The 46205-nt window shown below is 59.8% G+C and carries 43 protein-coding genes and 6 pseudogenes; 18 read left to right on the top strand and 31 right to left on the bottom strand.

Translation table 11 applies throughout. The annotated features are described in order from the left end of the window. Positions 1-414: 414 nt before the first annotated feature. Positions 415-795: pseudogene (locus NKH83_RS29795) on the top strand (transposase domain-containing protein); the annotation flags it as partial. A 77-nt stretch (positions 796-872) separates the two neighbouring features. Here the strand turns inward: NKH83_RS29795 and NKH83_RS29790 are convergent. The 9 genes and pseudogenes from NKH83_RS29790 to NKH83_RS29750 form a co-directional block, all read right to left on the bottom strand. After that, positions 873-1139: pseudogene (locus tag NKH83_RS29790) on the bottom strand (hypothetical protein); the annotation flags it as partial. 31 nt (positions 1140-1170) lie between these two features. Then, entirely contained in the window at positions 1171-2121 is a 951-nt protein-coding gene (locus NKH83_RS29785; RefSeq protein ID WP_352808580.1) for a LysR family transcriptional regulator, read from the bottom strand. A gap of 67 nt (positions 2122-2188) precedes the next feature. Further along, entirely contained in the window at positions 2189-2977 is a 789-nt protein-coding gene (locus NKH83_RS29780) for an ABC transporter permease (protein ID WP_352450738.1), read from the bottom strand. 3 nt (positions 2978-2980) lie between these two features. Beyond that, complete coding sequence (nodI, locus tag NKH83_RS29775) at positions 2981-3892, bottom strand: nodulation factor ABC transporter ATP-binding protein NodI (RefSeq protein ID WP_352457037.1); 912 nt, start codon at positions 3890-3892, stop codon at positions 2981-2983. 55 nt (positions 3893-3947) lie between these two features. Further along, a pseudogene (locus NKH83_RS29770) lies at positions 3948-4181 on the bottom strand (carbamoyltransferase N-terminal domain-containing protein); the annotation flags it as partial. Between the two features lie 35 nt (positions 4182-4216). Continuing rightward, positions 4217-4813, bottom strand: coding sequence for a nodulation methyltransferase NodS (nodS, locus tag NKH83_RS29765; protein WP_352450799.1), 597 nt, complete (start codon positions 4811-4813; stop codon positions 4217-4219). An 80-nt stretch (positions 4814-4893) separates the two neighbouring features. Next, positions 4894-6219: a chitooligosaccharide synthase NodC gene (nodC, locus tag NKH83_RS29760; protein WP_352457036.1), complete on the bottom strand. Its 1326-nt coding sequence runs from the start codon at positions 6217-6219 to the stop codon at positions 4894-4896. Positions 6220-6233: 14 nt separating this feature from the next. Next, positions 6234-6893, bottom strand: a complete 660-nt coding sequence (nodB, locus tag NKH83_RS29755; protein WP_352808577.1) for a chitooligosaccharide deacetylase NodB — start codon at positions 6891-6893, stop codon at positions 6234-6236. Further along, the gene (locus tag NKH83_RS29750; protein WP_352483781.1) at positions 6890-7483 is read right to left on the bottom strand and encodes a NodA family N-acyltransferase; all 594 of its coding nucleotides are present in this window, start codon (positions 7481-7483) and stop codon (positions 6890-6892) included. The genes nodB and NKH83_RS29750 overlap by 4 nt, the downstream gene beginning before the upstream one ends. 266 nt (positions 7484-7749) lie before the next feature. On the opposite strand from NKH83_RS29750, the gene NKH83_RS29745 reads away from it, so the two are divergent. Further along, positions 7750-8679: a LysR family transcriptional regulator gene (locus tag NKH83_RS29745; protein ID WP_352591353.1), complete on the top strand. Its 930-nt coding sequence runs from the start codon at positions 7750-7752 to the stop codon at positions 8677-8679. 306 nt (positions 8680-8985) lie between these two features. Here NKH83_RS29745 and NKH83_RS29740 read toward each other — a convergent pair whose 3' ends face one another. The 4 genes from NKH83_RS29740 to NKH83_RS29725 all read right to left on the bottom strand — a co-directional run bounded on the left by NKH83_RS29740 (position 8986) and on the right by NKH83_RS29725 (position 12159). Further along, positions 8986-9171: a hypothetical protein gene (locus NKH83_RS29740; RefSeq protein ID WP_352591356.1), complete on the bottom strand. Its 186-nt coding sequence runs from the start codon at positions 9169-9171 to the stop codon at positions 8986-8988. A gap of 61 nt (positions 9172-9232) precedes the next feature. Beyond that, positions 9233-10264 (bottom strand): LacI family DNA-binding transcriptional regulator, encoded by a 1032-nt coding sequence (locus NKH83_RS29735; RefSeq protein WP_023678260.1) that lies wholly within the window; start codon positions 10262-10264, stop codon positions 9233-9235. Between the two features lie 302 nt (positions 10265-10566). Continuing rightward, entirely contained in the window at positions 10567-11895 is a 1329-nt protein-coding gene (locus NKH83_RS29730) for a dicarboxylate/amino acid:cation symporter (protein WP_352591359.1), read from the bottom strand. Positions 11896-11949: 54 nt separating this feature from the next. Continuing rightward, positions 11950-12159 carry a hypothetical protein gene (locus tag NKH83_RS29725; RefSeq protein ID WP_156937379.1) on the bottom strand — a complete coding sequence of 70 codons (210 nt, stop codon included), beginning with the start codon at positions 12157-12159 and terminating at the stop codon, positions 11950-11952. 273 nt (positions 12160-12432) lie between these two features. Between NKH83_RS29725 and NKH83_RS29720 the strand changes: the two genes are divergently transcribed. From NKH83_RS29720 to NKH83_RS29705, 4 genes are all read left to right on the top strand, one after another. Beyond that, positions 12433-12648 carry a hypothetical protein gene (locus tag NKH83_RS29720; protein ID WP_352591362.1) on the top strand — a complete coding sequence of 72 codons (216 nt, stop codon included), beginning with the start codon at positions 12433-12435 and terminating at the stop codon, positions 12646-12648. 253 nt (positions 12649-12901) lie between these two features. Next, positions 12902-14674, top strand: a complete 1773-nt coding sequence (nifA, locus tag NKH83_RS29715) for a nif-specific transcriptional activator NifA (protein WP_352808582.1) — start codon at positions 12902-12904, stop codon at positions 14672-14674. A 235-nt stretch (positions 14675-14909) separates the two neighbouring features. Next, positions 14910-16049 carry a histidinol-phosphate transaminase gene (hisC, locus tag NKH83_RS29710; protein WP_352808575.1) on the top strand — a complete coding sequence of 380 codons (1140 nt, stop codon included), beginning with the start codon at positions 14910-14912 and terminating at the stop codon, positions 16047-16049. Positions 16050-16140: 91 nt separating this feature from the next. Further along, entirely contained in the window at positions 16141-17181 is a 1041-nt protein-coding gene (locus NKH83_RS29705) for an LLM class flavin-dependent oxidoreductase (protein ID WP_023678254.1), read from the top strand. A gap of 246 nt (positions 17182-17427) precedes the next feature. Here the strand turns inward: NKH83_RS29705 and NKH83_RS29700 are convergent, their stop codons facing one another. The 18 genes from NKH83_RS29700 to NKH83_RS29615 all read right to left on the bottom strand — a co-directional run bounded on the left by NKH83_RS29700 (position 17428) and on the right by NKH83_RS29615 (position 34463). Next, positions 17428-17679, bottom strand: a complete 252-nt coding sequence (locus NKH83_RS29700) for a hypothetical protein (RefSeq protein ID WP_352808573.1) — start codon at positions 17677-17679, stop codon at positions 17428-17430. 110 nt (positions 17680-17789) lie between these two features. Then, complete coding sequence (locus NKH83_RS29695; RefSeq protein ID WP_352594661.1) at positions 17790-19685, bottom strand: ABC transporter ATP-binding protein; 1896 nt, start codon at positions 19683-19685, stop codon at positions 17790-17792. Continuing rightward, entirely contained in the window at positions 19685-21553 is a 1869-nt protein-coding gene (locus NKH83_RS29690) for an ABC transporter ATP-binding protein (protein ID WP_352594663.1), read from the bottom strand. The genes NKH83_RS29695 and NKH83_RS29690 overlap by 1 nt, the downstream gene beginning before the upstream one ends. A 73-nt stretch (positions 21554-21626) precedes the next feature. Then, positions 21627-22532: an SIR2 family NAD-dependent protein deacylase gene (locus NKH83_RS29685; protein WP_352808571.1), complete on the bottom strand. Its 906-nt coding sequence runs from the start codon at positions 22530-22532 to the stop codon at positions 21627-21629. A 38-nt stretch (positions 22533-22570) separates the two neighbouring features. Next, positions 22571-22783: a putative nitrogen fixation protein NifT gene (nifT, locus tag NKH83_RS29680; protein ID WP_023678250.1), complete on the bottom strand. Its 213-nt coding sequence runs from the start codon at positions 22781-22783 to the stop codon at positions 22571-22573. After that, positions 22780-23100, bottom strand: coding sequence for a nitrogen fixation protein NifZ (locus NKH83_RS29675; RefSeq protein ID WP_352450751.1), 321 nt, complete (start codon positions 23098-23100; stop codon positions 22780-22782). Before NKH83_RS29675 ends, nifT begins: the two co-directional genes overlap by 4 nt. Positions 23101-23199: 99 nt before the next feature. Further along, positions 23200-23394 (bottom strand): 4Fe-4S dicluster domain-containing protein, encoded by a 195-nt coding sequence (locus NKH83_RS31755; protein WP_023678248.1) that lies wholly within the window; start codon positions 23392-23394, stop codon positions 23200-23202. Between the two features lie 32 nt (positions 23395-23426). After that, positions 23427-24905 (bottom strand): nitrogenase cofactor biosynthesis protein NifB, encoded by a 1479-nt coding sequence (gene nifB, locus NKH83_RS29665; RefSeq protein WP_352808569.1) that lies wholly within the window; start codon positions 24903-24905, stop codon positions 23427-23429. 238 nt (positions 24906-25143) lie between these two features. Further along, on the bottom strand, positions 25144-26907 hold the full coding sequence (nifA, locus tag NKH83_RS29660) for a nif-specific transcriptional activator NifA (RefSeq protein WP_352808567.1): 1764 nt from the start codon (positions 26905-26907) through the stop codon (positions 25144-25146). A gap of 181 nt (positions 26908-27088) precedes the next feature. Continuing rightward, positions 27089-27388, bottom strand: a complete 300-nt coding sequence (locus NKH83_RS29655; RefSeq protein ID WP_023678245.1) for a ferredoxin family protein — start codon at positions 27386-27388, stop codon at positions 27089-27091. A gap of 11 nt (positions 27389-27399) precedes the next feature. Then, a complete protein-coding gene (locus NKH83_RS29650; protein WP_023678244.1) occupies positions 27400-28707 on the bottom strand; it encodes an FAD-binding protein in 1308 nt (435 codons plus the stop codon). 9 nt (positions 28708-28716) lie between these two features. Then, positions 28717-29826, bottom strand: a complete 1110-nt coding sequence (locus tag NKH83_RS29645; RefSeq protein ID WP_352808565.1) for an electron transfer flavoprotein subunit alpha/FixB family protein — start codon at positions 29824-29826, stop codon at positions 28717-28719. A gap of 18 nt (positions 29827-29844) precedes the next feature. After that, positions 29845-30696 (bottom strand): electron transfer flavoprotein subunit beta/FixA family protein, encoded by an 852-nt coding sequence (locus NKH83_RS29640; RefSeq protein WP_352808563.1) that lies wholly within the window; start codon positions 30694-30696, stop codon positions 29845-29847. A 188-nt stretch (positions 30697-30884) separates the two neighbouring features. After that, complete coding sequence (gene nifW / locus NKH83_RS29635) at positions 30885-31265, bottom strand: nitrogenase stabilizing/protective protein NifW (protein WP_352480507.1); 381 nt, start codon at positions 31263-31265, stop codon at positions 30885-30887. Next, positions 31262-32470 carry a homocitrate synthase gene (nifV, locus tag NKH83_RS29630; protein ID WP_352808561.1) on the bottom strand — a complete coding sequence of 403 codons (1209 nt, stop codon included), beginning with the start codon at positions 32468-32470 and terminating at the stop codon, positions 31262-31264. The genes nifW and nifV overlap by 4 nt, the downstream gene beginning before the upstream one ends. Continuing rightward, positions 32467-33684: a cysteine desulfurase NifS gene (nifS, locus tag NKH83_RS29625; RefSeq protein ID WP_352808559.1), complete on the bottom strand. Its 1218-nt coding sequence runs from the start codon at positions 33682-33684 to the stop codon at positions 32467-32469. Before nifS ends, nifV begins: the two co-directional genes overlap by 4 nt. Continuing rightward, a complete protein-coding gene (locus tag NKH83_RS29620) occupies positions 33681-33881 on the bottom strand; it encodes a NifU family protein (protein WP_352808557.1) in 201 nt (66 codons plus the stop codon). Before NKH83_RS29620 ends, nifS begins: the two co-directional genes overlap by 4 nt. Before the next feature lie 261 nt (positions 33882-34142). After that, on the bottom strand, positions 34143-34463 hold the full coding sequence (locus tag NKH83_RS29615; RefSeq protein WP_352506805.1) for a HesB/IscA family protein: 321 nt from the start codon (positions 34461-34463) through the stop codon (positions 34143-34145). Between the two features lie 723 nt (positions 34464-35186). Between NKH83_RS29615 and NKH83_RS29610 the strand changes: the two genes are divergently transcribed. The 12 genes and pseudogenes from NKH83_RS29610 (at position 35187) to NKH83_RS29550 (ending at position 45835) form a co-directional block, all read left to right on the top strand. Further along, a complete protein-coding gene (locus NKH83_RS29610) occupies positions 35187-36254 on the top strand; it encodes a hemin-degrading factor (protein WP_352808554.1) in 1068 nt (355 codons plus the stop codon). An 851-nt stretch (positions 36255-37105) separates the two neighbouring features. Then, a pseudogene (locus tag NKH83_RS29605) lies at positions 37106-38322 on the top strand (cytochrome P450). 40 nt (positions 38323-38362) lie between these two features. Beyond that, positions 38363-38575: a ferredoxin gene (locus tag NKH83_RS29600; protein ID WP_352808551.1), complete on the top strand. Its 213-nt coding sequence runs from the start codon at positions 38363-38365 to the stop codon at positions 38573-38575. A gap of 242 nt (positions 38576-38817) precedes the next feature. After that, the gene (locus NKH83_RS29595; protein WP_352808550.1) at positions 38818-39630 is read left to right on the top strand and encodes a hypothetical protein; all 813 of its coding nucleotides are present in this window, start codon (positions 38818-38820) and stop codon (positions 39628-39630) included. Continuing rightward, the gene (locus NKH83_RS29590; protein WP_352808548.1) at positions 39576-41816 is read left to right on the top strand and encodes an N-6 DNA methylase; all 2241 of its coding nucleotides are present in this window, start codon (positions 39576-39578) and stop codon (positions 41814-41816) included. Before NKH83_RS29595 ends, NKH83_RS29590 begins: the two co-directional genes overlap by 55 nt. After that, on the top strand, positions 41813-42538 hold the full coding sequence (locus NKH83_RS29585) for a hypothetical protein (protein ID WP_352808546.1): 726 nt from the start codon (positions 41813-41815) through the stop codon (positions 42536-42538). Before NKH83_RS29590 ends, NKH83_RS29585 begins: the two co-directional genes overlap by 4 nt. Before the next feature lie 192 nt (positions 42539-42730). Further along, a pseudogene (locus NKH83_RS29580) lies at positions 42731-42996 on the top strand (ferredoxin family protein). Positions 42997-43026: 30 nt separating this feature from the next. Continuing rightward, positions 43027-43647: a nitrogen fixation protein NifQ gene (locus NKH83_RS29575; RefSeq protein WP_352808545.1), complete on the top strand. Its 621-nt coding sequence runs from the start codon at positions 43027-43029 to the stop codon at positions 43645-43647. Positions 43648-43788: 141 nt separating this feature from the next. Next, positions 43789-44015: pseudogene (locus NKH83_RS29570) on the top strand (hypothetical protein); the annotation flags it as partial. 90 nt (positions 44016-44105) lie between these two features. Continuing rightward, positions 44106-44267 (top strand): hypothetical protein, encoded by a 162-nt coding sequence (locus NKH83_RS29565; protein ID WP_352808584.1) that lies wholly within the window; start codon positions 44106-44108, stop codon positions 44265-44267. A gap of 338 nt (positions 44268-44605) precedes the next feature. Then, positions 44606-45163 (top strand): hypothetical protein, encoded by a 558-nt coding sequence (locus NKH83_RS29560; protein WP_352808542.1) that lies wholly within the window; start codon positions 44606-44608, stop codon positions 45161-45163. 6 nt (positions 45164-45169) lie between these two features. Next, entirely contained in the window at positions 45170-45835 is a 666-nt protein-coding gene (locus NKH83_RS29550; protein ID WP_502895643.1) for a UDP binding domain-containing protein, read from the top strand. The last annotated feature ends 370 nt before the right edge of the window (positions 45836-46205 follow it).

The following is a 46205-nucleotide window of genomic DNA, read 5'->3' as shown; positions in this document are numbered from 1 at the left end:
ACCCTGCCTGACGCGTTCATATTGCTCATCGGATAATTAGAGAAATCGATTGCTTGGATAGACACACATTTACGAAATGGATGCATTCACGTTCACTTCGCCCTTCTGCTGAGCAGTTGCGGGCTCGCTGGCGGCGGGGACGCTGGTCGCCCAAGCAATCGATGAAGATTCGACACTCAAACCGGGACGGGACGAACTTCGTAACGGGGCCGTCCTGGTTGGGCCCCAAACTTCTCTCTGTTTGCTCGACGCCGGCATACCCGCACCGTGAGCGCTGGACGAGGACAAGTTCCGCTGGCGGAGAACGGCGTGATCGGCTTGCCGCGCCGAAACTGATGGCGCTCGTCGAAGGCATGGACTGGACACGCGTTCGAGCCGAACGGCGACGGCGTCCGGCCGGAAGGCGGTGGCGAAGTGACTCAGGCGCAAAAGGCGGGCTTCAGGCCGTGCACAATAAGCTTCTGTCGGCGTCATGACGAGAAGCGCTTCGGCCCGTCCCCACGAAATCGATACGCTCAAGGCGATGTTCGTCGCCATGGCGGCGGAGAAGGCCGAACTGCAACAACTCCGGAGCGAAACACTCAAGGCCGAGATCGTCCGGATGGCGACACTCAACGAGCCTGCCCAGGAGCGGATCGCCGACCTTCATGGGATCGTCAAGCAGCTGGAGCGCGCCGCTTCGGTCGCAGCTCCGAGAAGCTCGAACGTGACCAGCAGGCCTTCGCCTTCGACGAAATCCAGACCGGGCTCGGCGCGATTGAGTCCGAGCTCGAGGCCGCAAGACCGACAGGCGAGCCGCGACGTGCTGCGCGACCGCGCAAGGCGTTCCCGGCGCATCTGGAGCGGGTCGAGATCGTCATCCAGCCCGAGCCATGGGGGAAGAAGCGCTCCCGCAGCCAATCGTCCAGTCCGTCAAACGCGGTCGGCCCCACAGGCTTGCGAAACGGAACAGTCCCGCCCTCGCTTAGATACCGAGGCACCGTGTTGCGCGCGCACCCGAATTCTTTCGCCCGTCGGTTCATTCCCCAGCCAAGCTCATGCAGCCGCAGCATCGCTGCCACCTGTTCATGCTGAAGGATCTGCTCTCCCTGCATCGTTCTCGACAATGCAGGAATCGCCCAATCCCAATCGCCATCCATGCCTCCTCTCATAACCGAGGGAGTCAGTTTCTCAATTCGGCCGACAACTGAGACGTCCGGTGCTCTTAGGCGGGGTAATCATACGAGATGCCTCCTGCAACATCATTTCCCGCATCCATAGGCTTGCCGGATCATTATTGTGAAGCGCAGGCCATTGGACGGCCTCCGTGAATGCGGCAGGAAGTGGCGGCGGAAGTTCGACAATCCGCAGGGGTGTTAATTTTGCGAAATGCTGCGCCAGCCGTAAGGGCATTGTCCCGATGCGGTTGGTGCCTGATAGAAGGGGCGGGATCATGCTAAAGCCCCGTACGACGACCTCGATACGTCTCTCGAAACCGTTCTCGAGCAAATACCATTCCTCGATGGAGGGCTGCCGGGTGTCCCCGAATTTAAGCACAACCTGCCCCATCGACAAGTATCGGTCGAATGTAAGTGGCTCTGACAGCTGCTCGTTCGTGCCGCAGCCTACGCATACGAGCATATCTTCGAACAGGGCTGCGCGAGGATGTTTCGACATGAACACTTCCGGCATAATCAGAAAATCAACGTCGCCGCGCCGGAGAAGCTCCTCGGGGTCGTCGGAAATAGGCAGACATTCGAAGCGGACGGCGGGAGCTTCCCGCGCAGCACGCTTTACGATCTTCTTAAAAAATACGAGTGTGAGGTAATCGGAAAGGATGATGCGGAAGCGACGATCCGATCGGGCCGGGTTAAAGGCGTCCCAGGAAATAATCGATAGCTGGATGTGCAGCAATGCCTCCCGGACTGCTGTGGCGAGCCCCTCCGCGCGCGGTGTCAAAATGAGTTCGCGGCCGTTCATCGTAAATAGCTCATCGCTGAAATAGGCGCGTAACCGACCGACGGCGGCGCTCATGGCCGGCTGACTCAGGTTAATACTGCGGGCCGCGGCGGTGACTTTACGCTCCCTGATCAAAGCGTCCAGCACAACGAGGAGATTTAGATCGAGTCCCTTAAAACGCATGTATTGACCTATCCGACGCGTGGATGGGTATCGCCAAAACGATCAATTTTATGAATGGTGAGTAGCGTCAACGCATCAGCCGACGACGAAATAGAGCAACCGATAGGAAGAACGGCAAAACCGTGTATATGCAAAGCGCGCCGATATGCAGGCCCATGCTGCCGGCCGGACGGCCAAGCATCGCCGGACGAATGAGGTCAATTGCATGTGCGAGCGGCAACAAGGAGGCGACGTCCTGAAAAGCGCCGGGCAATTGGTTGACCGGAAACATCGCGCCGCAAAGGAACAGCATGGGTGTTATAACAAGCGTATTATAAAATATGAAATATTCATAACTGGGCGCAAGCGCCGTGACGACCATCGCTAGACTCGCGAAGGCGAGGCCACTGAGAGCGATGACTGGCAGCAAGCAGAGGATGGATGGCCACGATGTGTAGCCGAGCGTGGTGGCAACAATAGTGATTGCTGTGCCCGCCATCAGGGCCTTGGTGGCTGCCCACGCCAATTCGCCGAGTAAGATATCGCCGAGCGTCAGCTGAGTGCATAGCATTCCTTCCCAGGTGCGCTGGTTGTCCATGCGGCCAAAACTCCCGTAAACCGTTTCAGCGGTCGCCGATGCCATCGCGCTTGTGGCAACCATGCCAGCCGCGAGAAACGCAATGTACGAAGTGCCCTCAACAGGACCTATCATTGTTCCGATGCCAAAGCCGAGACCGAACAGATAGATCATCGGATCGGCGAGGTTGCCGAGAACCGATGCAAGCCCGATTTTCTTCCATCCAAGATAGTTGCGGCGCCAAACCGCGACCCAATTCCACGCATTGGCGGGCATGGCCGCCGCATAACGTTCGCCCATTGTTCAGTCCTCCATCTCGCGCCCGGTTAGCCGCAAGAACACATCCTCGAGATTGGGGGGACGCTGCAGAAGGCGCAGACCCGCGCGCCCGCGTAGCTGCACCAGCACCTGCTCCGGATCGGGTGCATAGCAAAAAAGCGTCTCACCGCTCACCTCGATGCGCTGTGCGTACGGCCGGATCAGCGCACCCAGTTCATGCGGATTGCCGCCGTAGACCTCGACCACGTCACAGCCGATCTGCTCGTCAATGAGTGCGGACGGGCGGCCTTCGGCGATCTTGCGCCCCTCCTCCATAACGCACAGCCGATCGCACAGCCGCTCGGCCTCTTCCATGAAATGGGTAGTCAAAAGAATAGTCTTGCCCCGCGCCAGCAGCGATCGCAGCCGTTCCCAGATCAGGTGGCGGGCCTGCGGATCGAGGCCGGTGGTCGGCTCGTCCATCACCAGCAAGTGCGGGTCATTGATCAGCGCACGCGCGAGCGTCAGGCGCCGCTTCATGCCGCCGGACAGTTCGGCGACGCGCGCATCCGCTTTGTTCTCGAGGCGGGCGAACTCAAGCAGCGATGGTATGACCGCTTCGATCTGGCGTCTGCTCATCCGGAAGTAGCGCCCGAACACCAACAGGTTCTCGCGCACAGTGAACGCGGTATCAAGATTGTCGAACTGCGGGACCACGCCGATGCGCATACGTGCCAAACGGGCGCGCGCCGGCACTGGAGCGCCGAGCACAGTAATCTTCCCCGCATCAGGCGATGTCATGCCGAGGACCATACGCGCAATCGTGCTTTTGCCCGCACCGTTCGGTCCCAAGAGCCCGAAGCATTCCCCCGCCGCAACGCGGAACGACAGTCTGTCGACAACGAGCTTGTCATAAGTTTTGCTTACCTCAGTAAGATCGATCGCTACCGTGGACATGGGTTCATTTTACCTAGAGGGTCGCCTCGACCGGCGGTTGCTCGGTTGCCTGCCGGACCTGAAACTGTGACTCGTCTTCGCCATCCCAGCCGTCGATAAAGAACTGATCGACATCACAAGGATTTAGCCCCTGTTCCGCCAAAGCGGCGACAATTGCGTCGAGATTATCGATGGTTTGGTAACGCGGATTGTTGTGCCGCTTTTCCTGCTCAACGCAGAAGACGAGCCGTCCATCCTCGACAAGGGCGATCGCCCCATCATGGGTCAGCTTGGTACCACAGATGCGCATAGTGTCTCCACGTTAACGGCGATAGATTCGATTCATCAGGAAGCGGAAAGCGGGTTCCGGAAACGGACGAGCAAGCAGTCTTCGTTGACCGACTCGCCCCGACACTCAAGACGCTCTACCTCGATCAACGTTTCGTTCAGCATGGCGATGACCGGCTCAGCACCAGCGGCGTGACCCCAGCGACGGCAATTAGCATCCCTTGCCGATCCGAAGATCAGATGCCCGCCTGGCGCAAGCACCCGCACCAGGTTTTTGACGGCCGCGCGCATCTCGGCTATGTCTTCGAGGTAGTATAGGACCTCCGCCACAACGATCAGGTCAAACAACTCGTCGGTCGAAAACTGTTGAACATCGGAGACTATCCAGTTGATGCGCGACGGCTCCTTTATCCGTTGACGTGCTCGAGCAATCGCTTGCGCCACGACATCGATGACGGTGAGCCCTTGGCAGTAGGGAGCTAGCTTTTCCGTGAATGCGCCGGCAGCGCACCCGACTTCGAGGGCATTTGTAATGGAGCCTTGGGCAAGCGCCAGCTGGAGCATTTGCGTGTGGCGCTCCCGCTCGAACGGATTGCCGTCGAGGCGCCACGGATCGTCTGCGGCCAATTCCCGATCGAGCAACTGATGATTCATGTTCTGGGTCAAACTCGTCCACCTCTCGTCCACCTAGGTAATTAGCGATCACTCGTCGCCGCAGATGTTGCTCGACAGCGCTAATCCCGAAGAATCCGCGCAAGATTGAGCCTGCGAAGCGGAGCCGCATGCGGTGAGAATTCTGCCCTGCTTGATCCAGTGATCGGAGTTTGGGTGGGGGCCTGTTTTCCCCCAGTGTTCGATGTAGCGACAGCAGAGCTTCGCGACAGCCAATCGCTATTGCTCAATGTACACAGCGCGTAGGCCTTCAAGGGAAGTAAGAGAAAGATGTTGATGAACGTGTGCAGGGAAAAGCCCAGAAATCGAAACTGTCGAGCACGAAATGCTACCACGCAGCATCGGAGCATGGTCATGGACACAATCATCAGTCCTGTCCACCAAGGCACAGTGCCTGTCAGTGCGAAATGTGCGAGGCCCGTTAGTACCGATAGGGCGAGGAGTAGCGGCCCGAGATTCTGTCCGACCACGTCCAACGTGAGATAGCTATTGAGGCCGGGCAGCAAGCGCAGCCCAAGCAGCGTGTCCCGGAATGTGCTTCGTGCCCAACGGAGTTGTTGGCGCAGATACGGTCCGAGTCTGTTCGGAACGACTGTGGCCGCGATGGCGCCCGGAACGTACTCGGTTCGAAAGCCTGCTTTCAGCATGAGGATAGTGAGATGGCGATCCTCCCCGAAGTCGCTTGGCTTGCCCCGAAAAAATTGGGACTCGTACTGGTCCAGTAACAAAAGGAGCGCAGACCGGCGGTACATGGCACATGGGCCGCAACAGCACATAACGGCACCGAAGCGAGCCTGTGCCGCGCGCTCCTCGTTGCAAGCCAGCCAGTACTCCATGTCTATCAGCCTTGTCAGCCAGCTCTCGCTCCGGTTACTGGCAATCAACTGACCCATGACTGCGCCGACCGCTGGATCTCGCATCTTCGGTACAAGCTTGGTGATGACGTCGGACGCGAGTATCGTGTCTGAATCAACGTTAAGCACCAAATCCCCGGATGAGCGGCGTATCGCGGCGATCTGCGCCTTGCGCTTTCCAACATTCTCGGGAAGCAAAATGATGTCGAACCTAGGGTCGCGCGCGTAGGTTTCGTGGACAGTTCCTACGGCTTCGCGATTTCCAGAACCGTCATCAACCACATAGACCCGAAGTCTTCCGGCGTATTCTTGGTCTGCAATGGACGCCAGGCACTCTGAAAGCGTGCGCGGATCCTCGTTGAAGCAGGGGACGATGACATCCACGCTGGGCAGTTGATCGGAGCCGACGAGATCCTCCAACGCCGATGAGTCGTTTGTCGGCAGAGCATAAATCCCCTGCATGCTCTTATAAGCAGTCGAGAGCAGTGCATAAAGCGAAATGGCCACAGTGCTGGTTGTACCAAGAAGAGTCATGGGATCTCGTTTGTTCAGTGATGTTGAGGAAGTGAGCGGATTACAAATCCGCGCTCATGAAGTGCTGGAATCAGCCGGGACAGCGCCGTGACCGTCTGGTCGCGCAGACCGGCGTGAGCGCCCTGGCTCAACTCGCCGGGAGGGCATCCGTCGTGCAAGAGTACGATTGCGCCCGGCCGGACAGAGGCGAGCACGGTATCGATAATCGCGTCGACCCCAGGGCGAGACCAATCTCGAGGGTCGACGGACCAATGGAGGGCCGTCAGCCCGGCGATCTGTGACGCTGTGAAGACTTCTTCGCTCCAGGCCCCGTAGGGCGCGCGAATATAGCGCACCGAGGCCTGAGGGCACGCCCTCATGATGGCGCCGTTCGCTTCAAAGATCTCACGTTGCACTTCGCCGAAGCCGCATTTGTACAGATCCGGATGAGTCATCGTGTGGTTGCCTAGCTCGTGCCCTTCTGCAAACATTCGTTGGATTAGATCCGGGTGCTCTAAGGCGTAGGCGCCGATGACGAAGAAAGTCGCCGGCACCCGCTGCTCTGCCAGCACATCCAGAATCTCCGGTGTGAAAAGTGGATTGGGACCGTCGTCAAACGTCAGATAAACGCTGCGACGGCCGGTGCCGTCAGAGCACTCACGGTGCACTTCGTACAAGCAATCGGGACGGCTCATAGCTCTGGTCCGTTCCGATCGATCATCGTGCCCGTGGGCCATTCGCTGATCGGCCGTCCAACTGGCAGAACAATGGTGAGTGCGTCATCAATGCGTGTGGGCGGCAGGTCGAGGCGCGCCTCTGGTCGGGTGGAGCGCACGCGAATTCCCGACAAGACGGCCAAAGGGCTGTATCGCCGCCCGAACCTCTCAACATGATTCCGCAGCGCGTGCCGGACGGTTCCGAAAGCGAATGGAACGCCAAGCTCCTGCAGTATTGGAAGCACGACATGGATTGAATGGGCGATTCCGAGACTCTCAAGATCCGGACGTACCCCGTACAGGCCCAGCTCAGCCACCAACAGATCGACCGCGTCAACCTTGATGAAACGGCGCAGTATGCCCATGTGAGCCGCTACACCGTTCGAATCATAGGCGATTGCGCGGAGTTCAGGCCTGGCGCCGGCCCAGCTTCGACTACCTTCGAACGGTTCTGCGTTGGACGCCCCAGTCGGCCCGTAGGTATTACGAAAGAACTGGGCGAGCTCGACGTGGTCCGAGAGCTGCAACTCGTTTTCCCAGCACAATTTCCACTGCACCTGAGGGCGCATTCAGGACCTCTCTTCAAAATAGTTTCTTGCGGGCCGCATTACCCGGCCAAAGCGGCGGCGTTGTTGGCTGCACTCAACCGTTGTCGTTAGCGAAGGTGAGCCAGCCGGTGGGGCTCGCCAATGAGCTCTCTCGATGTTCCCGCCCGTCGCGGCGCCGTCGATTTGAGCTTGACGTCGGTCATTTACGTTCCTCTAATGGATGGTTCGTAAATTCGTAAAATTGATTGTTTAGATGATGCCCATCCACACGCTGGATAGATCAGGATATGCGGTTTAAGGGGCTGGATCTGAATCTCCTCGTTGTGCTGGACGCTCTGATCAGGGAGCGTAAAGTCACTGCCGCGGCCAACAGTATTAACCTGAGCCAGCCGGCCATGAGCGCCGCCGTCGCTCGGTTACGCGCCTACTTCAGCAATGAGCTATTTACGATGAACGGCCGCGAGCTCATTTTGACACCGCGCGCGGAGGGGCTCGCCCCAGCAGTCCGGGACGCATTGCTGCACATCCAGCTATCGATTATTTCCTCCGACGCCTTTAACCCAGCCCAATCGGATCGTCTCTTCCGAATCATGCTTTCCGATTACCTCACGCTCGTGCTTTTTAAGAGGATCGTAGAGCGTACTGCGCGGGAAGCTCCCGCCGTCCGCTTCGAATGTCTGCCTATTTGCGACGACCCCGAGGAGCTTCTCCGGCGCGGCGACGTTGATTTTCTGATTATGCCGGAAGTGTTCATGTCGAAACATCCTCGCGCAGCCCTGTTCGAAGATATGCTCGTATGCGTAGGCTGCGGCACGAACAAGCAGCTGTCAGAGCCACTTACATTCGAGCGATACTTGTCGATGGGGCATGTCGTGCTCAAATTCAGGCACACCCGGCAGCCCACCATGGAGGAGTGGTATTTGCTCGAGCACGGTTTCGAGAGACGTATCGAGGTCGTCGTACAGGGCTTTAGCCTGATCGCGCCCGTCCTATCAGGCACCAACCGCATCGGGACCATGCCCTTACGGCTGGCGCAGCATTTCGCAAAAACAACACCCCTGCGGATCGTCGAACTTCCGCCGCCACTTCCTCATCCCGCATTCACGGAGGCCGTCCAATGGCCCGCGCTTCACAATACTGATCCGGCAAGCCTGTGGATGCGGGAAATGATGTTGCAGGAGGCATCTCGCCTGGCGCCTTTGCTTGAAAGCTATTGAGCGTCTCGGGCTTCCCGGAGGCGGTCGCGATCGCGTAGGAGCGGTTGCCATTCGGGCGTCAGGCCTTTGGCTCGGCAGAGCGGCGAGTTCCTTGCTGAGTACGAGGGCCAGGAACGAGCAGAACACATGCCCGGGTTGGTGCTGAGTTGACTGCCGCCTCCGATTTCGCGTGCGAAGTCCCAGAAGATGTCTAGCCCCACTCAAATGCCAACTTTGCCGGCCTTGCCGCGGCTTTTCACGCGCGGCCAGGCGAGGAGATGCCGGTCGACGAGGTCAATCCCAATGGACTGTGCCGGCCTCGCTCGGCTACTGGCGTGAGGCATCCTTGACGACACCGCCCTGGACCGACAACGTCGAGATGTTGGCAATGAAGCCGGTCGCGACCTCGCGCTTCCGCCTGAACGCGTGGCCGATCCGTTCACCAATTGGCGCTTCATCCTGGGCCGCGGCTGAGGCCTGTGGGGTGCGGCTACCCCGCGTGGATGGGATCATCAATCAACTTTCTCTCATTTATGAAAGGAAACTTCCCCGCTTACGATAGAAGCCATCAGTTTCATATATTTTCCGGCAGATGAATATCGAACGGCAGAAATGTCTGTCCTGGTGTTTCAGCAGTGCCGGTCTCGATAGCCCGCGTCATCAGCGTTATCAGCTCCTGGGAAAGCCGGCGCATTGGCGTGGCGACCGCCATCGTGATGATGTTATCAGCGAGTGCCGCCCGAGATTCCGGCGTGATTTCATTCACGATCGCGACGAGATCGCGACTTTTACCCTCTTCCCGGACCGCGGAGATGGCGCCCTCCATGCCGCCCCCGGCGACATAGAAGCCGACGAGCTCGGGTTCCCGCTGCATGAGATCAAGCGTTGCCTCGTAGGTGACCTGCCGTTTCTCCAGGTTCACAAGCGGATCGAGCACCTCGAACGTCGGCGCGTTCTCACGGCAATAGGAGCGAAAGCCGACGTCACGGAGCTCGTGCCCCTGGAAACGATGGCTACCGACAAACACCGCCACCTTGCCGGGCCGTTTTGCGACCTTGGACACCATCCAAGCGGCCGTGCGCCCCACCTTGCGGTTGTTGAGGCCGATATAGCCCTGTCGCACGCCGGCGGCGAAGTCGGAAAGCAGCGAGAAAACCGGAATGCCTTTGGCCTTGAGGTCCTCAACCGCTGCTGTAATTTTTGGGTGGTCCGGTGCCACCATCGCGATCGCATGGCAGCGTGCGCCCAAATCCTTGAGCGGTGCGATTAGGTCGCTCGGCATATGTGACGGGGCGAATTGGATGAGCGGAATGCCGTGGAAGGACTGGGCCAAATTGACCGACGCTTCGACCTCGCGCGCAAAGTCTTGGTAAAAATGCTGGGCCGGTTTTCTCAAGATGAAGCCCAGACGGTAGCACGGTAGGTCTCGCCGCAAGCGCTGCTTGATGAGCCCGGCAGCATGATAGCCGATCGCGTGGGCGGCGTCGTGGACCCGCCGCGCGGTCTCCTCGCGCACCGGATGGCGGGCGTTCAGAACCCGATCGACCGTTGCTACGCTGACTCGGGCTTCGCGGGCGAGATCGGCAATTGTGGGGCGCTTGGTCATGGGTCCTATTCTGATTGGTTTTTGACGCAGGCTGGCTCTCTGTCACCTAGCGCGATTCGACAATGGTTTCGGGTGGGCAAAGTGAAGACGCCCGCATACTGAATGATCGACAGCGTATTGGACTACTCCAGACGTAGACCGGCCGGGTATAACGGAAGGTTCATTCGCTTAGGGCGGCGACGATTTGCACTCACACATTTAGCGCTTCTGATACATGGTCCGTGAGGCGCCGTTTAGAGCCTGCGAGTCGATCGTTCAGGTCATGTGACCAGCTTGGCGAAACCGGTCGCGGTGCGTCGCCCTTACTCGGCGGAGGATAGCCGGTTTGATGCCTCGGCAAGCTGATGACCGGAGAAGGCGGCTTTCATCTGCGCTCGGTCCAATTCTCCTTCCCAGCGGGCAACGACGAGGGATGCCACTGCGTTGCCGACGCAATTCGTCAGCGCCCGGCATTCGGACATGAAGCGGTCGATGCCGAGTATCAGTGCCATCCCAGCAACGGGAACACTCGGAACTACGGCGAGCGTAGCAGCCAGGGTGATGAAGCCCGCACCTGTTACACCTGCAGCGCCCTTGGAGGAAAGCATCGCAACGAGCAGCAGCAGCACCTGATCGCCGATTGACAGATCCGTGTTCGTCGCCTGCGCGATGAAGAGGGCCGCCAGGGTCATGTAGATATTCGTGCCGTCCAGATTGAACGAATATCCGGCCGGGATGACGAGACCCACAACCGAACGCCTGGCGCCCGCCTTCTCCATCTTCTGCATGAGCGAGGGGAGCGCGGCCTCCGAGGAGGACGTTGCGAGGACAAGCAGCAGCTCTTCCTTGATGTAGCGAATGAGAGAACAGATCGAAAAGCCGTTGTAGCGGCAGACCGCGCCGAGAACCCCGAACACGAAGAGGAAGGCGGTGAAATAGAACGTCGCGACCAGCATCGCGAGGTTCACGACCGAACCGATGCCATATCTGCCGATGGTGAAGGCCATTGCGCCGAAAGCGCCGATCGGCGCGGCTTTCATCAGAATGCCGACGAGCTTGAAGACAGGCGCGATGAGCGCCTGAAGGAAGGAAACGACAGGCTTGCCCGTCTCTCCGGCCATCGCGAGCGCCATGCCGAACAGAACCGAGAAGAACAGCACCTGCAGGATGTCGCCTTCCGCGAAGGCGCCGACTATCGTTGGCGGGATGATGTTCATCAGGAAGCCGGTGACCGACTGCTCGTGGGCCTTTGCGGCATAGGTATTCACGGCCTGGACATCGAGCGAGGCCGGATCGATGTTGAGGCCGGCGCCAGGCTGGACGACATTGGCGACGATCAGGCCGACGATCAGCGCGAGCGTCGAGAAGGTGAGGAAATAGACCATTGCCTTGCCGGCGACCCGGCCGACCTTGTGAAGATCGTTCATGCCGGCAATGCCGGTCGCAATTGTCAGGAAGATGACAGGCGCGATGATCATCTTGACCAGCTTGATGAAGGCATCACCCAGCGGCTTCAGGCTCTCGCCGGTTCCCGGATAGAAATAGCCAATTGCGACGCCGAGGGCGATGGCGGCAAGCACCTGCGCGTAAAGCTTGGCATAGAAGGGTTTGCGGGGCGCGGGACTCGCGCCGCGGACTTGTGCAGCTGACACTGTTTCTCTCTCCCTGACCGGATCGAGGTGGCGTGACTTCTCCCGGGCTTCTCCCTATCGCGGCGCTCCGGTCGAACGCTGCACCAACGCCGCCGCAATACCCATGCCAAATGGATCCGCATGACCTGAACTGACGTTGGGCTCGCCAATGATGGGATGAATGCGGTGGCACAAGACGGGAATGACAAGGCCGCCGTCCAGCACGCGCTTGATGTTCTCCGGCAGATTGCCGGTCGATCTCTCTGGCTTGCGGTTTTGCTGCACATCGTGGTGGGCTCCTCGGTTTGCCGACTTTGGGAAGGGCCGCATCGCTGGCACCAGAGCGGAGAATTGCCGTGTTCTTTGCCGCGCTGCCGCTGCAGCGACAGCTTGAAAGCGACGTCGAGACGTAGGGATTGACGCCGCTGGTGCTGACCGCGACGATGCGGTTCAGAAGTTCCGAGCACCGCCGAGAAAGCCGCGCTCGACCGCCACCTTCGCGCCTTCACACGCGACGCCGCCGCCTTATCTGTGTCATCAATATCGAGGAAATGGCGGTTGCCGCGACCGACCAGTGTCGTCGGCAGTGATTATCGCTCCCGCCCCTGGTTCGCAAGCGCTGGTGAATGGCACGGCCCGGCAATTTATACTCGGCGCGGTCAGCCGCTCAGGCACCGCATCGCCGGCGCCGTATTTCTGTCGTTCAACATCGCCGACAAAAAATTAGAACTGATGAATTCTATCATAGGCCGCGAGGTTTCCTTTCACGAATGAAAGAAAGCTCGATTGACTATCCCGCCTCGCTCCAGTCTTTTGAAAATCAACGTGTGGTTGCCCCCGTGCAAGCCGAGAACGTGGCCAAGCTTCGTGGAGGGAGAGCCAAGCGATGCGTCAGGGGTCGACCCGCTTTGTACTCGACCACACGGCGGTGGCACGAGTTCACGTCAGAACATTTTCGCGCTTGCCCGCGACGTCGCGGGCGCACATGCCGCCGGCATGCATTTCATGGCGCGAGATCGAGGATCACATGCACCACAACATTCCCAAATCAGAACAAAATGCCAGCGAGTGCCGCATTTCGCTTCCGGATGCGAAAAGGGCTTACCCAAAGTCCGAGACGAACACCGCGGTCCCTTTTGTGCCATCGCACGAGCACGCGCTTACCGGCATCTTCGAAATATCGAAAGTACTCACCGACCCCGCCCGGCTCGAAGTCACGTTGGCCAAGGTCGTCGATCTCCTGCCCTCGTTTGTGCAGATGCGGCACGGCATCATCGCTCTCTTCGACGCTGAGGGCATACTGGACATCACCGTAGTCACCGGCTGCGACGAGAACAGCGATGAGCGCTCCCGGATGCGTCTGCCGCGCAAGGCAATCGATCGGATTGTGACGACGGACACGCCGCTCGTCGCCGAGAACATAGCGGTGCATTCGGCCTTCACTGCCGCTGACATAGAGGTGCTTGGGGCCTCCGACCCCGTGTCCTTCATCGGCGTTCCCATTCGTGTTGATGGGAACGCCGTAGGCACGCTGACTATCGACCGCGCCTTGGACAGCAGGTCAACGTATCGGCTCGATTATGATGTCCGGCTGCTCACCATGATCGCCAACATGGTGGGACAGACAGTCAAGTTGCACCGCTTCTCCGCGGGCGACCGCGAACGACCGACAGAGGTGGAAGATCGGCTGCAAACGCAATTCTCTGATGTCAAGCACTCTGCACCGCAGCGCAAGAAGGTTCATGTCAAGGGGATGATTGGCGATAGTCCGGCGCTAAGCGCGCTGCTCGAGAAGATCGCAGTGGTAGCTAAGGCAAAGACCACGGTTCTGTTGCGAGGCGAATCCGGTACCGGGAAGGAGCTGGTCGCCAAGGCAATTCACGAGTTGTCGCCGCGCGCCAAGCGGCCCTTCATCAAACTCAATTGTGCAGCGCTGCCAGAGACAGTCCTGGAATCCGAATTGTTCGGTCATGAGAAGGGTGCCTTCACAAGCGCGTTCAATTCCCGCAAGGGTCGCTTTGAGCTCGCCGACAAGGGGACGTTGTTTCTGGATGAGATCGGCGAGATCTCGGCCTCCTTCCAGGCAAAGCTACTGCGCGTGCTACAGGAGCAGGAGTTTGAGCGCGTCGGCAGCAACCAGACCATCAAGGTCGACGTTCGCGTGATTGCCGCCACGAACAGGAACCTTGAAGAGGCGGTTGCAAGGAATGAGTTCCGCGCCGACCTATATTATCGCATCAACGTGGTTCCCTTGCTGGTGCCGGCATTACGCCAAAGGCGCAGCGATATTCCGCTCCTCGCAGCTGAGTTTCTCAAGAATTTCAACGATGAGAACGGCCGTACGCTGACCTTCGATGCGCGTGCGATTGAAGTACTGATGAAATGTGAATTTCCCGGCAACATTCGCGAGCTTGAAAATTGCGTGCACCGGACAGCGATCCTGGCGGAGGGACGATCAATCGGGAGAAACGACTTTGCGTGCTCCCACGACCAATGCTTTGCCGAGGCGCTGCGGAAGAGCAGATCGGGCAAGGCCGCGCTGCAACCAGCGCCAATCCTCCCAGAGGCAGTGAATCCGGCCACGCCGCCGGATGCGGCCGCTCGTTCGGCCGCCACCTCAGTCCCGCCTGCCGGAGCAACCCACTCATTGGGCGCGAGGACCACCGACGCCGAGCGCGTCATTGCTGCCATGGAAAGATGTGGCTGGGTGCAGGCAAAGGCGGCGCGCCTGCTTGGACTGACCCCGCGCCAGATTGGCTACGTGCTGAGGAAATACGGCATCGAGGTCAAGCGTCTGTGAAAGCATGACTCAGGCGGATTAGCTGAGACCGCTTAGCGGCTTGGCCCGCGCAGGGATGCAGATCCGCGTCCGCGTCAAGTCGATCCGACCGAGGACAGCCTGGCCGAATTCCCGTGGCAGCCGGCGTTGCGACCATCTTGTGAAAGGCGACGCTGCCATCGTCAATCCGTCCGCCATGTTGCTCTCGTTGCGAGCTCATACGGATGCCCCTGTGCGACTGAAACGGAGATAAAATATGTCCGATGCAAAACTGCAAGCTGTGCTTTCGTCTCTTCCGCAAGGGACGCGACAGTTAGATGCTCTGCCGTCCAACGGACCAGCGCCGGACGAAAGTTTTGTCAAGCTGAATACGAATGAGAACCCGTTTCCGTTGCCGCCAATCATAATGCAAAGTGCAGTGGCGGCCCTCCAGCGCCAGTATCTGTATCCGGACGACGATAACATCAGCTTGAGGGAAGCAGCGTCCAATACCTATGGGGTATCCACGGATCAGGTCATCGCAGGCAACGGGTCGTCTGAACTGCTCGGACTCATCTACAGAGCTTTCCTCGCCCCTGGCGACAAGGTGGCGATGATATCGCCAGGGTTTTCGTTCAACCGCAAACTTGCCATGTTGCATGGTGCTGAGTTTCTCGAGATCGGATGTCAAACTCATTCGCTGCCAATGGAGCAATTGCTTTCCGGTCCGGCAAAAGACGCCAAGTTCATTCTGGTGGCCAATCCAAACAATCCGACCGGAACATTCCTCTCGATAAGCAATATCGAACGCCTCGTGGCACAATCGGATCGCCTGGTCGTCCTTGATGAGGCCTATGTCGACTTTGCACCCGATCACGGGCTGCGCCTCATCAACCGTTATTCGAACCTTCTGATCTTGAGAACATTTTCGAAGAGCTATGCCGCCGCCGGCATTCGCGTCGGTTTCGGTTTCGGTCACCCTGAGATCATTGGCAGGCTGCGCAACATCCAGAACGTCTTCAACATGAACGTGATCGGGCATGCGGTTGGTATCAGCGTGCTTGCGCATCGCGGCGCCTACGCAGAGAACCACAAGCACATCAGACATGAACGACAGCGAGTGACAGCCGCACTGTCGCAACTTGGATTTTCCGTAACGCCCTCCCACGCAAATTTCCTGCTAGCCCGTGTGCCAGCGGGACAGGACGGCTCATGGTGGCAAGCAGCCTTGGAAAGGCAAAAGATACTCGTTGCCTACTTTCCGGACAATGGTTTGGAACATTGCATCCGCGTCAGCATCGGCACAAAAGAGCAATTGGATGCATTTCTTGCTGCCGCTCGCGATATAGTTGGAAGCTTAAACATACCAAGCACCACGGGCAGGGGAGCGTCAGGCTCTGCTCGTTCGGTACGCTGACGCTAATCCGATATCACACATTGCTATCTTTAGACTTGCTTGGTCACCCAAGCACGACAACATTTTTCTTTAAAATCAGGGACAATATCGAGTGACAAACGTCTTTCCTTCAAACCTAGCCTTCGGCATCTTCGATCATCTGGACGAGGACGGCCTCGATATCGCCCGGCAGTACGAAGATCGCCTGATATTAGCAGAGGCGTGCGATCAGCTAGGGTTCTATGCCTATCATCTCGCAGAGCACCACTGTACCCCCCATGGGAGAGGTCCATCGCCGAATCTGTTCTTATCGAGCGTCGCCCAGCGCACCCGGCGCCTGCGTCTCGGACCCTTGGTGATGCTGCTTGCGCTTTATCATCCGCTGCGTGCGTTCGAAGAGATCTGTATGCTGGACCAGTTGAGCGGTGGCAGGCTCGAACTGGGCATAGGGCGCGGTGCTCTCCCGATCGAATTGGGTTACTTCGGGATTGGTGCGGACGCGGTGCCGGGCCGCTATGCGGAAGCCAGCGAAATTCTTGTTGAAATACTTGTTAATGCCATGAAGGTTGGCACGCTGTGCTATCAAGGCCGCCATTTTGAGCTCAATGACGTTCCTTTGACGCTAAGACCTCATCAGCGTCCACATCCGCCGACATGGGTCGCCGCCAATCGACCCGAGTCCGCAGCCTGGGCCGCTGCGAATGGAGCAAATATCGCGTGTGTAGGACCTTCCTCTTCTGTTCGCAAAACTACTGATGCGTTCCGCGCCTATCAAGAGGACAACACTGGCGCGGGCGATCGAGCGCCATTTATTGGATTGCTCCGCATGGTCGTGGTTGGGCGTTGTGACACACATGCCTATTCGCTCGCGGCACCTGCTTACGAACGATGGCTCAAGAGCTTCCAATTCCTTTACGAGCTTAACGCTATCCCCACTCCACCCAACCTGCCGCTGACCTTCGATGCGGCAGTCGAGAGTGAATTGTGCGTGGTAGGATCAGCAGCGTCTGTGCGAGAAGCTCTGCTCAGTCAGTTGGAAGAGGCAGGTGCTAACTACCTTCTTTGTCAACTGGCATTTGGGAATCTGCCGCTAGATGCTTCCCTGTACACCGCGACGACCATTCAATCCGAAATCATGGCTCGACTTGGCTGACCATGAAATTCGCGGTCTGATCCGAAGGTAAATCGTTGTAACAGCGCTCCCTCACATTGCTCGAGCGTGCACGTGGTGGGGATTGGGAAATCGTGAGGGAGGCCAAACTGACGACGAGCCGGCGGCACAGATTACCAGGTTTGTGCGTTGGCCGGCATCTGGGCACGGTGTGAGACTGCACGATCCTAAGGAGATGATGGCCGAGCGCGTCACGATGCCGGCACGCATCTGCTCGTCGCGCTCGCGCTAGTCGTTGCCCATAGCCCGCCGCAAGAGGTTCTTCTCGACCGGGGCGGCGCCGGTGGCGGCTCCCGCATCCAGCTTCATCAGCGGCTCGGCGGTAGCAAAGCCGTCACTCGCTACGGCGCTGTTGAGGGCGCGCTCGCGAGCGGCTTTGCTACGCCGAGCGACACCACCTGGAGCGAGTTCGCCCGATGTCGCGGCGTGCACCGCGGTCGGATAACGACGCTGGAGGAAATCTTCGCAGCCGGTCTTCACGATGTGCGCGAGTGCTTTCCATGAATGCTGCCTGCTTCCTCGTCTGCGGCGGCCTGAGTGTCCGCCGGCACGCCCGAAGTCAATGCCAGTACCACAAGGCCGACAAGACGTCAGGTCTGGGAGCCGGCTTGTACGGTCGTATCGTGTTCGGGAAGGTCGTCGAAGGAGGCGTAGTTGAGATAGTAGAGTTTGGAATACAGGCCGCCCATGCCTATTAGCTCATCGTGGTTGCCAGTCGCAACAACTTGGCCATTCTGAAGCACGATGATGCGGTTGGCACCCCGGGTCGTGGCAAGACGGTGGGCGATCACGAGGCCAGTGCGGCCTTCAAGCAGCTTTATCAGAGCCTTCTGAATCTGCATTTCCGTGTAGCTGTCGATGTTGGCGGTAGCTTCGTCGAGCACGAGGATCTTGGCGTCGGCGACTAGGGCGCGGGCGAAACTGATAAGCTGGCGCTGGCCGAGAGATAAGTTGTCGCCGCGTTCGCCAAGTTGGGTCTCATACCCGTCGGCGAGGCTCATGATGAAGTCGTGGGCGCCGACCGCCTTGGCGGCCTCGATCACCTTGTCGCGCGTGGCTTCCGTCTTGTGGTATCGAATGTTCTCGAAGACCGTCCCGGTGAACAGGAATGGCTCCTGCAGCACCATGGCGACCTGGCGGCCGAGCGATTCCTGGGTGAGATCGCGCACATCATGTCCGCCGACCAGCACTTGGCCCTGCTGAACATCATAGAAGCGGTGGACCAGGGCCATCGCGCTCGATTTGCCGGAACCGCTCGGCCCGACCAGTGCGACCGTCTCGCCGGGATTGACCCGGAAGGAGACATTTTTCAGCACCGAACGGTTCGGATTGTAGCCGAAGGTGACGTCCCTGAACTCGACCGAGCCGTCCATTTCGGGCGAAAGCACCTCGGCATTGGGTTTGTCCTGAACATCGATCTTGACGTCGAGCACATCGGTCAGGCGCTTGCCTGAGGCCATGGCGCGCTGCATGACCGAATATTGCAGGGTGAGTGAGCGGATCGGGTCAAAGAAGCGCTGGATGTAAAATAGGTAGGCAACCAATACGCCCACATCTATGCGGCCATTCATGACCATCGAGCCGCCGACCACAATAACGGCGGCCATGGCGAGGCCGGTGAGGCCATCGACGATAGGCACCATGACCAGTGCATATTTGGCAGCGATCAGGTGGGTCCTGAGGTTGGCATGGGCCTTGTCGTCAAAAAGGATGAAATTCACCTGCTGGCGGTCCATGGACTGGACGGTGCGCACGCCGTGAATGGCTTCGGCCAGCGCGCCGTTGACGACGGAATTAGTCTCGTGTGCAGCCATGAAGGCGGCGCGGGCACGCGGCAGCCAGACAATGCGGACGATCACCAGGACCGGCAGAACCGAGAGCGTCAGGAGGCCGAGGCGGAAGTCGAGCCACAGCATTACGAAAACGATGCCGAAGAGAAGCGCAACATCGCCTACGGAATATACCGAGGTTTCGAGGAATTCCTGTATGGAGTTGACGTCGCCTTGCAGGCGCGACATGAGGCGTCCGACCTCGGTCTTGTCCATGAAGGAGAGCGACACCTTCTGCAGATGGCCAAACATGGCGCGGCGGATGTCGAACAGGACAGTTTCGGCCACTTTCCCAACCACGGTTTCCTGCATGTAGCCGGCAGCGAAATTGACCAAAATCGCCAAAACGAACGCGCCGACGGCCGCAAGCTGGGCTGAGCGATCGGTCCTTGCCGGGTTCATGCCCTGGTCGATCGCGTAGCGGATGATCAACGGGATGAGAAGCTGCGTCCCGGTGAAGATCAGCATTGCTGCAATCGTGATGACTACCCTGGCCCGATAGGGACGGACGAAGGTCCAGATGCGCCGGAGGATGCTCTTGTCGAAAGCCCGGCCGAACATCTCCTCCTCGATGCGGTGCGAGCCGACAACGGCGCGCGGAGGGCGTCTGCCGTCGTCACGTTCGGCTTCGAGTTCGCCGGCGCGGCCCTGCGCCATCAGCGGGCGCCCCCATACTGGGTCATAATGTCATCACCCGGGCGCGTCTGGAGATCGTAAAGGGCCCTGTAGCGTCCCCGCTTCGCCAAAAGCTCTTGATGCGTGCCGCGTTCTACGATTTCGCCGTTATCGACAAAAAGGATCTGATCGGCGTGCATAAGCGCACTCAGCCGGTGCGCGATGATGATCGTCACCCGATCCTTGGCGAAGCGCCGCATCGCCGCGCGGATGCGCTGCTCGGTGCCGGCATCGATCGCCGCCGTTGAGTCGTCGAAAACGACGACGGAGGGGCGCAGCATCATGGTGCGAGCAATCGTGAGACGCTGGCGCTGGCCGCCAGAGAGAGAGACGCCGCGTTCGCCCACGACCGTCTCGTAGCCTGCTGGGAGCCCGAGGATGTAGTTGTGGAGCTGGGCGAATTCGCCAGCGCGTTCTATTCGCTGTCTCTTCGCCCAGGGATCGCCATAAGCGATGTTGTTCTCGATCGTGGTGGTGAATAGGAATGCATCCTGCTGTACGACGGCGACCGCCTTGCGAAGCGTCGCGAGGGTGACATTACGTATGTCCTGGCCGTCCAGCGTGATGGCGCCACCGGTCACGTCGTAAAAGCGGGGGACCAGATGAGCCATCGTCGATTTGCCCGAACCCGGCGGACCGACGATCGCGATCGTCTCGCCTCTACGGGCCTCAAAGCTGAGGTTCTTCAGAATGGCGCAGTTTTCGGCGCTGGGGTACGCAAACGAGACATTGTGGAAGCGCAGAGTGCCGTCGCTTATCTCGAGCGGTCTGGCCTCGAGAGCATCCCTGATTGTGATCTCCTGGTCGAGGAGACCGAAAAGCCGCGAACCGCAGCTAGAAGCGCGGGCAAAGGCATTGACCATGAGGCCGATCTGGCGGACTGGCATTTGCAGGATTGTCATGAAGGTCAGGAAGGTCGCCACCGTTCCGACGCTGATCTCGCCAGCGACGAGCCTGCTGCCACCGATCCAGAGCACCAATCCCATTGCGAAAAAGAAGGACAAGGTCATCGCCGACGTGCTGGGCACGTAGATGTCAACTCGGTCGTGGGCGAGGTCGAGCGCGTTCTTGGAAGCGCCGTCGAACTTTAGCATCTCATAGGCTTGAGCCGCAAAAGCGCGGACCACGCGGATGCCTGCGAGATTTTCCTCCATCACGCGGCTTAGTACCGAAAGCCGCTCATGCAGGTCGAGCCAGGTGGCGCGCAGCCTAAGCTGTGTGGCCGATGAGCGCCAGGCGACAAAAGGCACGAAGCTCAGCGCGATCAGGCCGAGCATGGGATCGGTCGAGATCATCATGTAGGCGCCGATCCCGATCAGCATGCTGAGCAGGAGCACGCGAACGAGCGCGGTGGAAAAATACATCCGCACGCCTTGGAGATCGAGCATTCCGATGGTGATCAGATCGCCTGAATGGACCCGGTCGTGAAAGGAAAAGCTGAGACGCTGGATCTTGTCGTAGTAGGCGAGCCGCAGTTCGTACGCGACATGATGCCCGACGGCTTCGGCAAAATAGTTCTGCGCCATCGTGAAAAGGCCGCGTAGCGCGCTGACGGCGAGCAGCAGGAGAGCCGGGATCCAGAGCGCTTGTCCTGCCGCGGTCCCCGCGACACCGCCCCCGATGGCTGTCTGGGTCAGGTCGACGGCCCGGCCGAGAAGCTGGGGAATGAGCAACTGGAGGATTGCCGCCAGGACCGTCGAGCCCATAGCGAAGGCGACCTGCCAGGGATGCCGCAAATTCATACGCGTGATGCGCAACAGCGTACTCAAATCCCGGCCCCAGCGCGCCGCTTCCACATGGGTCAACGAATTCAGAGCGTTCGTTGCGCTGCCGATAGCATCACTGCTCACGGGTGTATTCCCGACTGCATTTTGCGCCTTCGAGGCAAGCCGAAGGACCAATCATCAAAGGGGCCCGCCATTGTTAATCCTGTCCACCACCTGCAGCAGTGCCCGTTCCTATAAGCCGAGCCGCGGCTTCACTTACTGGCATGTCGATCACCGTGATTCCGCTTGCCGCAAGGAAACGCGCTTCGTTTCTGGTCAGCGTTTCCGCGTCCATTACCGCGCAATGTGGACCTCGGGAGCGCTTCATGATCTGCCTGGCGTAGGTGCGCAGCATCTGATCGTTGAAGCGGCAGCCAACGAAGAAAAATCCGCGGGTGATGCGCCGTTCCTTCACCACGTCTGGGATCGGTGTCTGGATATCGATTTCGGTCAGGACTTCGACATAGTCGGAATCTGCGACGAGAAAGTTTTGCGCCGGCCTAATACTCCCGTGAGGTGTATAGAGAACCGTCTTTGCCCCCGATCGGGCGTCGAGTTCCCTCCCGGACAAATCGTAGGTTTTCGTCCAAATGTTACCGATTTCGTTCGCCCGCGTGACGCCTTGTATCTCAACGACGTCCGTTCGGCCGGTCTCTACGAGAGCCGTGCGCATCGCGCCGTCGTACCAGCTGTCGACGATGAGGGAGAGCGGCAGCCTTGCGAGCCAGGCGTGGAGGAGGGTCGGCGCCACCGGCGCTGCGAATATGTCGGTCATCCAAGCTTGAAGCGTTCGGCGATGCCGGCGCTGTTCGATGAACTGCGCAACCGACCACATATTGGTGCGGATCCTGGAAGGGGCTGGCGCCCGTGCATTGAGTGCCGCGGCAACGACCTCGGGCGTATGCGGCACAGGCGGTTCCGCACAGTTGAACCCAAGAAGACCCGGACCGAGATAGGGGATCACCTCATCGGAGGCGAGCGCTTCCTTCGCAAGGTCAAGCAGCTTTTCGGCAAAACTGTCCCGCACGATGACCAGGTGGCCCGATGTCAGGATTGTGTTCATGCTCGTTTCCTCGCGACGCACCTTATGAACGGGCAGCATCAGTCCTCTTCGGAAACCTTCCTTGCCTCGACGGTGATCGGCAGACGCGTATCCCGTGGGAGATCGGGTAGGAGGAGCCGCCACCCGTTCCTGAGCGTCACAGTTCCGCCCCACAACTCTTCCTTCTCGAGCTTGATGATCGGCTCTTCGAGGTCCTTCTTCGGGACATATGCCGACAAGCCAGCATCGGTCCTGCGGATCATGACTTTCATCTGGCCGTCCCTTCATTGGTATTGCTATCAGCACTGCAGGGCACCTCGGCTTTGTCGAGGCTCATCAGTTCACGCGCTCGCATGCCGACGACTGTGCCACGGTCGATCCATTCGACCGCATAGATGAAGAACTGCTGGAGAAAGGTGCCAATGTCGCGCACATATCCCTCGTCGCCCTTCCGCACGAGATTTTCGCCGATCTCCCTGCCAGGATAGGTGCCGTCATTCTTTATGTGGCGAGTGGCACGTACCCGCTCTCCCGGCATGAATCGTGGAGGCCTGCGGATTTCGACCTCCTCTTCGCGTCCGAGCGACATGTCCGTTCCCTGATTTCCCTTGAGGCTGCAGATTGTGAACAAAGGCGTTCCAGGCGTCCTGCGAAGGCATCCCCGACCATGTCGGCGGCCCAATGTCCGTCACGCAGGAACGCAGGTCTTCGGCACCGGGCATACCGAGGCACATTGCTGCGCATCGAAGACCCCCTCGCATTCGGTGCACTTTTGCGGCTCGATCACATAGCTCTCGCCTTTGAACTTGATCGCGCCGGAGGGACACTCGAATTCGCAGGCGCCGCATTGGGTGCATTGGGATGCGATGATCTTGAAAGCCATTTTAACTCCTGGTCCGAATGGATGAGACGCGCTCAGGCCGTCGCCGCGAGTGCGGGGGTCCCAGACGCGGCCGCGTAAATCGCGCTGATTGCGGTCTCGATATAGTCGTGGGCATATGCGTCGGTGGCTTGGATTCCAGCGTCGGCGAGCTGATCCTGCGGGCAGTTTCCGATCTTGGCGCACAGCACGATATCTATGCCTTCAAGCGCTGCGATGACGCCATCGAGGGCGGCTTCTCCGCCCCAGCCGCCGAGGCAATACTGCTCCACCTTCCGATGCCCGACAAAACTGATCCCTCTCGGCGAGGCTTGATAAACCTGGAATTCCTTCGCATGGCCGAAATGTTCATTGACGCGGCCGCCGCCCTTGGTCGCCACCGCGAAGAGAAGGGACTTGCCGGGGCTCGCTGCCTTGACCAATCCGATCGCTTCTCTCCTAGCCGCCACGTGATCACGGCGCTCCTCCGCGACCAGCTCCCGATAGGCCTTGCGATTGCTGGCAACGTAGGTGACCTCGCCGGGAATCCGGTCGACTGTGAATTCCTGGCCACGATCCTCTCCGAGCAGGCCGACGGCATCTGCCCGGCACTGCCGGCAGTGGCGCATCAACTGGGCGCCGCCTTCGACACGATCCTGAAGAGCCTTCAGCTCCATTGCGTTTGGGCCGCGTTGCCCGCTCAGTCCGTAGTGCGTGCCGTGCGCCGGGTCCGAAATCAGCGGCATGAGGTTGTGCAGGAACGCGCCTCGCTCCTTGACCCATCTATTCACCTTGATCAGATGCTCATCGTTCACGCCGGGGATCATCACTGAATTGATTTTGGTGAGGATGCCGCGCGCGGTCAGCATCTCCAGACCCAACATCTGCCGCTCGTGCAGGATCCGGGCGGCTTCGATGCCGACGTAGCGGCGATGGTCGTAAAAGATCCAAGGATAGATCTTTGCACCGACCTCAGGGTCGACCATGTTGATGGTGATCGTCACGTGATCGACATTCATGTCGGCAAGCTCATCGACATGGTCCGGCAGCGCGAGCCCATTCGTGGAGATGCAAAACTTGATGTCTGGGATTTCCCTGGCAACTCGTTCGAACGTTGCCTTCGTCTTCTTCCAGTCGTAACAGGCATCGCCCGGTCCGGCGATGCCGAGCACGGAGAGTTGCGGCACCTCGTTGGCGACCGCGACCACCTTGCGTAGCGCCTGGTCGGGTGTCAGCTTTTCGGAGACCACCCCAGGCCGGCTTTCGTTGGCGCAGTCATATTTGCGATTGCAGTAGTTGCACTGGATATTGCAGCCGGGCGCGACCGCGACGTGCATGCGCGCGAAATAGTGATGCGCCTCTTCTGAAAAGCAGGGGTGATCCTTGATCTTCTCCCAGATAGCCGGATCCGTGTCGTCCGGCTTTATCGACGAGCCGCAGGACGAAGACGCGCAGCCACCGGCTTTCACGGTGGCAAGCAACTGGTCACCGAATGTCGTGCTGAGGCTCTCAAGCGAAATTGCCGGTGCGGACATCGAACGGCTCCGTTGCTGGGTGAATGTCGCAGTTCAAACCGCAAGAGCTATGCCAGCTCAAAGAGCGGTTTTGGTTCACGAATTGGCTTTCGTGTCGGATTCCGTCGGATTGCTCCGACACACCTTTGTCGGGCTTCCGACAGTGGACAAGCAAATCGGGTCGCGAAGGCTACCAGCCTTGGGCGCGAAGGGTGTGAGGGAGACTACTCCGGACTTACGTTTGACGTCATCACGACGTCTAGAATTTCTTCACCTCGATGCCATATCGGCGCAGCGCGTAGCCGATTTGCCGCGGCGTGAGGCCGAGGATACGAGCCGCCCTGGCCTGAACCCAACCGGCCTTGTCCATCGCGTCGATCAGCCGGTCGCGTTCCGTCAGACGCGGGGGACAAGCGGGATCGTTTGGATCGCCGGCCGCAAGGGGAGATACGTTGCCTGCGGAGGCACCGATGCGACTGGCCGGCAGCCGCAATCCGACCGGCACTGCGTTGACCCGTGCGAGATCGTCGATGGTATTGCCGCCATTCGAGCGGTCGGCTCGCTTCCAGAGGAGCCAGGAAAGGCACTGGCTCTTCTTACAGGCGAAATCGGATGGCGTGATCGTCCTTGAACGCGCAAGTGTGGCCGTCCTTTGGACGCAGTTCTCCAGCTCGCGGACGTTACCAGGGAAGTAGCATTGCGAGATCAGGTCAAGCGCCGACGGCGCGAAGGCGAGTGCGCGATCGTTCTCCTTGTTGAATCGGTTGAGGAAGGCGTTCGCAAGGCGTGGAATATCGCCGGGTCGCTTTCTGAGCGGAGGCAGGATAATTGGCACCACATTGATGCGGTAATAAAGGTCGGCCCGGAACTCCCCTTTTATGACGGCCGTCTCGAGGTCCTTGTTGGTGGCGCATATGAGGCGCACGTCGACCTGTAGCGTTTTGGTGCCGCCGACTCGCTCCAACTCGCCTTCCTGCAAGACACGCAACAGCTTGGCTTGAAAGGCCGGCGAAATCTCGCCGATTTCATCAAGTAGCAGCGTTCCCTCATTTGCCAATTCAAAACGACCGGCGCGCTGGGAGATAGCACCCGTGAAAGCGCCCTTTTCATGCCCAAACAGTTCTGACTCCAGAACGCTTTCAGACAGTGCGGCGCAGTTCAATTTGACGAAAGACTTCTTCCTCCGACGTGAGAGCTTATGGATGGCTTGCGCAAAGAATTCCTTGCCGGTGCCGCTTTCACCCCGCAGTAGCACGGTGGAATTGGTCCCTGCTACGACCGAGACGGTTTCGAGCACCTGCTTGAGTGCGGGGCTTTCCCCGATGATCCCGTCGATTTTGACATCCGCATGCCGGGCAGGGTCGTAGGTCCTCCCCTCGTTGGGCGATTTCTCCGGTCTCCATTGCTCATGGACAGACCGCTGACGATCTGTACTCAGGATGCGATGGAGACGGATCGTCCGGCCGACAAGGTTGGCGACCATCGTCAGGAAGTATGTGTCCTCGTCGTCGCGAAAGTCGGTGGCGCCGTCTCCGGCGCGGTCGATCGACAATGTCCCAAGGATTTTATGATCAGCCTTTAGCGGGATACCGATAAAGGCAATTGGGATGGTGCCGCTGCTCGAAGATGTTTGAAGGTCAGCCTGAAATAGTTGGGACTTGCGGACGTCCGGTATGAAGAGCGGCGTCCCCGTAGCGACGATTTGATCTGTTATGGCCTGTGGTATGACGCGGCGAGTGCCTGATTGAGGTGCGTGGGTATTGCCGGCAGTTGCGGCAATCTCCGGCTCTCCTTCAGCGTCCAGGACGACGATTGCTCCGTGACGCATCTGCAGAAACGAAGGCAGGATGTTCACGACATTGGCGAGCGTAATCTCCAGCTCGCTGGGGGCGGTCAGCACCTTCGATATCTCGTAGAGTCCCCTGAGCGCGATATCTGCTTGGGGCATGCTTTTGATGGGCGGTTCAGGGCGGGTATCCCGAGGTGCTACCTCGTCGACCCGATCTTGCGGTACGTGAGCCATGGAAACACCTCAGCGGTTGTCGTCCAGAGTGCTCCTCCTTTTGTGTCTGAGTCTGAATTGTGAAAGCACAGTATTCACGAGCTTCTCTTCGTGGCGCGGCAATTCAAGCAAAGATAGACTTGGCGTTGGTCGCGACCTCAGGTGTACCAAGATTGACCCTCTTGATACGGTGCGTGCGTCCTCATCCGAATTTGAAGAGGACTCCGAAGCCGCCGCGTGGATAGTTCCACTCGATCTCGCCACTGGTCTCGCACAAAATCCGGCAGGTGCCGCACTCCATGCAGCCGTCGGCAGTGATCTCCACTTGACCTTTGTCGTTCAACTCATAACATTTCGCCGGGCAGACGTGGGTCAGCGCGAGCAAGTTCGCGCTTGGCCTCTCGTGCGGTCGCACTTTGATATGCGGACGGCCGGAATCCACCAAGTAGCGGTTCTGGTAAAGCTTGTCCTCGACACGTGACTTCGTCACTGCGATCGTCATTTCGTCTCCCCTCAGCGCCACGCCAATGCAAGGCGGACCGCGTCGCTGACCAGCCCCCAGCGCGAGCGCGCCTTGATGAAGGCCGCCGTGGTCGCCTTTTCCTTCTCGATCTTCGGCGTGCCGTCGACACGCATGAAGTTCTGCGCGGCTTGCGACATCAACCGCGGATAAGCCGTGAAGTAATTGCAGGAATTGGTGTGGAGCAAGGCCGGCATGTCTTTGTATTTCCTTAGGTCCTTGACCACGAAGGACTTGTCCAGCATGGCTTTGTAAAGGGCGAGATTCCGTTTGGTCATAGGACCGTTGCGGCTCTTGACCTCGATGATTGCCTCAGCCGCGATGCGGCCGGAGGTCATGGCGAGGTTCGAACCCTCGCGGTGAATGGCGTTGTTCAGTTGCGCGGCATCGCCGACCACGACCCAACCGTCGCCAAAGAGCTGCGGAATAGCCTTGTAGCCGCCTTCGGGAATGAGATGCGCGGAATATTCTTTCACTTCCGAGCCGGCGATCAGCGGCCGGATCGAAGGATGGGTTTTTAAGGCGTCGAGGAGGACGTAAGGGCTCTCGACCATCGCGGCGAAATCGGAGACGAGGCAGCCAATGCCCAGTGAGATCGACTCCTTGTTGGTGTAGAGGAAGCCGAGCCCGGCCATGCTGCGGGAGGTCGTGCCCACCGCCTCGATCACGCAGCCTTCATCGCCTTTGAGGCCGAACCGCTGCTCAATGACCTCTTCGGGCAGGAAATGCATTTCCTTGACGGCGAGCGCCACGGTTTGCGGCTTCGGCATCTCGCGCAGGCCGGCCCGCGTGCCAAGCAGTCCGCATACACCTTCTGCAAGGACGACCACGTCCGCGTAGATGGCCCCGCCGGCCCGGTCTGTGCGGACGCCGATCACCCTGTCCTTGGCGTCACGGATGAGTTCCGTCACGGTCGTCTCGCACAGAACCGTCGCGCCGGCCTCGCGCACCTTACGCGAAAACCATTTATCGAACTGGGCACGGATGATCGTGTAGCGGTTGGGCTTCGCCTCATTGAAGTCGTCCGACCGATAGTGAATCCCGGTATGGGATGTGTCGTCCATCACCCAAAGCCGCTGTTCAACCAAATGCCGCTCGAGAGGCGCATCGTCCCGGAAATCCGGGATGATCTTCTCCAGCATGTTCGCGTACATGATGGCACCCTGGACATTCTTGGAGCCCGGATATTCACCCCGCTCCAACTGCAGCACCTTCAGGCCGTGGCTGGCCATGGTGTAAGCAGCTGCGTTTCCGGACATGCCGGCCCCAATAACAATGGCGTCGAATTGTTCCTCAATCATGTCCATCCCTTAGCTCGCAAGCTTATCGCGACTGTGGGGCGACAGCCGCCGGGTGAAGGCTTCCGTCAGTGCGGGCAGGAAGCGGATCGCGTCGGTGACGATCCCGAGGTGAGCGAAATCGAAAATCGGCGCGTTCGGGTCGGTGTTGATGGCCACGATGAGATCCGCCCCCTCCACGCCAACCCGATGCTGGACGGCGCCGGAAATCCCAGCCGCTATGTAAAGCTTCGGCCGGATGGTCTTGCCAGTTTGGCCGATCTGCCGATCAGCCGGCATCCAGCTCTTCTGGACCAACGGGCGCGAACAGCCATGCTCGGCACCAATTGCCCGCGCGAGATTCTTCACCAGCTGCAGGTTCTCCGCCGCGCCTAGACCCAGGCCTCCCGCAACCACGACGTCGGCATAGGCAAGATTTGCCTTTGCCGACTGACTATCCGGCAGGAAGCCCAGGACTTTGGTAACGATCTCGTCCTCGGCTACCGAGAGCTTGTGCCGGATGACACGCCCGACCGGTTTATCCGCCCGCGGTGGCATGGGCATGACCCTCGGTCGCACTGTCGCCATCTGGGGGCGGAAATTGAGCGTATAGATCGTGCACAGCAAGGAACCGCCGAAAGTCGGACGGGTGGCGGCGAGCGAACCGTCGGTATCCACATCAAGTTCGGTGCAGTCGGCCGTGAGCCCTGTCTGCAAGGTCGTCGCCACGGAGCCGGCAAGATCCCTGCCGAGTGTGGTGGCACCGAGAAGAAGGATCTCGGGTTTGTGGGTATCGACCAGATCCGTCATCGCCTTGGTGAATGGCTCGTTCCGATAGTCGGCGAGCAGCGGCGCCTCGACGATGTAGACAAGGTCGGCGCCATAAGCGAACGCTTCGGCAACGGCGTTCCCGATGGCCTCTCCCGGCGGTCCAAGCACGACGCCTGCAAGCTGGACCTGAAGCTTGTCTGCTAACTTGCGGCCTTCGCCGAGCAGTTCGAATGATACGGGATGGACCTGGCCGCGTTCGAGCTCGATGAAAACCCAGATGTGCCGGTAGTCCTTGAAATGCGCGGGCAGCTCCTTCTTTATGCCGGCACGGCCGGCGGCAGGGCGAGGGGTTTCTCGGTTCGCGGTCGACATCGTCTGCTCCTTGCCCTCTCACGCGCCGCCGTTGAAGGCGAGCTCATGTTCCAATGCCGGCTGGCGGGTGAAGATTGCCGTGATGAGTTCGTCAGCGAGATCGCGCAAGGCCATCTCGGCGGTGTCGATTTTTGCCGCCTTTTCCGCTCGCGCAGGAGGCGCGAAAACGCGCTTGACGACCGTCGGTGAACCGCGCAGACCGCATTTGGTGAGATCCTCAATGCCGGCGTCGGCGGCACTCCATTTCAAGACCTGGCTGCGCGCGGCGCACAGGGCGTCCTGGATCGACCCCCGGCGGATCTCGTTTGTGCCTTCCAGCATAGTGATGAGGCAAGGGAGCCTGCTCTTCAGCATCTGTGTGCCGCCTTCGGAGCGGCGCTCGACCTTGATCTCGCGTGCAGCAAGGTCAATAGAGGCGATCTTCGCGACATAGGTCAGTTGCAGGAGTCCGAGGCGCTTGGCGATGCCGGGCCCGACCTGGGCGGTGTCGCCATCGATCGTCTGCTTGCCGGTGAAGACGAGGTCTGGCGTGCCGAACGTCTCGCCAACTTTTGCGATTGCCTGGGAAAGGGCGAACGAGGTCGCCAGCGTGTCGGAGCCGGCAAAATAGCGGTCGGTCAAGAGCACCGCTCGGTCGGCGCCGTAGCCGAGCGCCTTGCGCAGCGCGTCCTCTGCCATGGGCGGACCCATAGTGAGCACGGTGACTTCGCCACCATAGGCGTCGCGCAGTTTGAGAGCTTCTTCGAGGGCGAACAGGTCGTAAGGGTTGATGATAGTCGGAACACCCTGGCGCATGATCGTGTTCGTCACCGGATGGACCCTTATCTGTGCCGAGTCCGGCACCTGCTTGATGCAGATTACGATGTGCATTGGCGGTTTCTCCAGGCTCCTGTCCGGATGCGGGCTTGGCGGTTTATCTCCTTGGTTTGCATCATTCGTGCCAACTGTTTTGGGCTGCCCCCTATCCCTAGAACTTCGCTTGGTTGCTTCCGAGGGCGCCGTGGTGATGACGGATTTGTCGGCTTCTCGACATTGTCGCGTCGCAACCCGTGTCGCGGTCATTCCTGTCCGAACCGCTTCAGTACGGAGTCGAACGGGACAAAGGTGCGGCCCGGCGTGGCAGGTTTGTTCGGATCGTGGTCTTTGAGCACCTTGAAGACCCGATGCGAGAGCGGCGAGGAAATCGCGAAGTCTTCGTAAGCGCGTTCGAGCGTCGCGCGCACCCGCGCGGCAATCACCTGGTCGGGCAGACCGGAGAAATCTTCTTCGGCAAGGTATTGGCCCACGCGCTTCATGATATGGAGCCGCGAGACATTCAGCACCTTCGGATCATAGGAGACGCCAAGGACTGCGAAGAACTCCTCCGCAGCCGACAGGCGCTTCAGTCGTGCGAGGATGTCGGTGACATCGATAGGGCGGCTGTCAGCGGAACAATTCATTGCATTCTCCCTGGTCGGAAAACTGTGGTGTCGGTGCGCTCGCGCACGGCTGACCTGGACCCGCACAGCTCCGCGAGGGATGCCTCGCTGCACATTCCATCGTAGAGCTCGACCAGTTGAGTTGCAGTGACGGTCGATTTGGTCTCGGTCGCCTCGCGCCGGGCGCGGGCCACCATCGCGGCTGCCAGATCCGGGTCGAGATCGCGGCCGCTTTCGCTCAGCACATGGGCAATCGCAGTGGCGCCGGAATGCTTGCCGATGACGATACGCCGGCAGCGGCCCACGAGAGCCGGATCGAGCCCCTGATAAGTACGCGAGTCCTTCAGCAGCCCTGCGACGTGAATGCCGGATTCGTGCGTGAAAACATCGGCGCCGACGACCGGTTTAATGGCCGCGGTCTGCCGGCGGGCGGCCCAAGCCACCTGGCCGGCGAGGTCGGGCAATGCGGTCAGCTCGATGCCGGTATCCGCGCCGTCGAGGACCGCCATCGCGGCGGCCACCTCTTCCAGCGCGGCATTGCCCGCACGCTCGCCGAGCCCCAGGACGGTGACGGACGCATGGCGCGCGCCTGCGCGGATCGCGGCCAGCGTGTTGGCGGCAGCAAGTCCGAGATCGTTGTGCGCATGAAATTCAAGCTCGATTGGAGACTGCGGCACGAGCTGGGCGACAAGTTCGAAGGTCGAAAACGGGTCGAGAACGCCGACTGTGTCGGCTAGCCTGACGCGGCTTGCGCCGGCGCGTGCAGCCGTCTCGATGACGCGGGCGAGATGATCCCGATTGGCCCGCGAGGCGTCCTCGCAGCCCACCGCGACGAAGAAGCCGGCGGCGGCTGCGCGCCTGACCATACGTTCGATGACCTGGAGCGCTCCCGCCTTATCGAGGCCGAGCTTGGCGGCAAGTTGGATGTCCGACGCAGGCAGCGATAGATTGATGGCGTGGACGCCGCTCTCGATCGCTGCATCGAGATCCAGCGACGTCATCCGGCACCAGGCCATGAGCCGAACCGGGAGACACCGCGCGACCACGGCGCGAATTGTTTCGATCTCGTCGGCGCCCATGACCGGCGTGCCGATCTCGATCTCTGTGACGCCGGCCGCCGCAAGAGACTCGGCGATCTCCAGCTTTTCCGTCGTGGTAAAGGCGACGCCGGGCGCCTGCTCGCCATCGCGCAAGGTCGTATCGTTGAGAAAGACATGACGGGTCATGAACGGTAGCCGGTTCTGCTGCCGCTCAGGCATAGACCGGATTGACCGTCTTCGGAGCTTCGGTTACCCGGCCCAGAACTGGGAAAGCTACGCAGCTTCTCCACGATTGCCGGCATGACCTCGAGCACCCGGTCGACGTCCGCTTCGCCGTTGTCCCGCGCCAAGGAGAAGCGGACTGCCGCGTGTGGCGTTTTCATCGCGCTCAGGACATGGCTCGGTTCCAGAGAGCCGGAGGTGCAGGCAGAGCCGGAGGAACACGCGATGCCCACGCGGCTGAGGAGGAGTGGAATTCCATCACTTTCGACATCTTCGAAGGAGATGTTTGCGGTGTTGGGCAACCGTTCCAGGGGATCACCGGTGACACAGGTGCTTGGGATGCGCTGGAGAATCCCGTCCTCTAAACGGTCGCGGAGCGACTTTACCCGTGTGGTCTCGTCGTCCATGAATTTCAAGGCGAGTTCGGCCGCCATGCCGAGCCCGACTATGCCGGGCGTATTCTCGGTGCCAGCACGCCGGTTGTGTTCTTGGTGGCCCCCCTTGATCAGCGAGTGGAAATTGACGCCACGTTTTACGAAAAGCGCGCCGATCCCTTTCGGCCCGTGCAGCTTGTGGCCGGAGAGCGACAGCATGTCGATTGCGGTCGACTTCAGGTCCATCGGAAGCTTGCCGACCGCCTGCACAGCATCGGTATGAAAAAGGGCGTCCACTTCCTTGGCCAACTCGGCAAGCCTGGCCACGGGGAAGATCACACCAGTCTCATTGTTCGCCCACATTATCGAGACGATTGCCACCTGTGGGGTGAGGGCGGCCATATAGGCGTCGAGGTCGAGCCGGCCACGGCAATCCACCGGAATCCTGTGCACCTTGACGCGGCGGGTCTTCTCAAGATGCGCGCAGAGCGTCAGCACGGCGGGATGCTCGACCGCGGACGTCACGATCTCGGTTCGGTTGGGCGCCGCCTCGAGCGCCGAAAGAAGCGCTGCATTGTCGCTTTCTGTCCCACCCGAGGTGAAGGTGATCTCATCGTCGAACTCCGCGCCGATCAGAGCTTGCAACTGCCTCCGCGCCTTTCTCACCGCCGCACTGACTGAGGCGCCAAGAGCGTGCGCCGACGAAGGGTTGCCGAATTGATCCCTAAAGAACGGCAACATCGCTTGCACGACCTCAGGATCGACCCGTGTGGTTGCGTTGTTGTCGAGGTAGACAGGTTTCATGTGCGATCCTCAGTTGACCGGAATGACACGAGCGTGCGCACCGCCTCATTGAGCCTCTGGCGCATGCCGTTGATGATGATGGGCCCGAACTGGCAGCCGGCGCAGACGCCCGAGAGTTTGACGTAGACCGGATCGGCGTCGACATGGACAAGTCCGCAGTCGCCGCCGTCAGCCCGCAGGTAAGGACGCCCGAACACGACAACGTTATCGATAAGCCGAATTTGGCGCAGCGGCGCGATTTGGCCGCCAGCTTGGGTGCCTCCAGGAACCGAACTGTTTCGGGAGGCGACGTTCTTTGCATCCTACCTGAAGCGATTGCCGGTCCCAAGATCGGCTTCGACCTTGCCTTGTTCTTGAGGACAGGGACATCTGTTGTGCCGGCCATATAAGCCTCCTCTGCCGCAAATGAGTGCGTCGGCGGCAATCGCTTCATAGACCCGCACAGGCGCTTCGGGCGATCAACTGAAGGACTTGCCGCAGCCGCACTTCTCGCGCGCGTTGGGGTTATCGAAGACAAAGCCGGAAGATTCGAGCCCGGTGAGGAAGTCGACGGTCATGCCGGCAACATGCGGTTGGGAGCCCGCGTCCACGAACAGCTTGATCCCATCTGTCTCGGTGATCGCGTCGCCCTCGCGCGACACGCTCTCCAGGCCCATTAAGTATTTGAAGCCGGCGCAGCCGCCGGCCTGGACCATGATGCGAAAGCCTTCCGCCGGCTCTTGGGCGCGGGAAAGAGCAGTCTTGATGGCGGCAACAGCGTTGTCGGTGAGCGTAATCATGGCTCCATTCTCCTCAGTCCGGGACCTGCTTGCGCATCACGCTGCATGCACCGTGCCAAAGCGAAAACCGTTTCAACACAGCGCGGCATCTCTGACCCTGCGGTGGTTCTTGTGAGTCCATTGCTGCGAAGGTGTCGGCCAACCGACACGTACTGTCGGGTTTGTCGGGTCCGCCACGCGGGATTTGGGCCTGAGTTGTTGGCTGAAGTCACATTAAACCAATGACCATTACAGAAGACTCCTTCTGAGCTTGCTTCGGCGCAATTGGCACGGTTTTTGATGCTCCACTGGCGAGGCGGCAAGAGACTGCCGATCCACAATCGTCTCGTGGGTGCCCTCGCGATCGATGCGGCGAAGCAAGGGAGCAACATGTCAGGACTGGGTCAGACACGCTTTGTTTGGCGAAGCAGCGCCGCCCGTGGCATCCGAATGACCGATTGGCCGATTGCGACAACACCCACAATCGCTCACCACCGCCCGGTGGCCACCGACCGGCTCGATGAGATTCCATCGGCATGTGCCTGCTCGTGTCACTCGGGTCTCGCCGCTCCGATAGCACCCCCGGTTTTCGCGCGGGTGCGACGACGTGCGCGCGCTGTCCAGCGACACTTTGTTCACGGGCCAGCAGCAGATCAGGGTCGAGCATTACGGCGCGCCCGATCGGCTGAAGATTCACCGGCAGGGCAGCTGATCCTCACACGTAGGTGGAAGCAGGGGTAAGACATGGACCAGCGCGAGAAACCGTCGCCGGACGAAATCCGGCGGGCGTGCGAAGACAATCCGAAAATCCGGGAGCATGATCTCGCCGCTCGATTGGGCATTTCGGAAGCCGAATTGGTCGCGGCGCATTGTGGTCACGGCGCGGTGCGCATCGAGCCGCGCGTCGATGATCTGCTGACCGGCCTCGAAGCGGTCGGCGAGGTGATGGCGGTCACCCGCAACCAAAGTGCCGTGCACCAAAAGATCGGCGTCTACGACAAAGTGGTCACCGGCAACCCGCATGCCATGGTGCTCGGCGACGAGATCGACCTGCGCATCTTCCCGAAAGCGTGGGCGTATGGCTTCGCCGTCGAGAAGCGCGAGGGAGCCGAGATCCGCCGCAGCCTGCAATTCTTTGATGCCACCGGCGAGGCGATGCACAAAGTACATCTCAGGCCCGCCTCGAACCTGCACGCCTATCAGAATCTGGCGGCAGAGCTTGTATCCTCCGACCAGGAGCCGATCATATCGGTCGAGGCGAGCGGGGCGCTCGATAATGCAGTGAGTCCAGACCAAGCCGCCACGGTCGACGACCTACGCGAGCACTGGAGCCGGCTGAGCGACGTGCATCAGTTCTACCATATGTTGAAGACCCTGAAGCTCAGCCGCTGCCAGGCGATGCGTATGGCCGACGAGGATCACGCCTGGCTGCTCGACAATGATGCCGTTGGCGCCCTGTTCCAACAGGCGGCCGAAGACGAGATGCCGATCATGTGCTTTGTCGGCAATCGTGGTTGCATCCAGATCCATTCCGGCCCGATCAAGTCGGTCAAGCAGATCGGGCCGCGGATCAATGTGCTCGACGAGAACTTCCATCTCCATCTTAGGACTCATCATATCCGCGAGGTCTGGGCCGTGCGCAAGCCGACGAGGGACGGTCACGTCACGTCCGTTGAAGCCTATGGCGCCGACGGCAAGATGATCATCCAGTTCTTCGGCACGCGCAAGGAAGGCGAACGCGAGCGCAGCGACTGGCGGTTTCTGGCCGAGAGTCTGCCACGCGTTCCCGGTCCGACCGACCGGGATGTGTAGAGTGCCGACAGGCCCTCGGATTGAACCGGCCGCCATAGGACTCGGCACCACGTTCCGACAGCGGCTCGCGAGGAAATATAGGTCCATGTGCGATAGAGCTTGCCGTGTTAGCGCATACGCACGGTCAGGTGTGCACGCCGGAATTGACCGCATCGATACAGTCAGGCTCGTCGCCGGCCGGATCGCTGCGCACGAGTGCATCGCTCGTCTGACCGGAAATCCTTGCAGCGGCTACAACAACGCCATTGCCATCAGCGCCGAACCGAAGCGGAAGCGCGGCCGGGTCTTGTCGGACCGCACCCGAACCTTGCGCTGGATCGCGTCGTTGCTCAATCGGGGCCGTGCGAGCGATCTCCTCGCTCGTCGACCGGAAGGCTGTGCAGCAGCAGCCAAGCCGAACAGCCCGATGTCGCGGACTCGACAAAACCGACCACGGATGTCGGTTGTCGGACGTTGTCCTAAGAATGATGGACAGGTGATCATCAGCGGCGGGCCTAGTGCAGGCTGGCATTGCTTGGTGCAGCGCCATGGGTACGCCTATCCGGCACGCGACTTGCTTCGACAATTTGATCAGCAGGGCATCAGCAGTGCGTCACGGAGCTCAGAGGTGATTGACCAGCCTCTCAACCCTAACGGGGATAAGCGGCGGCTTTGCTTCATGACCGCAGCGCGGCGGAGATGCCCCTTCTGATCGACTTCGCAACCGATCTCATCCGCGCTGGTGCAGGTGGGCTGTATCAGGCGACAGAATCTAGAAGGCGCCCGACAAGACGTGCCCATGCTGGAAATCGACTTTATGAACAGCGGTGCAATCTCAATCGAGCCATGAACGCCAATGTAGAGAAAACAAAATGGCGACCAACCCCGTTCCAGATCATGTCCCGCCCGAAATGGTGAGGGACTTCAGCCTGTTTACATCGCCAGGGATGCCACCAACACCCAACGGGGATCCACACGCAGCTGTCGCTTGCGTACATGACGGGCCTCCGATCTTTTACTCCCGCTACAACACGCAAGATGGCCGGGGTACCTGGGTCATCACCCGTGCCGCGGACCAGCGGAAGGTGCTGCAGGACGCAGAGACTTTTTCCAGCCATCGCAGCATCTTCTCCTCCATACTGGGTGAAAACTGGCCGATGATCCCGCTTGAACTGGATCCGCCTGCCCATGGCGTTTTTCGCTCACTACTCAATCCGCTGCTTTCGCCAAAGCGGGTGATGGCTTTGGAACCGGCTGTCCGCGAACGTTCGGTCGAGCTGATCGAAAGGATCGCCGCGTCGGGCACAAGCTGCGACGCCATGAAGGATTTTGCATTTCCTTTCGCGGTGAGCATCTTCCTTCGCTTCTGGGGCTGCCGGATGACCGACTCGACACATTTGTCGGCTGGGGGAAAGATCTGCTACACGGTAACGATGTGAAACGCCCGGCGGCGGCCCGGACGATCGTGGCATTCATCGACGAACTTGCAGCCATGCGGCGCGAGGAGGCGGTTGACGATTTCATGACCTTTATCGTGCAGGCACAGGTCGAGGGCCGCCGGCTGACGGACACCCAAGTCCGCGGCATCGGCGTGCTTGTCTTCGTCGCTGGGCTCGACACGGTCGCAGCAGCTATAGGCTTTGACTTGGCCTACCTCGCGCGCAACCTCAAAGATCAGCAATTGCTGCGGAGCGAACCGGACCGGATCGTGCTCGCGGCCGAAGAATTGCTGCGCGTCTATCCGACCGTTCAGTTGATCCGCGTGGCAACGAAAGATATCGACTTCGAAGGCGCGCCGATCCGGAAGGGGGACTATGTTTCCTGCGCCACCATGATTGCCAATCGTGACCCGGCGGAATTCGAATGCCCCAACACGATCGATTTGGAGCGGGAGGACAACCGCCACGCCGCCTTTGGCTATGGTCCCCACCGTTGCCTTGGCTCACACCTTGCCCGGCGGGAGATTGTCATTGGCCTGGAGGAGTGGCTGGCGCGCATCCCGGCTTTCAGGATCAAGAAGGGTACGGCACCCATAACCTTTGGCGGCCATGTGTTCGGGATCGAAAATTTGATCCTGGACTGGTCCTAGGCCCGCCCCGAGCCGGGGCACAGACAATGGAGGCAGCGCCATGCGCATCATCGTCCAAAATGCCAAATGCCAGGGTCACGCGCGATGCGCGGCGCAAGCGCCGGACATCTTCAAGCTTGATGACGAGGGTTACATCCTGCCTGGTGACATTGAAGTTGCGGAAGGGGAGGAGCTGCGTGCATCGCAAGGCGCGCGATCCTGTCCTGAACGTGCGCTGGAACTCGACCGTACACCGGCTGCGCGGGTTGAATAGGACCCCATTCAAGTCAGCACCTCAAGGCCGGAGACGCCCTCCTGGGCAGTTACACCTTAGGATCAAAACCGCCCATCAGTCGCCTGGGGCTGGAGAGGGACAACCTATTGAGGTTCCGCAACTAGCTAAGTCATTGATGACGCTGAGCTTTTGATTTTTTGATTTGTTAATGGATTCAAAAGGTTAGACGTTGTACCGTGCGTTGCGCGGAAGTGCCGTGTGGTTCCGTAGAGTTGAGGGAATTGAGCGAACAGGCCACGATGCAGCCCGGGATGCACGACCGCCTCACGGCGGTTCGCGACCTGCTGGGTTATTCCGAGCGCCAGACATATTTCGAATTGGCCGACCTTTCCCGGCTTCCGACGCTTCCGTATGTCGTTAGGCAGGCCCTGAGCGCTATGAAAATCCACGGCGTTTTCGCGCTCGAAGACGGTTTTCGGCCAGCGTCGCTCAAGCCCATCGTGTATCTCGCCAGTGCCGAATCTCCGGACGAAGTGGCCCACCTGCGCCGAGCGGTATGGAGCCAGGGGGTCGTGCCGTTCCTATTGATCGTCTGTGCGGACGAAGTGCTTGTCTGCGGTGGTTTCCAACCACCCGAAATCGCCCCTATCAAGGTGCGGCTCAACGGAACGGTTGCGGAATTGCCCGCCGCCCTTTTGTACTACAGCGCCAACCGGATCGCGTCGTCGTTGACTTGGCGCGACCTTGATATTCATCGGGATTCTAGTGTCGACAATCAGCTGGTCGATGCCATTGAAGCGCTGAACGTACTGGCCCAGAAGAACTTTCCCGTCCTGGAAGGGCATCAGAACCTCATCAACGCGGTGATCGGCAAGTTCCTCTACACATACGTGCTGGCGGACCGGGGCATCCTTGCATCGGCTTGGCTTTCACGGAAGCTGGCCGGCAACGACACCCCGTCGCTCCCGCCCTTCGTCGAAGCGATCTTTTCCGAAAATCCAATGACGACGTTCACGGGGCGTGGTCCGCAAGCGATGCGTTGGCCGCTTTCGACATCGTCGACGGCGCTATCAACGGCAGTGTCTTCAAGATAGAAGACGATCAGCGTGACCTGGTGACGGATGGCCTTTGCCGGCTGATCCATCGGGTGGTGCGTTGCGGCGACACCATCACGGCCGACGGTATCCAACACAGCTTTTTCAACGTGTCCTTTTCGATCCTGCGCACGGAAACGATCTCGGCCATCTACGAACGCTTCATCAAAATCGAAGACATTAAGCAGAAGCGGGATGACGGTGTGTTCTATACCCCACCGCACCTGGTGGACCACGTACTGGATCGGGTGGAGGCGGTCGTCCCGATCACCTCCGACTCCGAATTAGTCGATCCCGCAGCCGGATCGGGGCTGTTCCTAGTCGGCGCGTTCCGGCGGCTGATGGAACGGTATACGCCTCGCGAGGGCTGGAAACCTCGGGATATCCGGCTGGCCAAGGCACTGTTGCTCAAGGGCATCCATGGCGTCGAGTTGCACGCACAGGCCGCGAACGTATGTCGCTTCAGCCTTTATCTGACCCTGCTGGATTATGTCGGCCAAGCGACGATCGACGAGCTTGTAGAGGCGGCCGGCGACGAAAAATTCCTCCCCGACCTTTCGGACAACGTCGTTTCCGAGAGCGCGTTCGCCACCAAGTTTCTCGGCCGCAAGTTCACCCACGTTGTCGGCAATCCGCCATGGTCGGCCTCGAGCGGCCAGAAGGATCGCACTAATCGGGATCAGGGGCGCGGCGAAGAAAGCGCTGGCGTCGCGGACTTCCGGACGGCATTGAGCCTTGCGAACGTGCCCGTCGGTCAAGCAAGGTTGTCGGATCTTTTCTTCTGGCTCGCGATATTCAAGTTCGCCGCCGACGAGGCGACTGTTGCCATGATCCTTCCGGCCCGGTCGGTCATTGGTCGGTTGGCAGGCCCGTTCGCGCACGCGATCGGAAGTCGGACAACGTTGCGCTGGATAGGCAGCCTGTTTCATCTTCGCAGGAAGCTGTTCCCGGGCGTGGAAGCCTCCGCATGCGTGGTCGTGGTCACGAACCGCCAGCCGAAAGCCGATGACAAGGTCGCGGTTTACCGCCCGCTTCTGTCCTCGCTGCCCGGTGGCAGAACGAACGAGGTTTGGAGCTTGCTAGCCTCGGATTCCGAGGTTCAATATCAGAGGGCAAAGGATTTCGGGGTAGGCAAAAGCGGGTGGTTCACCCAAGCTATCCTGAGTGACTTCGATCGCCGCATGCACGACGCCCTGACGGTTTGGTCCAATTTCAACGACAAGACCTTGGCGCATTTTTTAGAGAATTCGGGTCTTGCGATGGGAAAAGGTCGCAGCGGTCAGGATGCCGGTGTTTCACGCCGTCCGGTAGCTGAAGGATCGGAAAAGTCCGTTCAGATCATGGCTTTGACGCAAGCTCAGTTGCGGAAGGTGACACCGAAATTCAGGGGTTACTTCGCAGGCGAGGTCATTCTTGTGCCGCGCAGCATGGCCCAGGCGCTCTATTTCAGCGAACCGGTGCTCTATCCATCGACCTTCAACGTGATCGTGAGGAAAAGCCAGGTAGCGGCGATGGAAGCGGACGAGTTCGCCAAGAGCATACCATTTCCTGTCGGGTTCGAAGCGGCGTTCCGTGCCTTTATCGATTCCGTCGTAGTACGGTACTTCGCGTCGATATACGGCGCCAGTTACCTTATGGATAAGGCTCGCTTCGAGAAGAACGATCTATTGGCAATTCCTTGCCCGTTCACGGACTGGTCGGACGAGAAGTTCCTAGCATTGGGCAATTCGACTCAGGTCGATACGGATATCCTCGACGCCATGGATGCCGGCAAAGACTTCAAAGCTGCCTTTTCCGAATTCAAGGAGTTCCGGCAATATTTCGCCAACGCCCAGTGTCCGGTAGGCAGTCAAAGGAACGTTAGCGAAGCCACGCGCCGCAGCTATGTCGATCGCTTGCAGGCCGAGCTCCGGGCGGCGGTCGGCAGGAGCTTGCCCATGAGCGTCGACATTCAGGCACAAGACGGCGAGGTCTTCCCGATTAGTATCCGGTTCGGAATACGCGGCGAGGAGTCCGTTCAGCCTCCGATGGGTAACGGCTTCATCGGCAACGCAGTAGTGATCCCGACAGTGGACGGTGATGGAGCCTATATCTTCAAGACTTCTGCTAGGAGCGCGTGGACCATCGACCAGGCCGTTACCGATGCCGCAACGCTAAGGCGGTCTCTTCGGAGTTGGGTCCAGTGAGCCGCTCGACATTGGGCGCCGTACAGAACGCTGAGTGGGCGGAGTTTCTCGGCAATGCCATAGGGGGGCTTCATGTCGCTGCCGACGAACTGAAGCTCAGGCGGGCTAAGTATGAAGCGAAAAAAGACTGGTTCCGCAAGGGCAAGGCCGGGATTCCGCAAGAAGAGGCGGTGAGCCGTGCCTTGGCGGACCTTTTCGCCTATCGCCGCGCCCAGCAAGCACTCTCCGACCCCGCCAACGGCGACGTCGATCTCCGTCACATCTCGATAGCTTGCGAGACCCCGCGGCCCCTGGATCCCGGCATCAGCAAGCAAGCCAAGCCCACCGACTACACGATCATTTTGATGCGGGAGTCCGAACTCGATTTGCGCATCGAAGCCAAGACCGTACTCGATGAGCGCGAAATCAAGGCGGAATATCTCGGGCTGCGGGGGCTGAAACGGTTCGATGACGCCAGCAATCCCTACACGATTTCTTCGTATGGGGGCATGGTCGCCTATGTCGTCGATCACGACGCCCCGACCTGGAGCACGAAAATATCGACCGCAGTGCTCGCCGAAATCGGCCAGGACCGAGCCAGTTCCATAGAGCTGGGGGCTCGCAAGCATCACGTCTCCAAGCATAACATCCCGGTCGCGACGCGAGAAATGACCGGCAACATCGAAGTAAATGTCGTCCACTTCGTGTTGGAGGTCGAGGCTTCGCCTTCCCGTCGGACGTAAATGGCGGTCGGCGCAGCTTCAATCGCTGTTCCTATGGCCTCCGGCCGGAGCGCAGCGTTCACCTGTTCGCACAGTGAGGATGCAGCTTCAGCATTGCGCTGGCCTGCGTGCGCTCAGCAGCTGCAAGAGCTCGGTTGGGTTGGAGAATTCACGAAGACACTCCCTTTCGTCACTTGTGAGGGCTTCAGACGGATGCCGCAATATCTGACCGGTATCGATGGCAGGGCCTGGATCGGCTGCTCCCGCTGTCTCAAAGTCTGCTCGCGCGAGGTCATGCATCATTACTGCGTCGGTGATGCGGGTGAAATCCTCAGCGTCTGCGACGGCGAGGATACGATTTCGGTGGCGAGCTCAATCGCGTGGTGATGGCCGTCGACATACCGGCCTTTGCATTGGCTGCGGAGCCTGGCGTCCGCGTCTGCCCGACCCATGTTGCGGCCGGCCAGGTCGCTGCATGACTTGATAGGACAAACCAGGAGAACGGCACCATGTTTGCCCAGCACTATGCCCGGCTCAGCGCCGGCCAATGGCCCCAGATCGAGCTGGAGAGGAGGTTCGACCAGCATGTGCTTGCCTGTGTGCTTTCACGTGCGCTCAAGGAAATCGAGGCCGGCGAGGCGACGGCGACGGAGGCAACCGGCCTTTCGCGCGCCGAGCTGCGCGATGTCCTGGCCCGCAGTTTCCCTGCTATTTCTCTCAACGCGTTTGCCTTGGAAGAGGTGAGCGAGCCCGAGCCGGAGCTGGAGGAAGAACTTCTGCGCGGACTGCTGCTGGCGCATGCCCGGCCGGGCGACCCGGCGAGCGCCCGCTTCGCCAAGATCATCGCCCGGCGTGCCATGCGCAATGACCATCTCTGGCAGGACCTTGGCCTTTTTAATCGTACCGAGCTCGGCCGCATGCTCGCCTCGCATTTTCCGACGCTGGCGGCCGGCAACACCCAAAACATGAAATGGAAGAAGTACTTTTACCGCAAGCTCTGCGAGGCCGAAGGTTTTTCGCTGTGCAGAGCGCCCAGTTGCCGGGAATGCAATGATTTCGAAAACTGCTTCGGCCCGGAGGAAGGCGAAAGCCGCCTCACACGGATCAAGAACGGCATCGCCTTGGATTAAGAGCCGCTTTCGTCAGTCTTACAAGCGCCAGGGCTCGCGCCGCGCCATATGTCTCTTGTCGAATGGCGAACTGACGCCTTCGAGGATGCTGTGCCTGCTGTCCGATTGCTCGCGATGCTCGCTTCGGCGGGCGCCGTCATCATGGCGGTGCAGGACCCGACCCGCACCATCGCCGCCGAGCAACTGGTGTTCTCCGGGCCGTTGCTGCTTGCCTGCCTGGCCGGGCTCTATTCGGAGCGGGCCGGCGTCTTCGACACCGGGATCGAGGGCAAGATGCTGGCCGGCGCCTTTGCGGCGCCTCGGCGGCCGCGGTTACAGATTCGGCCCGGCTCGGCGTGGGCGCCGCCGTAGCTACCGCCGTGAATTTTCGACGATCTAATCGACGGGATGGTCAAGATGATGGGAAGTCACGCGGGTTTCACAAGTCCGGTCAATATCGGCAACCCAGCGAATTCACCATGCTGGAGCTTGCGGAACAGGTGCTCAAGATCGTCGGCGGGTCATCAAAGCTTGCTTTCCTGACGCTTCCGGGGGATGACCCGAAGCTGCGCCGGCCCGATATAAATCTCGCCGCGGCTGCATTGGGCTGGGCGCAGGCGTGCGGCTTGAAGACGGTCTGAAAGAGACGGTCGCCTACTTTAGGAAAGTGCTGGCATGAGAATCGCACTCCCGCTCACTTTTTTACGGCGTAACAGCCGGCGCGCGAAAAGAGATAAAGCTCAAGCACGTAGCGGCCGACCCGCGGAGGAATCCTGTTCGGTACGCCCCGCTCGAAGCACTTGTCGCTTTTTCGGCCAGCGCACGCACTTGGTAGGCAATTCGACAATGAGACAATCTGATGAATATCGCGATGATCGGCACCGGCTATGTCGGCCTTTTTCGGGAGCCTGTTTTGCCGAGTTCGGCTTCAAGACCTGCGTCCAAGAACCCCGACCTCGTCGCGTGATTGAAATCCGGCGTGATCCCTATTTGCGAGCCGGGGCTCGACGATCTGGTCGAACGCAATGTGCGCGAGGGGCGGCTGTCCTTTACCACCGACTTGGCGGGGACGGTGCCTGTTGTCGACGTCATCTTCATTGCGGTCGGCACACCGTCCAGGCGCGGTGACGGCGAGGCCGATCTGCAATATATCTTCGCCGCCGGGGACGAGATCGCCGCGGCGATGAAGCCCGGCACGGTCGTCGTCATCAAGTCGACGGTGGTGGTGGGCACCAATGCGGCGGTGCGCGACCATATCCGCACGGCAAGAACCGGCGTTCCCTTCTCGGTGGTGTCGAACCCGGAATTCCTGCGCGAGGGCTCGGCGGTGGAAGATTTCATGCGGCCGGACCGGATAGTAGTGGGAGCGGAGGACGAGCTCGGGCGCGAGATCATGCGCCGCATTTACCAGCCACTTCACCTGCGTGGGACGCCGATGATCACGACCTCGCTCGAAAACGCGGAGATCAGCAAATATGCAGCCAACGCCTTCCTCGCCATGAAGGTGATCTTCATCAACCAAGTGGCGGATCTGTGAGAGACGGTGGGCGGCAATGTTCAGGAGGTGGCGCACGCGATCGGCATGGACAAGCGCATCGGCCCGAAATTCCTGCATGCCGGGCCTGGCTTCGGCGGCTCATGCTTTCCGAAGGACACGCGCGCCTTCGCCGCCACGGGCCGGCGCTGGGACGCGCCACAGGGGCTAATCGAACAAGTCGTGGCCATCAACGAGGCGCGCAAGCATGCGATGGCGCCGCGTGTGGTCAAGGCGGCGCAGGAGGGGGGGCTCCACGGTCGCCGTGCTCGGCATGGCTTTCGAGCCCAATACGAACGATATCCGCGAGGCGCCGGCGCTCGACATCATCGCGGTCCTTCAGGAAGCTGGGCTGACGGTCAGAGCGCACGACCCGGCGGCGATGAAACTGCGGCGAAGGTACTTTCGAGGGTCGATTGGTACCATTCGGCCTATGACGCGGTGCGGGGCGCCGGTGTGACTGTGCTCATCACTGAATGGAATGGCTACCGGGCGCTCGACCTGAAGAAAGTCTCTGAACTTATGGGCGGCAACATATTCATCGACTTGCGCAATGTCTTTGCTGCAAGCGATGTCGAGGGCTCCGGCCTTGTCTATCAATCGGTCGGGCGCAGCCCAACACGAGATATGATCAGAGAGAGGCGGCTGAGATACGCGTGGGAACCGTCGCCTTAACTGGATATGAAGCTCGGTTGATTTTCACGAGAACTTCTGTGGTTGCCTTCCATGATACAAGAGGTTCCGAGTACGTGTGCAGCTGATCGAGTGCGTTCTTTTGTAAGATCTTTGAAGCGGCATTTCTGAAGCCGCTGGCCGGTATGTGATCTGCGGATTCGGTCCAAATCTGAGTTTCGGACGAACCACGCTCCGCCTTGTCCGATTTCCAACAATGTCGGATACGCTGCGTAGTAGAGTCAGCTCTATCAGCTTGGTTAACCGTTTTCTTGTTTGGCACGGAAAATGCGGGGTCATCCGCAAACGCGTCACGGACTGAGGAAACATCGTCCCATGCTTACGCTCACCGAAAATACCGACGCTCCGGATC

Origin of the sequence: Mesorhizobium sp. M0909, from assembly GCF_040319515.1 — a bacterium.
Classification (GTDB): Bacteria; Pseudomonadota; Alphaproteobacteria; order Rhizobiales; family Rhizobiaceae; genus Mesorhizobium.
The sequence above is the reverse complement of the archived record's forward strand: the minus strand, read 5'-3'. Positions and strand labels throughout refer to the sequence as shown.

Excerpts from the sequence above, each read along its gene's own strand:
- NKH83_RS29785 (WP_352808580.1), bottom strand. The coding sequence starts at position 2,121 with ATGCGTTTTAAGGGACTCGATCTAAATCTCCTCGTTGTGCTGGACGCT.
- NKH83_RS29780 (WP_352450738.1), bottom strand. The coding sequence starts at position 2,977 with ATGGGCGAACGTTATGCGGCGGCCATGCCCGCCAATGCGTGGAATTGG.
- nodI (WP_352457037.1), bottom strand. The coding sequence starts at position 3,892 with ATGTCCACGGTAGCGATCGATCTTACTGAGGTAAGCAAAACTTATGAC.
- nodS (WP_352450799.1), bottom strand. The coding sequence starts at position 4,813 with ATGAATCATCAGTTGCTCGATCGGGAATTGGCCGCAGACGATCCGTGG.
- nodC (WP_352457036.1), bottom strand. The coding sequence starts at position 6,219 with ATGACTCTTCTTGGTACAACCAGCACTGTGGCCATTTCGCTTTATGCA.
- nodB (WP_352808577.1), bottom strand. The coding sequence starts at position 6,893 with ATGAGCCGTCCCGATTGCTTGTACGAAGTGCACCGTGAGTGCTCTGAC.
- NKH83_RS29750 (WP_352483781.1), bottom strand. The coding sequence starts at position 7,483 with ATGCGCCCTCAGGTGCAGTGGAAATTGTGCTGGGAAAACGAGTTGCAG.
- NKH83_RS29745 (WP_352591353.1), top strand. The coding sequence starts at position 7,750 with ATGCGGTTTAAGGGGCTGGATCTGAATCTCCTCGTTGTGCTGGACGCT.
- NKH83_RS29740 (WP_352591356.1), bottom strand. The coding sequence starts at position 9,171 with ATGATCCCATCCACGCGGGGTAGCCGCACCCCACAGGCCTCAGCCGCG.
- NKH83_RS29735 (WP_023678260.1), bottom strand. The coding sequence starts at position 10,264 with ATGACCAAGCGCCCCACAATTGCCGATCTCGCCCGCGAAGCCCGAGTC.
- nifA (WP_352808582.1), top strand. The coding sequence starts at position 12,902 with ATGCACCACAACATTCCCAAATCAGAACAAAATGCCAGCGAGTGCCGC.
- hisC (WP_352808575.1), top strand. The coding sequence starts at position 14,910 with ATGTCCGATGCAAAACTGCAAGCTGTGCTTTCGTCTCTTCCGCAAGGG.
- NKH83_RS29695 (WP_352594661.1), bottom strand. The coding sequence starts at position 19,685 with ATGGCGCAGGGCCGCGCCGGCGAACTCGAAGCCGAACGTGACGACGGC.
- NKH83_RS29685 (WP_352808571.1), bottom strand. The coding sequence starts at position 22,532 with ATGAACACAATCCTGACATCGGGCCACCTGGTCATCGTGCGGGACAGT.
- nifT (WP_023678250.1), bottom strand. The coding sequence starts at position 22,783 with ATGAAAGTCATGATCCGCAGGACCGATGCTGGCTTGTCGGCATATGTC.
- NKH83_RS29675 (WP_352450751.1), bottom strand. The coding sequence starts at position 23,100 with ATGTCGCTCGGACGCGAAGAGGAGGTCGAAATCCGCAGGCCTCCACGA.
- NKH83_RS31755 (WP_023678248.1), bottom strand. The coding sequence starts at position 23,394 with ATGGCTTTCAAGATCATCGCATCCCAATGCACCCAATGCGGCGCCTGC.
- nifB (WP_352808569.1), bottom strand. The coding sequence starts at position 24,905 with ATGTCCGCACCGGCAATTTCGCTTGAGAGCCTCAGCACGACATTCGGT.
- nifA (WP_352808567.1), bottom strand. The coding sequence starts at position 26,907 with ATGGCTCACGTACCGCAAGATCGGGTCGACGAGGTAGCACCTCGGGAT.
- NKH83_RS29655 (WP_023678245.1), bottom strand. The coding sequence starts at position 27,388 with ATGACGATCGCAGTGACGAAGTCACGTGTCGAGGACAAGCTTTACCAG.
- NKH83_RS29650 (WP_023678244.1), bottom strand. The coding sequence starts at position 28,707 with ATGATTGAGGAACAATTCGACGCCATTGTTATTGGGGCCGGCATGTCC.
- NKH83_RS29645 (WP_352808565.1), bottom strand. The coding sequence starts at position 29,826 with ATGTCGACCGCGAACCGAGAAACCCCTCGCCCTGCCGCCGGCCGTGCC.
- NKH83_RS29640 (WP_352808563.1), bottom strand. The coding sequence starts at position 30,696 with ATGCACATCGTAATCTGCATCAAGCAGGTGCCGGACTCGGCACAGATA.
- nifW (WP_352480507.1), bottom strand. The coding sequence starts at position 31,265 with ATGAATTGTTCCGCTGACAGCCGCCCTATCGATGTCACCGACATCCTC.
- nifV (WP_352808561.1), bottom strand. The coding sequence starts at position 32,470 with ATGACCCGTCATGTCTTTCTCAACGATACGACCTTGCGCGATGGCGAG.
- nifS (WP_352808559.1), bottom strand. The coding sequence starts at position 33,684 with ATGAAACCTGTCTACCTCGACAACAACGCAACCACACGGGTCGATCCT.
- NKH83_RS29615 (WP_352506805.1), bottom strand. The coding sequence starts at position 34,463 with ATGATTACGCTCACCGACAACGCTGTTGCCGCCATCAAGACTGCTCTT.
- NKH83_RS29610 (WP_352808554.1), top strand. The coding sequence starts at position 35,187 with ATGGACCAGCGCGAGAAACCGTCGCCGGACGAAATCCGGCGGGCGTGC.
- NKH83_RS29600 (WP_352808551.1), top strand. The coding sequence starts at position 38,363 with ATGCGCATCATCGTCCAAAATGCCAAATGCCAGGGTCACGCGCGATGC.
- NKH83_RS29575 (WP_352808545.1), top strand. The coding sequence starts at position 43,027 with ATGTTTGCCCAGCACTATGCCCGGCTCAGCGCCGGCCAATGGCCCCAG.
- NKH83_RS29565 (WP_352808584.1), top strand. The coding sequence starts at position 44,106 with ATGCTGGAGCTTGCGGAACAGGTGCTCAAGATCGTCGGCGGGTCATCA.